The organism is Pseudomonas xantholysinigenes, from assembly GCF_014268885.2.
GTDB classification, from domain to species: Bacteria; Pseudomonadota; Gammaproteobacteria; order Pseudomonadales; family Pseudomonadaceae; genus Aquipseudomonas; species Aquipseudomonas xantholysinigenes.
Window position 1 is genome coordinate 3852105 of sequence record NZ_CP077095.1, and the last position, 56969, is coordinate 3909073.

Genomic DNA, 56969 nt, shown 5'->3' on the forward strand with positions numbered 1-56969 from the left:
AGCGATTATTTCAACCAGTACCAGGCGGCCATCGCAGGCAACGGCGGTGTGGCCAGCAACTTCTCGTCCGCCTCCGATATCCTGCGCTATCGCATTCTCCACAGTGAAGGCGGTATCTACCTGGACATGGACGATCACCTGCTGCTGGACGAGGGCCCACCACCACGCGCGCGTCTGGATGCAGTATCACTGAATGCCACGCCCGATGGGCTGCTGCTCAGGAGCCCGGTGTGCAACCAGCAGTTGGGCATGTACACCAGCTACAACACCAGCATGATCGGCAGCCACGCCGCCAACCCGGTCCTGAACGATATTTCCGACGAGATCCTTCGTCGCTATCAAGCGCCAGGGGGGCAGGAGTTCTACCAGATCAAGCCACCACCTTCGGACAAAGCGGCGTACCAAATCTATACCAAGAAGCTCAACATGATGACTGGCCCCGGTGTGCTCAACCATGTCATAGACCAACGCCTGCAGCAGTTGCGCACGTTCAGGAACATCATGGACCTGAACAACCTGCCGTTACTGCATGAGGAGGCATTGTTCGACACCGCCGCCCAGGAGCGCGCCGAAAGGCGTCTGCTGCCCCTGGAACAGGTGATCGCCGTGGGCAATGCCCAAGGTTACTGAGCAGTAACAGCCAACAAACAACCATCTCTAGGCTCCTTCGCGACCGAGGCGCATTGCCGACGCCGGTATCCAGGAGGAACGAGGTGACCACGAACGGAATCAATACCGTTGGCAGGCAGTCCGTATGCGGCCAACTGGCCAACACCCCAGGCCCGGACTGGGAGGTGGCGCAAGCCATCAAGGCTTGGTTGCTCAAGCACAATGTGCCCGTGCCTCGCCCAGATCAAGGCACAGGCACCAGCTCAGAACTACCTCCAGCCTGAACGAAGTCATTCCGCGAAATAGTCTGCGATTCTGAGAGTCGCCCTTGAGAAAGCACGGTACCGTGACCAGGCTTTCAGTCGGTTAGTAGAAGTCGGCAACGGACACTCCTGGACCCAGCCTGACAAAAGCGGGCGACGTCCATCGCCCGCTTCATCACTCGCCGCGGTGCAGCTTGCTCATCAACTGCGCCTCGGCCTGGGTCAATCCGCAGGTCTGGGTCAGTTCCTCGACGCTGGCGCCCATCACCACCAGCTTGGCAGCCTGGGTGAAGGTGACGCTGTTGGGATCGCGCTGCTCGAGTTGCTGCAGCTTCTCGGGCAACGGCGCGACCACCGCGCGCAGTTCATGGATCGCCTCGCCCATGCGCACGGTGCCGTTCTGGTAGTCGTCCAGGCGCTTGGCCAGGTCCTTGATGCGCTGGTCACGCAGCGCATCGCCCTGGGCCTGCTGGGCGGCCAGCTCGCGCTGGCGTTTGCTGTAGTTGAGGAAGAACCACAAGCTCAGCGCCCAGAGCAGCGCCAGGAAGATGACAGCAACCTCGAAGATCAACTCAGATGTTCTCCAGCTCGGACCACTCTTCCTCGGTCATCATCTTGTCCAGCTCGACCAGGATCAGCAGCTCGCCGTTCTTGTTGCACACACCCTGGATGAACTTGGCCGACTCTTCGTTGCCGACATTCGGCGCGGTCTCGATCTCCGACTGACGCAGGTACACCACCTCGGCAACGCTGTCGACGAGAATGCCGACCACCTGCTTGTCCGCCTCGATGATGACGATGCGGGTGTTGTCGGTGACTTCGCTGGACATCAAGCCAAAACGCTGGCGGGTGTCGATCACCGTCACCACGTTGCCGCGCAGGTTGATGATGCCCAGTACGTAGCTCGGCGCACCCGGTACCGGGGCGATCTCGGTGTAGCGCAACACTTCCTGCACCTGCATCACATTGATGCCGTAGGACTCGTTGTCCAGACGGAAGGTGACCCATTGCAGGATCGGATCTTCGGAACCTTGTGCAGACGACTTTTTCATTCCCCTAGCCCTCTAAATCCGCCTTTGGCGGTGTGCTCTGTGTAGCCGCGGCAGTAGCGGCGTTGATTCAGTTGTGTTTGGTGTTCATCTGCTTGACCGCGCCACTGGCGATCAGCTCGGCCAGTTCGGCCACGTCTAGCAGCGCGCACATGTGTTCGATCACCGTGCCGGCCAGCCATGGGCGCTGCCCGCGCTGGCTGCGCCACTTGATCTCGTTCGGGTCCAGGCGCAACGAGCGGCTGACCTGGTGCACGGCCAATCCCCATTCGTAGCCCTGCACCGAAATCACGTATTGCAGGCCCTGGCGGAAATCGTCGCGGTAGCGATCCGGCATCACCCAGCGCGCCGTGTCGAGCACCTTGAGATTGCCCGCCTGGCAGGTGAGGATGCCGAGGAACCAGTCCGGCTGGCCGAACAGCGGTGTCAGCTCCTGGCCGGCCAGGGTGTAGATCGACCCAAGGCAAACCAGCGGCACCGCCAGGGTCAGGCCAGCCACGTCGAACAGCAGGCATTCGAAAGGTTCTGCGGCCCAGGCCGGACGGCCGTCGACCGTTGCCGGCGGGGTCGGCGCGGCGGGCGCGACCGGGGCGCGCAGCTCGACCAACGGTGCCACTGGTTCGGCGGCCGGAGCGCTGATCTGCGGCGCAATGCTGGTTTCGGCCTCCACGCTGACGATCGGTGCCGCAACGGGAGGTGCCGGGGGCAATACCGTCGGCAGGACCTTGACCTGCGGTTCAGCGAAAGGACGCACTGGCGCAGGTAACGGGGCCTCCTCGCGCTGGGCATCGCGAGCCTGTTCCTCGCGCACGGCCGCCTCGAACTCATCGCTGGGCGCTGCCTCTACCACTGGCGGGCTGGCTACCGGCACTTGCTCCGGCAGGTCGAATGATTCTGTAGCCTCCTGCAGCAACCCATCGAGGTAGGACTGCAGGGCCAACTGTGGCTTGCTGGTAATAGGCCGGGCCTGATTCATCACGCCACCTGCAACGCGTTACGGTAGGTCAACAGGTGCTTGAGCAGCGCCCGGTAGGCCACCACGCCACGGCTCTTGCCATCGAACTGCGATGGGGTAACGCCATTGCGGCTGGCGTCGCGCAACCGAGTATCGACCGGGATATAGCCCTGCCAGACCTGCTCGCCGTAGGTGTCGCGCAGCACCTTGAGAGTGCCCAGCGAAGCCTGGGTGCGGCGGTCGAATAATGTGGGCACGATCTGGTAGGGCAGCGCCTGCTTGCGCGAGCGGTTGATCATGCCCAGGGTGCCGACCATGCGTTCCAGGCCCTTGACCGCAAGGAACTCGGTTTGCACCGGGATCACCAACTGCTGGCTGGCCGCCAGGGCGTTGACCATCAGCACGCCCAGCAAGGGCGGGCTGTCGATCAGGGCGAAGTCGAAATCCTGCCACAGCTGCGCCAGACTCTTGGCAATGACCAGGCCCAGGCCACTCTGGCCCGGCGACTGACGCTCCAGCACCGCCAGCGCGGTGCTCGACGGCAGCAACGAGATGCGCTCGTCGCTGGTCGGCAGCAACAATTGACCCGGCAGGCCCTCGGGCACCGTGCCCTTGTGCAGGAACAAGTCGTAGCAGCTGTGCTCGAGCGCGTCGGGGTTATGCCCGAAGTAGCTGGTCATCGAGCCGTGCGGATCGAGGTCGACCACGACCACGCGCTTGCCCGCCTCGGCCAGCAGGCCGGCCAGGGCAATGGTAGTGGTGGTCTTGCCGACGCCACCTTTTTGATTGGCTACTGCCCAGACTCTCATAGGACAACTCTTGACTCGTTAATGTCGCCGAACCCTGTGGAAACCGGCTCCCACAGGCACGCGGCGACAGAGAATTGACGAGTTATGGCCCCGCCACCGATGCTGGCGTGGCTGGTGCACTTTGTGTGCCAGCCCGGCGCAACGCGGCATCAGGGGTGGCATTGGCGCTGCCGCTACCGGTCAGGCTGCGACGCACCTCGAGGTTGCGTGAAATCACCAGGACCACCCGGCGGTTACGCGCACGGCCCTCGGCACTGTCGTTACTGGCCACCGGCTGGTACTCGCCATAGCCCACCGAAGCCATGCGCGCCGGGTTGACCCCTTCCATGGCCAGCAGGCGCACGATGCTCGCCGCCCGCGCCGACGACAGTTCCCAGTTGGTCGGGTACTGGGCGGTGCGGATCGGCAGGTTGTCGGTAAAGCCCTCGACATGCACCGGGTTGGCGAACGGCTTGAGGATCTTCGCCACCTTTTCGATGATCTCGAAGGCGACATCGCTGGGCATGGCATCGGCACTGGCGAACAGCAGCGAGGAATTGAGCTCGATCTCGATCCACAGCTCGTTGCCGCGCACGGTCATCTGGTTGGACTTGATCAAGTCGCCGAAGGCATCGCGGACATCGTCACTGATGGTCTGCAGCGGGTCGGCGCTGCTTTGCGCCAGGCCCGCGTCGGTCTGCTCGCTGTCCCTGATCAATGGCTCGGCCGGGCGCACCGACAGCGGCCGCTCCTCGCCGATGGGGATAGGCTTCATGGTCCGATCGGGGTCGTTGAACACCCCGATCAGCGCCTGGGAGATGACCTTGTACTTGCCCTCGTTGATCGAGGAAATCGAGTACATGACCACGAAGAAGGCGAACAGCAAGGTGATGAAGTCGGCATACGACACCAGCCAACGTTCGTGGTTTTCATGTTCCTCGGTGTGACGACGGCGGGCCATGGCTTACTCCATGAAGCCTTGCAGCTTCAGCTCGATCGAGCGCGGGTTCTCGCCTTCGGCGATCGACAGCAGGCCCTCCAGCAGCATTTCGCGGTAGCGCGACTGGCGCAGGGTGATGGCCTTGAGCTTGTTGGCGATCGGCAGCAGGATCAAGTTGGCGCTGGCCACGCCATAGATGGTGGCGACGAAGGCCACGGCAATGCCGTTGCCCAACTGCGACGGGTCGGCCAGGTTGCCCATCACATGGATCAGGCCCATGACCGCACCGATGATACCGATGGTCGGCGCGTAGCCGCCCATGCTCTCGAACACCTTGGCGGCCTGGATGTCGCGGGCTTCCTGGGTCAGGAAGTCGACTTCGAGGATGCTGCGGATGGCCTCGGGCTCGGCGCCGTCGACCAGCAGTTGCAGGCCCTTGCGCGCATACGGGTCGGGCTCGGCGTCGGCCACCCCTTCCAGACCCAGCAGGCCTTCCTTGCGCGCGGTCAGGCTCCAGTTCACCACCCGGTCGATGCCACCGACCAGGTCGACCCGTGGCGGGAAGAAGATCCAGCGCACGATCTGCAAGGCGCGCTTGAACGACGACAGCGGCGACTGCAGCAAGGCCGCCGCCAAGGTACCGCCGAGCACGATCAAGGCTGCTGGGCCGTTGAGCAGCGCGCCGACGTGGCCGCCCTCGAGGAAATTGCCGCCGACGATGGCGACAAAGGCGAGGATCAGGCCAATAAGGCTAAGCACATCCATCAGACGCACGCCTCGACCAGGTGCTTGCCGATCTCGTCCAGGCTGTACACGGCATCGGCCAGGTTGGCCTTGACGATGGCCATGGGCATGCCATAGATCACACAACTGGCCTCATCCTGCGCCCACACGGTGCTGCCGCCCTGCTTGAGCAGGCGCGCGCCTTCGCGGCCGTCGGCGCCCATGCCGGTGAGCACCACCGAGAGCACCTTGTCACCGTAGGATTTGGCGGCCGAGCCAAAGGTGATGTCGACACATGGCTTGTAGTTCAGGCGCTCGTCGCCTGGCAGGATCTTCACCGTGCCACGGCCATCGACCATCATCTGTTTGCCACCTGGGGCCAGCAGTGCCAGGCCCGGGCGCAGCACGTCACCGTCCTCGGCTTCCTTGACGCTGATCTTGCATAGTTTGTCCAGGCGCTCAGCGAAGGCCTTGGTGAAGGCCGCCGGCATGTGCTGGATCAACACGATCGGCGCCGGGAATCCGGCAGGCAGCTGGGTCAGCACCCGCTGCAGCGCCACCGGGCCACCGGTGGAAGTGCCGATGGCAACCAGCTTGTACGGTTTGCGCTTGGGCGCTGGCGAGTGCGCGGCAGCCGGTGCCGCGGCGCGGGCCGGTGCGGCTGGGCGCGCAGGCGCGGTGCTGGCGAAGCTGCTGGTCGGCGCATGGCTGCTGGCCGGGGCCGGCGCGGCGGCCGGCGCCGGGCTGGAGTACGCGCTGAAACGGCGGTTGCTGCGCGAAATGGTATGCACCTTCTCGCACAGCATCTGCTTGACCTTTTCCGGGTTGCGCGAGATGTCCTCGAAGTTCTTCGGCAGGTAGTCGACCGCACCGGCATCCAGGGCGTCGAGGGTCACCCGGGCGCCTTCGTGGGTGAGCGAGGAGAACATCAGCACCGGCGTCGGGCAGCGCTGCATGATGTGTCGCACCGCGGTGATGCCGTCCATCATGGGCATTTCGTAGTCCATGGTGATGACATCGGGCTTGAGCGCCAGCGCCTGGTCGATCGCTTCCTTGCCGTTGGTCGCGGTACCCACGACCTGGATCGTCGGGTCCGCCGAGAGAATTTCCGAGACACGGCGGCGGAAGAAACCGGAATCATCCACCACCAGGACCTTGACTGCCATAAACACTCCATTAGGCAGCGCACCCGCCAGGGCGCGCCACCGAAATCAAATACGCCGGGCGGCGTAACGCTTGAGCATGCTCGGAACGTCGAGGATCAGCGCGATCCGGCCGTCACCGGTGATGGTGGCGCCAGACATGCCCGGGGTGCCCTGCAGCATCTTGCCCAGCGGCTTGATCACCACCTCTTCCTGGCCGACCAACTGGTCGACCACGAAGCCAATGCGCTGGGTGCCGACCGAGAGGATCACCACATGGCCTTCGTGCTGTTCCTCGTGCTCGTGGTCCTGGACCAGCCAGCGCTTGAGGTAGAACAGCGGCAAGGCCTTGTCGCGAACGATCACCACTTCCTGGCCGTCGACCACGTTGGTGCGCGACAGGTCGAGATGGAAGATCTCGTTGACGTTGACCAGTGGGAAGGCGAACGCCTGGTTGGCCAGCATCACCATCAGCGTCGGCATGATCGCCAGGGTCAGCGGCACCTTGATGACGATCTTCGATCCCTGGCCCTTGGCCGAGAAGATATTGATCGAGCCGTTGAGCTGGGAAATCTTGGTCTTCACCACGTCCATGCCGACGCCACGGCCGGACACGTCGGAGATCTCGGTCTTGGTCGAGAAGCCTGGGGCGAAGATCAGGTTGTAGCAGTCCGATTCGCTCAGGCGGTCGGCCGCGTCCTTGTCCATCAGGCCCTTTTCCACAGCCTTGGCGCGCAGGATGCTCGGATCCATGCCCTTACCGTCGTCGGAGATCGACAGCAGGATGTGGTCGCCTTCCTGCTCGGCGGACAGCACCACGCGGCCAGTGCGCGCCTTGCCGGAGGCCTCGCGCTCATCGGGCATCTCGACACCATGGTCGACGGCGTTGCGCACCAAGTGCACCAGCGGGTCGGCCAGCGCCTCGACCAGGTTCTTGTCGAGGTCGGTCTCTTCGCCGACCAGCTCCAGGTTGATCTCTTTCTTCAACTGCCGAGCCAGGTCGCGGACCAGGCGCGGGAAGCGCCCGAAGACCTTCTTGATCGGCTGCATGCGGGTCTTCATGACTGCGGTCTGCAGGTCGGCGGTGACCACGTCGAGGTTGGACACGGCCTTGGACATGGCCTCGTCGCCACTGTTGAGCCCCAGGCGTACCAGGCGGTTACGCACCAGCACCAGTTCGCCGACCATGTTCATGATTTCGTCCAGGCGCGCGGTATCGACGCGCACGGTGGTTTCCGCTTCGCTGGCGCCGTGCTTGTCGGCAGCCGGCGCCGGGGCTCGGGCCGGGGCCGCAGGCTTGGCCGCAGGAGCAGGTGCCGCCGGTGCTGGCTTGGCGACAGGCTTGGCTTCGACCTTGGCCGCGGCCGGAGCGGCGGCCACAGCGGCAGCTGGCGCCTCGGCGGCGACGGCGTCGCCGGAGAACTTGCCCTTGCCGTGCAACTGGTCCAGCAGCGCCTCGAATTCGTGCTCGCTGATATTGTCGCCAGCCGCCGCGGTCGGCGCGGCACTGGCGGCAGCCGTGGCGCCCGGCAGGGCCTCGACGGTGAAGGTGCCTTTGCCGTGCAGCTGGTCAAGCAGCGATTCGAACTCGTCGTCGGTGATTTCGTCGCTGGCCGGCGCAGCGGCAACGGGCTCGCTGGCGGCGACTTCAGCCGAGAACTGGCCCTTGCCATGCAACTGGTCGAGCAGCGATTCGAACTCGGCGTCGGTGATCTCGTCACCTTCGCCACCGACCGACTCGCCCTGCAACTGCTCATGGACAGCCGCCTCGGCCTTGACCGCATCCAGCGAGTCGAGCAACTGCTCGAACTCGGTGTCGGTGATATCCGCTTCGGCAGATGGTGCCTCGACAACCGGCTCGGCCTCGACCACCGGTGCCTGGGCTTGCGCGCCACCGGGCTCGGCCAGGCGCGACAGCGCCGCCAGCAGTTCCGGAGTGGCCGGGGTCACTTCGCTGCGCTCGCGGACCTGGCCGAACATGCTGTTGACCGTATCGAGCGCCTCGAGCACAACGTCCATCAGCTCCGCGTCGACCCGGCGCTCACCTTTGCGCAGGATGTCGAACACGTTCTCGGCGATATGGCAGCACTCCACCAGCTCGTTGAGCTGGAGGAAGCCGGCGCCCCCTTTTACAGTGTGGAAACCGCGGAAAATCGCATTGAGCAGGTCCGCGTCATCGGGTCGGCTTTCCAGCTCGACCAGTTGCTCGGACAGTTGCTCGAGGATTTCGCCGGCTTCTACCAGGAAATCCTGGAGGATTTCTTCATCGGCGCCGAAGCTCATTAAACGTGCTCCTTAAAAACCCAGGCTGGACAGCAGATCATCGACATCGTCCTGACTGGACACGACGTCTTCACGCTTATCGGCATGAATCTGCGGACCTTCACCCCGAGTCGGATGTTTTTCTTGATCTTTTTCAGCACGCAGCTGCTGGTGGTCATGTTCGATGCCGGCAAAGCGGTCGACCTGACTGGCCATCAGCACGAGCTTGAGCAGATTGCTTTCTACTTCGGTAACCAGCGCGGTCACCCGCTTGATCACCTGGCCGGTCAGATCCTGATAGTCCTGAGCCAGCAGAATGTCGTTGAGGTGCCCGGACACCTTGCGGTTGCCCTCGGCGCTGTGCGTCAGGAAACTGTCGACACGCTTGACCAGCTCACGAAACTCCGGCGCCGCCACTTCGCGGCGCATGAAGCGCTGCCAATCGGCGGACAGGTCCTGGGCCTCGGTCGCCAGCGCGTTGAGCACCGGCGTGCTCTCCTCCACCAGGTCCATGGTGCGGTTGGCGGCGCCTTCGGTGAGGCGCACCACGTAAGAGAGGCGTTCGGTGGCATCGGTGATCTGCGAGACCTCTTCGGCCTGCGGCATCTCCGGGTCGATCTGGAAGCTGACGATCGCGCTGTGCAGCTCGCGGGTAAGCTTGCCCACCTCCTGGTACAGGCCGCGGTCGCGGGTCTGGTTCAGTTGGTGGATCAGCTGCACGGCCTCGCCGAACCGGCCGCGCTCAAGGCTCTCGACCAGTTCCTGGGCATGCTTCTTCAGGGTTGATTCGAACTCACCCAGCGAGTTGTTGATTGACTCCATGGCGCCCCCTGACGTGACTCAGCCGTTGACGCGCTCGAAGATCTTCTCGATCTTTTCTTTCAGCGCCAGGGCGGTGAAAGGCTTGACCACATAGCCATTGACCCCGGCCTGGGCCGCTTCGATGATCTGCTCGCGCTTGGCTTCGGCGGTGACCATCAACACCGGCAGGTGCTTGAGACGCTCATCGGCACGAACCGCGCGCAGCAGGTCGATACCGGTCATGCCCGGCATGTTCCAGTCAGTTACCAGGAAGTCAAAGTGCTCACTGGTGAGCATCGGCAGTGCCGTGTTGCCGTCATCGGCTTCCTTGACGTTGGTGAAGCCCAGATCACGCAACAGGTTCTTGATGATCCGCCGCATCGTCGAAAAGTCGTCAACGATGAGGATTTTCATGTCTTTGTTCAATTAGACCTCCAAGCAGTCTTAAACGCGCTCGGCGCCGAGCGCGCAGTCAATCAATTCGGCACCACAAAAAACGACTGCATCGAACCTTGGCTCAACGCGCCCGCCATTCACCCAGACGGCTGCGCAGACGTGCCGCGCACTGGCTGTGCAACTGGCTGACACGCGACTCGCTGACCCCCAGCACCTCGCCGATTTCCTTGAGGTTCAGCTCTTCGTCGTAGTACAGCGCCAGGACCAGGCGCTCGCGCTCCGGCAGGTTGGCAATGGCATCGGCCAGGGCGGCCTGGAAGCGCTCGTCCTCCAGATCTCGCGATGGCTCCAGCTGGCCGCTGGCTCCGTCCTCGTGCAGCCCTTCGTGTTCGCCGTCCTGCAGCAGGTCGTCGAAACTGAACAGGCGGCTGCCCAAGGTGTCGTTCAGAATCCCGTAGTAATCATCGAGACTCAATTGGAGTTCGGCAGCAACCTCGTGATCTTTAGCGTCGCGACCGGTCTTTGCTTCAACACAGCGAATCGCATCGCTGACCATGCGCGTATTGCGATGCACCGAACGCGGTGCCCAATCGCCCTTGCGCACCTCGTCGAGCATGGCGCCACGGATGCGAATCCCGGCGTATGTCTCGAAGCTGGCGCCCTTGCTGGCGTCGTATTTGTTGGCGACTTCCAGCAGACCGATCATGCCAGCCTGGATCAGGTCCTCGACCTGGACATTGGCCGGCAGCCGCGCCAGCAGGTGGTAGGCGATGCGCTTGACCAGCGGCGCGTAGCGTTCAACCAGCTCGTACTGGGCGTCCTTCGCCGCCTTGCTGTACATCTTGAAACCGCTCGCGTTCATAGCACGGGCCCTGCGCTGGTGGGTTGCACCAGGCGCTCGACGAAGAACTCCAGGTGACCGCGCGGGTTGGCAGGCAGCGGCCAGCTGTCGACCTTCTGCGCAATGGCCTTGAAGGCCAGCGCGCACTTGGACCGAGGGAAGGCCTCATAGACCGCCCGCTGCTTCTGCACGGCCTTGCGCACGCATTCGTCGTAAGGCACGGCGCCGACGTATTGTAGGGCGACGTCGAGGAAGCGATCCGTGACCTTGGTCAACTTGGCGAAAAGGTTGCGCCCTTCCTGCGGGCTCTGGGCCATGTTGGCCAGCACGCGGAAACGGTTCATGCCGTAGTCGCGGTTGAGCAGCTTGATCAGCGCGTAGGCGTCGGTGATCGAGGTGGGCTCGTCGCAGACCACCAGCAGCACTTCCTGGGCGGCGCGCACGAAACTGACCACCGACTCGCCGATCCCTGCCGCGGTGTCGATCACCAGCACATCGAGGTTGTCGCCGATCTCGCTGAAGGCCTGGATCAGGCCGGCATGCTGCGCCGGCGCCAGGTGCACCATGCTCTGCGTGCCGGAGGCCGCCGGGACGATGCGCACACCACCCGGCCCCTGCAACAGCACGTCGCGCAGCTCGCAGCGGCCCTCGATCACATCGGCGAGGGTGCGCTTGGGCGTGAGCCCCAGCAGAACGTCGACATTGGCCAGGCCCAGGTCGGCGTCCAGCAACATGACCCGGCGGCCGAGCTCGGCCAGCGCCAGGGACAGGTTCACTGAAACGTTAGTCTTGCCGACGCCACCTTTGCCACCGGTCACGGCGATCACCTGTACGGGATGCATGCTACCCATGTCTGTTCTTTACCTTGTCTCGCTTGGACCCAGGCCACATGAGGGGCTGAACATTCAAGGCCACGGTCCGGCCGGGCAACCCCATGATGTAGGTACTTTGCACAGTATTCACCCTCAACCCGCGCGCTTGCCAGGGTTGTGGTACAGATCAGCGAACATGTCGGCCATGGCCTCGTCGCTGGGCTCGTCCTGCAACTGCACGCTCACCGCGCGGCTCACCAGCTGGTGCTTGCGTGGTAACTGCAGGTCGTCGGGAATGCGCGGGCCATCGGTCAGATAGGCCACCGGCAATTCATGACGGATGGCCAGGCTCAGCACTTCGCCGAGGCAGGCCGTTTCATCCAGCTTGGTCAGGATGCAACCGGCCAGGCCACAGCGTTTGTAGCTGTGGTAGGCGGCGGTCAGCACCTGTTTCTGGCTGGTGGTTGCCAGTACCAGGTAATTCTTCGCGGCGATGCCACGCCCGGCCAGGGTTTCCAGCTGCATGCGCAAGGCCGGGTCGCTGGCCTGCAGGCCAGCGGTGTCGATCAACACCACGCGCTTGCGCAGCAGCGGCTCGAGGGCCTGGGCCAGCGACTCGCCCGGATCGACATAGGTGACCGGCACGTTGAGGATGCGCCCCAGGGTCTTGAGTTGCTCCTGGGCACCGATGCGGAAACTGTCCATGCTCACCAGCGCCAGGTTGTGCGCGCCGTACTTGAGCACGTAGCGCGCGGCCAGCTTGGCCAGGGTGGTGGTCTTGCCCATGCCGGCCGGGCCGACCATGGCGATCACGCCGCCCTCTTCGATCGGCTCGATCTCGGGCACGTCGATCATGCGTGCCAGGTGCGCCAGAACCATGCGCCAGGCGTGGCGCGGTTCTTCGATTTCCGCGGTGAGTTCGAGCAGTTCGCGGGCCAGGCCGCCGGACAGGCCCAGGCGCTGCAGGCGACGCCAGAGATTGGCCTGCTGCGGCTTGCTGCCCTGCAGTTGGCTCCAGGCCAGCGAACCGAGCTGGACCTCGAGCAGCTCGCGCAGGCCGTTGAGCTCGAAACGCATGGCATCGAACAGGCGCGGGTCGACCGCCGCCGGGGCCGAGGCTGCCACCGGGGTAGGCTCATCGACCTGCGGCTCGATCAACGGCTCGGAGGCGGTCAGCGACTGACCGGCGAACAACTGGCGGTTGCCGCCCTCGCTCGCCTCGCCACGGCCGCTCAGCTCGGCCTGGGCGGTGACGATGCGCGACTGGGTCTTGCGCAGCTCGTCCTCCAGCTCGACATTGGGCACGCGCGGGGCCAGGGCGGACAGCTTGTAGTCCAGCGCAGCCGTCAGTTCGACACCGCCAGCGATGCGCCGGTTGCCGATGATGGCGGCGTCGGAGCCGAGCTCATCACGGACCAGCTTCATGGCCTGACGCATATCGGCGGCGAAAAAACGCTTAACTTGCATAACCCACTACCTCAGCCATTGGGGCCCACGGTGGCAACGATGGTGACTTGCTTGTTGTCAGGTATTTCCTGATACGCCAAAACATGCAAATTCGGTACAGCCAGGCGACCGAAACGCGACAGCATGGCACGGATCGGGCCGGCAACCAGGAGGATGGCCGGCTGGCCCTGCACTTCCTGGCGCTGGGCGGCTTCGATCAACGAACGCTGAAGCTTTTCAGCCATGCTCGGTTCAAGAAGAACACCTTCTTCCTGACCTTGCCCGGCCCTTTGCAAACTATTGAGCAAAATCTGTTCCAACCTTGGCTCAAGGGTGATCACAGGCAGCTCCGACTCAACGCCGACAATGCTTTGCACGATGGCGCGACACAATCCGACGCGCACCACGGCCACCAGCGCGGCGGTATCTTGACTCTTGTTCGCATTGTTGGCGATGGCTTCGGCAATACTGCGGATGTCGCGCACCGGCACCTGCTCGGCAAGCAGTGCTTGCAACACCTTGAGCAGACCCGACAAGGAAATGACACCCGGCACGACCTCCTCGGCCAGTTTCGGCGAGACCTTGGCCAGCACCTGCAGCAATTGCTGCACTTCCTCATGCCCGATCAGTTCATGGCAATGCTTCTGCAAGATCTGGTTGAGGTGGGTGGCGACCACCGTGCTGGCATCGACCACGGTGTAGCCCAGCGACTGCGCCTGGGCGCGCTGGCCGACATCGATCCATACGGCCTCCAGACCGAACGCCGGGTCGTGGGCGGCGATGCCGTTGAGGGTGCCGAATACCTGGCCCGGGTTGATTGCCAACTCACGATCCGGATAGATCTCGGCCTCGGCCAGGATCACCCCCATCAGGGTCAGGCGATAGGCGCTGGGCGCCAGGTCGAGGTTGTCGCGGATATGCACCGTGGGCATGAGGAAGCCCAGGTCCTGGGAGAGCTTCTTGCGCACGCCCTTGATCCGCGCCAGCAATTGGCCGCCCTGGTTGCGGTCGACCAGGGGAATCAGGCGATAGCCGACTTCAAGGCCGATCATGTCGATCGGGGTGACGTCGTCCCAACCCAGCTCCTTGGTTTCCATCGCGCGCTGCGGCGAGGGCAGCAGGTCTTGCTGGCGCTGGGCTTCCTGCAACGCGACGGCCTTGGCTTTCTGCTGTTTCTTCCAGACCAGGTAGGCACCGCCACCGGCCAGGGCGCCCAGGCTGAGGAAGGCGACGTGGGGCATGCCTGGCACCAGGCCCATGACGATCATCAGGCCAGCGGAGACGGCCAGGGCCTTGGGTGAATCGAACATCTGCCGGTTGATCAGCTTGCCCATGTCCTCGGAGCCCGAGGCACGGGTGACCATGATTGCGGCGGCGGTGGACAGCAGCAGCGATGGCAATTGCGCCACCAAACCGTCACCGATGGTCAACAAGGCGTAGACCTTACCGGCGTCACCGAAGCTCATGCCGTGCTGCAGCATGCCGATGAGCATGCCGCCGATGAGGTTGATGAAGAGGATCAGCAGGCCGGCGATCGCGTCGCCACGGACGAACTTGCTGGCACCATCCATCGAACCGTAGAACTCTGCCTCCTGGGCGACCTCGGCGCGGCGCGCCTTGGCCTGCACTTGGTCGATCAGGCCGGCGTTGAGGTCGGCGTCGATGGCCATCTGCTTGCCGGGCATGGCGTCGAGGGTGAAGCGCGCGCTGACTTCGGAGATGCGCCCAGCGCCCTTGGTAACGACCACGAAGTTGATGATCATGAGGATGGCAAACACCACGGCACCGACGACGTAGTTGCCGCCGATCACCACTTCACCGAAGGCCTGGATCACCTTGCCCGCGGCGCCGTGGCCCTCTTGGCCGTGGAGCATGACCACGCGGGTGGAGGCGACGTTGAGCGCCAGGCGCAGCAGGGTCGCCACCAGCAAAATGGTGGGGAAGGCGGCGAAGTCCAGGGGACGCAGGGCGTAGACGCAGACCAGCAGGACCACGATCGACAGGGCGATGTTGAAGGTGAAGAACACGTCGAGCAGGAACGGCGGGATCGGCAACATCATCATTGCCAACATCACCAGCAGCAGTAACGGCACGCCCAGGTTGCCCCGGCCGAGACCGGCCAGGTTGTTGCGGGCGTTGCTGATTAACTGAGTGCGGTCCACCGAGAGTCCTCTTCAAGCAAAACTTTGACGCCTGGGTGGCGCTTGGCGCTGGCTTTGCAAGAAGCCTTCCAACTTTTGGGGATAGGGGATTTTCTTGGGCTGGTTCGGGTTCGGGTTCGGGTTCGGGTTCGGGTTCGGGTTTTATAGCGTGGGTTTTGATCTCTTTATGCGCATTCGTAGATGATGTCGACACTCAGTCACCTTTTCGCCCTTACGGCGACCTACTTTTGCACGCGGGCAAAAGTAGGCAAAAACCGCTCGCTCCATTCATCCGGCCCCTGCGCTTCGCTCCGGGGTCCCCTCGCTCCGTTCTTGCTCCCGGGAGGACCGCGCTGCAGGGCCCATCCTGGGCCCCAGCGCTTGACGGGCATCCATGCCCGTCACCTCCCTTCGCAAGAACTCCGCTCGGCCTCCTGAAGTCGCAATTGGCGGCGCCTGAACTATCGCGCGCTTAGAAGCAAGAGCAGAGCAAGAGCAGAAGTTTTAAATTTATTTCTGACAGTTATTTAAATATTGACTCTTCCGGCCCTTTCGCGGGCAAGCCCGCTCCCACAGGAGAGTGGTGGAAGTTGAAAATATATATAACCCTGTGGGAGCGGGCTTGCCCGCGAAAGGGCCCTGGAGATCACAGACATGCAACTAGCGACAGCTACGCCAGTGCAGGCGCCGCCCCTAACTTCGCGACTTCAGGAGGCCGAACGCAGGCCTTGCGGAGGGAGGTGACGGGCATGGATGCCCGTCAAGCGCTGGGGCCCAGGATGGGCCCTACAGCGCGGTCCTCCCGGGAGCAAGGCCGGAGTGAGGGAACCCGGAGCGAAGCGCAGGGCCGGATGAATGGAGCGCAGCGGCTTTGGTTACTTTGGCCGCGGACGGCGAGTTAAGACCAAAGTAACCCGCCGTAAGGGCGGAAAGGTGAATAAGCGTCGACATCGCAAATGAATGCGCATAAAAAAATCAAAACAAACAACAAACAACAAACAACAAACAACAAACAACCTCAACTATCCCGCCGCAAATCCTCAGGAATCGGCAAATCCTTGTTCAACGGATCAGGCGCCTTACCCCTACCCGCCCGATACTGCCGAATCTGGAACACATAGGCCAACACCTGCGCCACCGCCAGGTAAAGCCCCGCCGGAATCTCCTGCTCAAGCTCGGTGGAATAGTAGATCGCCCGCGCCAGGGCTGGCGACTCGAGGATCTGCACCTTGTGCTCCACCCCGATCTCACGAATTTTCAAGGCCATGAAATCGGTCCCCTTGGCCAGCAGCAACGGCGCCGAGCCGCCCTTCTCGGGGTCGTACTGCAAAGCCACCGCGTAGTGCGTCGGGTTGGTGATGATCACATCAGCCTCCGGCACCGCCGCCATCATCCGCCGCTGCGACATCTCCCGCTGCAACTGCCGGATCCGCTGCTTGACCTCAGGCTTACCCTCGCTGTCCTTGTACTCGTCCTTCACTTCCTGCTTGGTCATTTTCATTTTCTTGTTCGTCTGGAACAGCTGGTACGGCACATCGATCGCCGCGATCAGCAACAGCCCAGCCGCCATCCACAAGGCACTCCAGCCCACTACCTGAACGGCATGGATGATCGCCTGCTCCATCGGCTCATTGGCAATGGCCAGCAACGCCTGGCGGTCACTGGCCAGCACCAGCAGCGCCACCATCAGGATCATGATGAACTTGGCCACCGCCTTGAGCAGTTCGGTCAACGCGTTCATCGAGAACATGCGCTTGATCCCCGACAGCGGATTCATCCGACTGAACTTCGGCTGCAACAGGCTCCCGGAAAACAGGAAGCCGCCCAGGGCAATGGGCGCGACGAAGGAGATGACGAACAGCAGGATCAGGATCGGCTGCACCGACCAGATGGCCATCTTGCCCGAGGCCAGCAGGAACGCCCCCATGCTGCGCTCATCAACGATCACCTCGCGCGTCAGGCTGAAGTTCATGCGCATCAGCGTCATCAGCGTCTCGGCCAGATAACCGCCAAACGCCAGCAACCCACCAGCACCGGCCAAGGTCACCGCAACGGTATTGAGTTCCTTGGACCGGGCAATCTCACCTTTCTCGCGCGAGTCACGCTTGCGCTTCTCGGTGGGTTCCTCTGTCTTGTCCTGACCGCTCTCGCTCTCTGCCATGCTTAGCGCGCCCTTGCCAGTTCACGCAGCCATTGCAGCGCTTCGCTGGCCAGTGACTGGTAATGGGAAAGAATATCGGCCAGGCCAACCCAGAAGATGCCCATGCCCAGCACCAGCGTAAGCGGGAAGCCGATGGAGAAGATATTCAACTGCGGCGCGGCGCGGGTCATCACGCCGAAGGCGATGTTGACCACCAGCAGCGCGGCGATGGCCGGCAGGATCAGCAGCAGCGCCGCGCCCATCACCCAGCTCAGGCGCCCGGCCATTTCCCAGAAGTGGCCGACCACCAGGGCACTGCCCACCGGCAAGGTGGTGAAGCTTTCGGTCAACACCTCGAACACCACCAGGTGCCCGTTCATCAGCAGGAACAGCACGCTCACCAGCATGGTCATGAACTGACTGATCACCGTGACGTTGACGCCGTTCGCCGGATCGACCATGGAAGCGAAGGCCATGCCCATCTGCACGGCAACGATCTGCCCGGCGATGACGAAGGCCTGGAACAACAGCTGCAGGGAGAAACCGAACAACGCACCGACAATCACCTGTTCGGCGCACAACAACATGCCGCGCAGGCTCAACGGATCAACCTCAGGCAGCGGCGGCAGGCCCGGCACGATCACCACGGTGATCGCCACGGCGGCATACAGACGCACCCGCGCCGGCAACATCTTGGTACCGAAGATCGGCATGGTCATCAGCACCGCCATCACCCGGAACAGCGGCAGGATGAAGGTGGCGACCCAGGTGCCGATCTGCGTGTCGGTCAGCTCCAGCATGGCGGCGTCAACCGATCAGCTGCGGAATGCTGGTGTACAGGCCGATGAAGTACTCCATGAACTTCTGCACCAGCCACGGCCCGGCGACGATCAGGGTGATCAGCATCACCAGCAGGCGCGGCAGGAAACTCAGGGTCTGTTCGTTGATCTGCGTGGCGGCCTGGAACATGGCCACCACCAGGCCGACCAGCAGGCTCGGCACCACCAGCACGGCAACCATCAGCGTGGTCAGCCACAAGGCGTCGCGAAACAGGTCGACGGCGACTTCAGGCGTCATGCGAAGCTCTCCTTGACGGTATCAGACACCGCCGAAACTGCCGGCCAGGGTACCCATGATCAGCGCCCAGCCATCGACCAGGACAAACAGCATGATCTTGAACGGCAACGAGATGATCAACGGCGACAGCATCATCATACCCATGGCCATCAGCACACTGGCGACCACCATGTCGATGATCAGGAACGGGATGAAGATCATGAAGCCGATCTGGAACGCGGTCTTGAGCTCCGAGGTGACGAACGCCGGCACCAGGATGGTCAGCGGCACCTGCTCGGGCCCAGCGATGTCGGTGCGCTTGGACAGGCGCACAAACATGTCCAGGTCGCTTTGCCGGGTCTGCGTCAGCATGAACTCCTTCAGCGGCCCCTGGGCCTTGTCGATGGCCTGCTGCGCGGTCAGCTGCTCAGCCAGGTACGGCTGCAGCGCATCCTTGTTCACCCGATCGAACACCGGCGCCATGATGAACATGGTCAGAAACAGCGCCATGCCGGTGAGCACCTGGTTCGATGGCGTCTGCTGCAGGCCCAGGGCCTGGCGCAGGATGGAGAAGACGATGATGATGCGGGTGAAGCTGGTCATCAGGATGACGAACGCCGGGATGAAACTCAGCGCCGTCATGATCAGCAGGATCTGCAGGCTGACCGAATATTCCTGTTGTCCGTCCGCGCCACTGGACAGGGTGATGGCCGGGATCGACAGCGGGTCGGCGGCCAGGGCCAACGGCGCCGCCAGCAGCAGCGCCAGGGTCAACAACACGCGCAGTGCGCCGCTCATCACTTCTTGTCCTTTTGGTCCTTGCCCATCAGCTCGAGCAGCCGTTGAGCGAATTCCGGCGCGGCCTGACGGGCGCCGGCGGGCACATCGACTGGCTCGGCCAGCACATGCAAGGCCTCGATGCTGCCCGGGGTGTGGCCGATGAGGATCTGTTCCTTGCCAACCTGCACCAGCAGCAAGCGGTCACGCGGGCCGATGGCGCGGCTGCCGACGATCTCGATCACCTGGGCGCCGCGCTGCGCCGAACCTTGCATGCGCCGCAGCAACCAGGCCAGGAAGAAGATCAGCCCGACCACCAGCAGCAGGCCGAAAACCATCTGCGCCAACTGCCCACCCAACCCACCGGGCGCGGGTGCCGTGGTCGGCACGGCGGCCACTTCAGCGGCGATCACGACCTCGCTGACCAACAGCGCAACCAGGGCCGAAAAGGCCCGCACCATGCCCTTCACTCAGCGCAGCTTCTTGATACGTTCGCTGGGGCTGATCACGTCGGTCAGGCGGATGCCGAACTTCTCGTTGACCACCACCACCTCGCCGTGGGCGATCAGGGTGCCGTTGACCAGCACGTCCAGCGGCTCGCCCGCCAGGCGATCGAGCTCGATCACCGAGCCCTGGTTGAGCTGCAGCAGGTTGCGGATGCTGATTTCGGTGCTGCCCACTTCCATGGAGATGCTCACCGGGATATCCAGGATCACATCCAGGTTCGGACCTTCGAGGCTGACGTTCTCGTTGGGCTTTGGCGAGCTGGCGAACTCTTCCATCGGCAGACGTCCCGGACCCGAGGCGGCGTCGGCGGCCAACAAGGCGTCGATGTCGGACTGGCCGGCATCGCCGGTTTCTTCTAGGGCCGCGGCCCACTCATCGGCCAGGGCCTGTTCCTCGGGAGAGGTGATCTCGTTTTCGTTAGCCATGATTTCCTCGACAGGCATTCAATACGTTAGAGCGACCGGCACGCCGTCAGCGGCGCTCGATCGGGTCGATGATCTGCAGCGACAGGGTGCCTTTGTGCGAACCGAGGCGCGCCTTGAACGACGGCACGCCGTTGGCGCGCAGCACCAGGTGCTCGGGCAGCTCCACCGGGATCACATCGCCCGGCTGCATGTGCAGGATGTCGCGCAACTTGAGCTGGCGCCGGGCGACCGTGGCCGAGACCGGCACGTTGACGTCCAGCACGTCCTCGCGCAGGGCCTTGACCCAGCGCTCGTCCTGGTCGTCCAGGTCGGACTGGAAGCCGGCATCGAGCATCTCGCGCACCGGCTCGATCATCGAGTACGGCATGGTCACGTGCAGGTCGCCGCCGCCACCGTCCAGCTCGATGTGGAAGGTCGAGACCACCACCGCCTCGCTGGGGCCGACGATGTTGGCCATGGCCGGGTTGACCTCGGAGTTGATGTACTCGAAGTTGACCGGCATGATCGCCTGCCAGGCTTCTTTGAGATCGACGAAGCACTGGTCCAGGACCATGCGCACCACGCGCAGCTCGGTCGGAGTGAACTCACGCCCCTCGATCTTGGCATGGCGCCCGTCGCCGCCGAAGAAGTTGTCCACCAGCTTGAACACCAGCTTGGCGTCGAGGATGAACAGCGATGTACCGCGCAGCGGCTTGATCTTGACCAGGTTCAAGCTGGTCGGCACGTACAGCGAATGCACGTACTCGCCGAACTTCATCACCTGCACGCCGCCCACCGCCACGTCGGCGGAGCGCCGCAGCAGGTTGAACATGCTGATGCGGGTGTAACGGGCGAAGCGCTCGTTGATCATCTCCAGGGTCGGCATGCGCCCACGGACGATCCGATCCTGACTGGTCAGGTCGTAGCTCTTGATACTGCCGGGTTCGGCGGCACTTTCGGTTTGTACCAGCCCATCGTCCACCCCATGCAGCAGGGCGTCGATCTCATCCTGGGACAGCAGGTCCTGCACGGCCATCTATGTGCTCCTACTGCAATACGAAATTGGTGAACAGCAGTTGGTCGACGACCGGCCTGCCGACTTCTTTCTGCGCCACTTCCTGCACCACCGCGGTGGCTTTCTGGCGCAGCATCTCTTGGCCGACCGGGCTGCTGGCCAGGGTGTCGAAGCCCTGGCCGGAGAACATCATCACCAGGTTGTTGCGAATCACCGGCATGTGCACTTTCAGCGCGTCGAGGTCAGCCTGGCTGCGCCCCTGCATGGTGATGCTCACCTGCATGTAGCGTTGGCGGCCGTTCTGGTTGAAGTTGACCACGAAGGCCGGTGCCAGGGCCTCGTAGATCGCCGCCGGCTTGACGTTGCTCTGGGCCGCGTCGGCAGCAGGTGCAGATTCGCTCTTGTGCATGAAGAACCAAGTTGCGCCCACCGACAGGCCGACCGCCAGGAGCAGGGCCAGCACCAGCAGCAGGATCAGCTTGAGTTTGCCTTTAGTGGCGGGGTCTTTCACTGCGTCGCTCTTCGCCATGCCAATAATCCGTCGTCCATCGCGGTTTCAAAGAAGGATGACGTGGCTTGAGCAAGTGTTATGCCAGATTTGCCGGCTGGGGGACGATTGCGCTCCCCAGCCCGACGCGGTGGATGGCACTGCGCAGATGAATCAGGCGTAGTAGTCGACCGCGCTGTCACCCACCACCTGTTGCGTTACCGGGCGCGCGGCATCGGCCAGCTCGCCGCCTTCCCCGCCCGCCTCGGCACGGCGCGCAGCGACGCCCGAGAGATTGCTCGAACCGCCCTGCTGCGCCTGCTGTTGCTGCTGGCCGCGCGACTGATCGGCAACACTGACGTCCGGCTGGGCCAGGCCCTGCTGGGTGAACAGCTCACGCAGGCGGTGCACCTGGCTGTCGAGCGCATCGCGCACGCCGGCGTGGCCACTGACGAAGTGAATCTGGGTCGACTGGTCCGCCGCTACGTTGACGCGAATGTCCAGGCGCCCCAGCTCAGCGGGCTCGAGCTGGATATCCGCCGATTTGAGGTTCTGGCTGGACAGGTACATGACCCGATTGACCAGGCCTTCGGTCCAGGCGCCCTGATTCATCGCCAAGGGCTGTTGCAGCGGGCTCGGGGTGGCCGGCACGGCATTGGCCGTCTTCGCGGTCACCGCCTGGGTCAGGTTGGCCAGGCGATTGGCGAAGTCATCGACCCGCGTATCGCTGCTGGCGCCCTTGATATCCTTGAGCCCGTCGTCGAGCAGGCCGGCAAAGGCCTTGTCGCCATGCTCGGCATGCCCAGCCTGCGCCTCATCCTTGCCGGTGGCATTCGCCAAGGTATTGACGGCGACAGCTGCCGGATCGGCGGGTTGCTGACTGGCTTCGCTACGCGGGCTGGCAGCATGGGCCGAGGTCGTGCCCTTGGCCTGGGCATCCTGTTCCAACGCCAGGCGCAAGGTCGGCATGTTGGCCAGCGGGTCGGCCTCAGGGTCGAACGCGGCCTTCGCCGCCTCTTCCGTTGCACTGGCAGCCGCCGACATTGGCGCCGGCTGCGGCGCTGGCTGCAGGGGAGGCTGGACCGCCGCCTGCAGCACCGGAGCCACGGCCTCGGCCTGGGCCTGAAGCAACTGCGCCCCCGGCTGCGCATCGGTTACCTGCCCCGCCACCAAACTGGCATCGAGGGGCGCGGATACTTCACCGTCAGAGGCGTCATCGGCATCGGCGGCGGGCGAAGTCTTCGCCGCCGATGGCAAGTGCTTGCCGTCATCGGCAACCGTCGGCGCACCGCTGCCGCTCGGTTTGCCGCCTGCAGCAGCGTCAGTCGTGTCGCGCTTCTTGCCTGGCGCGGCCTTGTCGTCTCGGGCCGGAACACTGTCACGCCCCTGATTAGCCATGACCTTGTCGAAGCCCGGGGCCTGGTCGGACGCGGCCTGCTGCGGCTTGTCCGACGCGCCGACAGCGGGGCGCGGGGCCTTGTTCAGCAGACCGGCTTGCAACAATGGATTGGGTGCGACAGGCATTGAAAGGTCTCCGCGCCAGAAGCTGAAAATCATGTCTGGAGCAGGAAAAGCAAGACTCGCGCCAAGTGCGTGCTACTGGGTAGAAATTCGTTGCCGCTCACCCCGGTAGAACCGCTGCACTTCGAGGTACTCCTGATCGATGCGGTTGATCAGGTCCTCGATGCCATACAGTGGCTGCTGCCGCACACGGTCTTCAAGCTGCTGGCACAGAGCAGCCAATCCCGTGGCCCCCATGTTGCTGCTGCTCCCTTTGAAGCTATGCGCCGCCATCCCGAGCTCATCCGCATCCTTGGCCTCATGCAACTGGCTCAGACGCCGCTCGGAATCCTCCAGAAAGGTTTCCAGCAACTGCAGGTAGCCATCTTCCATGACCTCCTGGAGGTCACTCAGCACTTTGTGATCGATATGCATGTCCACTTGCTCACTCCCTGATCAAGCCTGATTACACCAGAGCCCGCGACAGCACCAACACCGACTCACCACTCAAAATCCACCTGCGCCACGCAGCCGCCCTCCAGCCAACGCGCACGGCGACCCAGGCGCTGCACCAGGTTCACTCCGCGCCCACTGAAACCATGCGCGACAGGCCTGCCGGCCAACACCTGCGCCACATCGAACCCCGCGCCACTGTCGCGCACTTCGACCAACAGACGCCCTCCAGCGCCCTGCGGCTCCACCCGCAGGTCGATGATGACAAAGCCCTCGACCTGCCCGGCAAGGCGCTCGGCACGTTGCCGATAGTACTCCGCGAACCCTTGGGCGTCTCGCTTGAGCCGTGAATTCAGCCCAAGCACACCGTGCTCCAGGGCATTGGAGTACAACTCGCTGAGCACACTGTGCAACCGACCACTGATGGGCCGCAGCCCATGGATCTCCTGCAGCAACTGCACCAGGTAAGGCACCGGGTTGAAACGTCGCAGGCTCTCCCCGCGCAGCTCGAAACGCATCGACCAGTCCAATGGACTGGAGCGCCCGCTGTCGGAGTAGATCACCGCCGGCACGACCACCTGGTCGGGCGCGAGCATACGGATATCGCACAGACTGATGTCGTCCCGGGGCCGCCCGCCGAAATGCTCCAGCGCCTGCATGACCTCGTCGAACAGACGGTCCGGCTGGCGATTGCCGGCCAGCACCTGACGCAAGCGCTGGACGCCGAACAGGCAGTCCTGCGCATCGCCGGTATCGACCACGCCGTCGGACAACAGGAACAAACGCTCGCCTGCCGCCAGCGGCAGGACCTCGGTAGCGTCGTCGAACTGCTCTGCGGCGAGGATGCCCAGCGGCAAATGCCGCGACGGCAGCACCGCCAATACCTCACCCTCAGCGGACAGGCGGTAGCCATCAGGCATGCCGCCATTCCACACCTCGACCGTGCCACGCTGGAAGCTCAGGTTGAGCAACAGCGCGCAACAGAACATATCCACCGGCAGGATGCGCTTGAGCTTGGCGTTCATCTCGCGCAAGGTCTCGACCAGGCCATAGCCCTTGGCGGTCATGCCATAGAACACCTCGGCCAGCGGCATGGCGCCCACCGCCGCAGGCAGGCCGTGGCCGGTGAAATCGCCCAGCAGCACATGCATGTCACCGGATGGCGTGAACGCCGCCAACAGCAGGTCGCCATTGAACAGCGCATAGGGTGATTGCAGGTAGCGGATATTAGAGGCTTTCAGGCAACCGGCATGCGCCACCTTGTCGAACACTGCCTTGGCCACCCGCTGCTCGTTGAGCAGGTGGTGGTGATGCTGGGTTATCTGGTCGCGCTGCTCGAGCACCGTGGCCTGCAGCCGGCGCAAACGGTCCATGGCGCGAATCTTGGCAGCAAGAATCACCGCGCTGTAGGGCTTGGCCATGAAGTCATCGCCGCCGGCCTCGAGACAGCGCACCAACGCTTCCTCCTCGTTGAGCGAGGTAAGAAAGATGATCGGCACCAGCGCCTCGCCGGCCAGCGCCTTGATCCGTCGCGCCGCCTCGAAACCATCCATCACCGGCATCAGGGCGTCCAGCAACACCAGTTGCGGACGCCGCTCGGCAAACAAAGCAACTGCCTGCTCGCCGTTTTCCGCGGTAAGCACCTCATGGCCCTGGCGCCTAACGATCTGCGCCAACAACAGGCGATCGGCGGCGCCGTCCTCGGCTACCAGCACGGTCAAGGCCTGCTCGACGGGCATGACGACACTCAACTGATGTCGAACAGCTTTTCAAAGTTGGAAATAGCCAGGATCTTGCGCACATCCGGGCTGGCGTGGACCACGCGGATATCCGACTCTTCACCGCCGACATGGTCACGCAGCAGCAGCAACATCCCCAGCGCCGAGCTGTCGAGGTAGGTCGCTTCCTTGAGGTCGACCACCACCGCGTCCGGCTTTGGGCGCTGGCGTTCGTAAGCGTCCCGGAATTCCTGGTGCTTGCCGAAATCGAAACGACCCTTGACCTTAATCGTCAGCTTTTTCCCGTCCTGTGAGAAATCAGTTTCGACTGCCATACGAGCGATTCCTTCGATAATGGCGAATGCGACTCCTGAAGGTTTAGCAGCCAGCCAGACACCCCGCAAGCTGTAGGAGCCAGCCTTGCTGGCGAACCAGGCAACGCGGCGCCTGGCACCGGCTGCGCCGGTGTTCGCGGCTGAAGCCGCTCCCACAGGGACCGCGCTGACCTCAGGGTATGCACTGCACCTGTGGGAGCGGGCTCGCGCCAGATCGAGAAGTTTCAGCAAGACAGTTGCGCCCACCAAGGGCGCCGCTAGAGATGCCCTTGGCGCGGCAAGCGCTGGGACAGCTCGTCGAGCAGCTTCTGCTCGCGCTTGTCCTCGGCCCGGCGCGCCTCGTCCAGGTAGCGCTGCACCAGCTTGCGCAACCCCTCGACCCGGGCATAGGCCTGCTGCCAGGTGTTGCGCGCATTGTTCAGGTTGTTCTGGTGCCAGGCCATGCTCTGGCGCTGCTGGGCCATCGCCGTTTCCAGCTGCCCGAGGAAGCGCTGGTAATTGACCAACCAGTTACCGTCGACCCCTTGCGAGCCACGGTTGATCCACTGCTGCTGGTACGCTTCGCGAAAACTCTCGAGCTCGGCCAGTTTGGCCTGGGCGTCGCTGAGCAGCTTCTGGAAATGCCCCAGGCGCTGCGCCGCCTTGCGCTCGGCCTCCTCGGCCATCTCCACCACGGGCACCAGGCGCGCGGCACGGCTGGGTTGGGCCATGGCCTATCAGCCCGCCGGCGGCGCGAACACCGCGGCCAGTTCTTCACGGCTCTGCGCCATGCCGACGTTTTCATCCAGGCGCTGGCGCAGGAAGTCCACCAGCTTGGGCTGCAGGGCAATGGCCAGGTCGGTCTCCGGATCACCGCCAGCCACATAGGCACCGACGCTGATCAGGTCGCGACTCTGCGACAGTCGCGACCACAGCTGCTTGAACTTCTGCGCCTGGCGCAGATGATCCGGGTCGACCACCTGAGGCATGACCCGGCTGATCGAAGCCTCGATATCGATGGCCGGGTAATGCCCTTCCTCGGCCAGGCGCCGGGACAGCACGAAGTGCCCGTCGAGCACACCCCGCGCCGAGTCGGCGATCGGGTCCTGCTGGTCGTCACCTTCAGACAGCACCGTGTAGAACGCAGTGATCGAGCCGCCACCCGGCTCGCCGTTGCCGGCCCGCTCAACCAGCTTGGGCAACTTGGCGAACACCGAAGGCGGATAACCGCGGGTAGCCGGCGGCTCGCCGATGGCCAGGGCGATTTCACGCTGGGCCTGGGCGAAACGGGTCAGTGAATCCATCAGCAGCAGGACGTTCTTGCCCTTGTCGCGAAAATACTCGGCGATTCGCGTGCAATACATGGCCGCGCGCAGCCGCATCAACGGCGCGTCGTCGGCGGGCGAAGCCACCACCACCGAACGCTTGAGCCCCTCCTCACCGAGGATGTGCTCGATGAATTCCTTCACCTCGCGACCACGCTCGCCGATCAGCCCAACCACGATGATCTCGGCCTCGGTAAAACGGGTCATCATGCCCAACAGCACCGACTTGCCGACACCGGTACCGGCGAACAAGCCCAGGCGCTGGCCACGACCGACAGTGAGCAGGCCGTTGATGCTGCGAATTCCCACATCCAGCGGCTGGCTGATGGGGTCGCGGTTGAGCGGGTTGATGATCGGGCCGTCCATCGGCACCCAGTCCTCGGCCTTCATGCCGCCCTTGCCGTCCAGCGCGCGTCCGGCGCCATCGAGCACCCGGCCAAGCATGCTCATGCCCATGGGCAGGCGACCGCTGTCATCCAGCGGCACCACCCGGGCGCCGGGCGCCAAGCCAACGATACTGCCGACCGGCATGAGGAACACCTTGCTGCCGGCAAAGCCCATGACCTCGGCCTCGACCTGCACCGGGTGGTAGCTGTCATCGTTGATCACCAGGCAGCGACTGCCCACCGCCGCGCGCAGGCCCTCGGCCTCGAGCGTGAGGCCGACCATGCGCAGCAGGCGGCCTTCGACGATCGGCTGCTCGGGCAGTTTCACCGCGTCGGCGTAGCCTTCAAGGCGCTTGCCGAAACTGGTGCGATCAAGGCGCATCGGTTTCACCCTGGGCAGCGTCCAGCTCCAGCGAAATATCCGCCGCCGCCGGGTGCAGGGCCTGGTCGTGGGATTGGTCGAACAACTGCGCGATGGCCTTGTCGATCCGCGTTTCCATGGTCGCGTCTATGCGACTGTGGGCAGTTTCGATACGACAGCCCCCCGGCAACAACGCCTCGTCCTCGAGCAACTTCCAGTTTTCCTCGTGGCGCTCGCGCAGGGCCTTGGCCAGCTCGAAGTCCTGGGGATTGAGGTGGATGCGGATATTGTCGGCGCCCATTGGCAGCAATTTCAGCGCTTCGCGCAGGACATGGGTGATCTGGCTGGAGTCGCCGCGCAACTCGCGGCCGATGACCTGGCGGGTCATGCTCGCGACCAGTTGCACCAGGGCTTTCTCGATCTGGGTGTCCTGCTCGGCAATCGGCTCCAGCAGGTGGCCCATCACCTGCTCGAGGCTCGCCAGTTTGGCCGCCAGGGCCACCTCGGCCTCCTGGCGCACTTTCAACTGCGTGCTGTGGAAACCTTCGCGCTCGCCGGTGGCGAAGCCTTCGTTATAGGCCTCCTGGCGGATGGCTTCGAGCTCTTCGAGGGTCAGTGGCTGGACTTCCTCCAGCGGGACCTCTTCGACTTCTTCCTCGATGGCTTCCGGCTCAGGTTCTGGCTCAGGTTCGGGTTCCGGGTCGAAGCTGGGCAGCGCCCACACATCGACGCCCTCGAGGTCGCGGGCGCGGATCAGGTCGCTGGGGTGTTCGGTGGTGGACATGCTCAAAAACCTCTTTAGCGGCAAGTATCAAGCTTCAAGCTGCAAGAAAAGGCGGCCCTCGCTCGGCCCGCTATTTCTTGTCGCTTGCCGCTTGAAACTTGCCGCTTAAATCATTTCCTCGGCGCCCTTGCCGCCCAGCACGATCTCGCCGGCCTCGGCCATGCGGCGGGCGATGGTGAGGATTTCCTTCTGCGCCGTTTCCACATCGCTGACCCGTACCGGCCCCTTGGCCTCCAGGTCGTCGCGCAGCAGCTCGGACGCACGCTTGGACATGTTCTTGAAGATCTTGTCCTTGACCCGCTCGTCGGCGCCCTTGAGCGACACCACCAGCACGTCGGAGGACACTTCGCGCAGCAGCGCCTGGATACCGCGGTCGTCGACATCGGCCAGATTGTTGAAAACGAACATCAGGTCTTCGATCTGCTCCGACAGGTCGCTGTCGATCTCGCGGATCGCGTCCATCAGCGCGCCTTCCACCGAACTGTCGAGGAAGTTCATGATATCGGCGGCGCGCTTGATGCCGCCCAGGGTGGTGCGCGCGGCGTTGGAGTTGCCCGAGAACTGCTTCTCGAGGATCTGGTTCAGCTCCTTGAGCGCCGCCGGTTGCACGGTGTTGAGCGACGACACGCGCAGGACGATGTCCAGACGCACCTTGTGGTCGAAGTTGCTCAGCACCTCGCCGGCCTGGTCGGGGTCGAGGTAGGCGACCACGATGGCCTGGATCTGTGGGTGCTCGTAACGGATGACGTCGGCCACCGCGCGCGGCTCCATCCACTTGAGGCTGTCCAGGCCGCTGGTGTTGCCACCGAGCAGGATGCGGTCGATCAGGCCGTTGGCCTTGTCCTCGCCGAGGGCCTGGTTGAGCATCTTGCGAATGTAGCCGTCGGAGCCGACGCCCAGGCTGGTCTGGTCGCCGACGATCTCGACGAACTCGCTCATCACCTGCTCGACCTGCTCGCGATGGACGTTGCCCATCTGCGCCATGGCCACACCGACCCGCTGCACTTCCTTGGGCCCCATGTGGCGCAGTACCTGCGCGGCATCGGTCTCGCCGAGCGAGAGCAGGAGGATGGCCGCCTTGTCGACGCGGCTCAGCTTGGCGGTAATGGCTCGATTGTCACTCATCGGCGTTGATCCACTCTTTCACGACCTGGGCCACGCGGCCCGGGTCTTCGGCCACCAGGCCCTTGATTGCGTTGAGCTGTGCCTCGTAACCCTCGCTGGGGCTTGGCAACAGAATGCTTGTCGGGCCACCCAGGCTGACGCGGTCGTTGGCCAGTTCGCCATCCAGACCGATCATGCCGCCCAGCTCCATGTCGCTGTCCGTGGCCGCCTGCTTGCCGCCACCTGTGATGTTGTTGAGCACCGGACGCAGCACGCCGAACACCAGTACCAGGATGAACAGCACGCCCAGCACCTGCTTGACGATGTCCCAGAACCACGGCTGCGAGTAGAACGGAATGTCGCCCAGCTCATCGCCACGGTCGGCGGCGAACGGCACGTTGATCACGGTGACGCTGTCGCCACGGCTGGCATCGAAGCCCACCGCGTCCTGCACCAGGCGAGTGAAGCGCGCCAGGTCCTCGGCGCCCCACGGGGTGCGGGTGGCCTCGCCGCTGGTGGCGTCCAGCTTGACCTGGTCGTCCACCACCACGGCCACCGACAGGCGGGTCAGGCGACCCTGCTGCTGACGGGTGTGGCTGATGGAGCGGTCCAGCTCGAAGTTCTTGGTGCTCTGCTGGCGCTTGTCGCTCGGGTATGGCGCGAGCATCGGCTGGCCGGTAGCCGGATCCATGATCTGCTGGCCGTTGGCGTCCACCAGCGGTTGGCCAGGCTGGATGGCGCCGGCCGGCGTGGCGGCGGTCTTGGCATTTTCAGGCGCGGAGGCACCGGCCGGCGGCTGGTTGCTCAAGGCGCCCGGCACGCCCTGCGGGCCCTGGCTGCTGGCACGCTGCTCGTTGACCGACTGCTCGCTGCGCAGCGCCGGCTGGTCTGGGTTGAATTGCTCGGAGGTGGACTCGACGGCGCTGAAGTCGACGTCGGCCGACACTTCCGCCTTGTAGCGATCATTGCCCAGCACCGGCTGCAGGATGTTGTGCACGCGCTGGGTGAGCATGCCTTCCATGCGGCGGCTGTAGTCGAACTGCTTGCCGGCCATGGTCAGGGCGGTGTCCTGCAACTGGTCGGACAGCAGGTTGCCTTTCTGGTCGACCACGGTCACCTGGGACTTGTCCAGCTCCGGGACGCTGGTGGCCACCAGGTTGACGATCGCCATCACCTGGCCGGCCTCAAGGGCACGACCCGGGTACAGCTCTACCAGTACCGAGGCGCTGGGCTTGCGCTCGTCGCGCACGAACACCGAGCTTTTCGGGATCGCCAGGTGCACGCGAGCGGCCTTGACGTTGTTCAGGCTCGACACGGTACGCGCCAGCTCGCCTTCCAGGCCGCGGCGGTAGCGGGTGGCTTCCATGAACTGGCTGGTGCCCAACCCTTGGTCTTTATCGAGCAGCTCGAAACCGACGTTGCCGTCACTGGGTGCCACGCCGGCGGCCGCAAGTTTAAGGCGCGCACGGGAGAGGTCGTCGGCCTTGACCAGCAGCGCGCCGGAATTGGGTTCGACGCGGTAGGGAATGTCGGCCGAAGCCAGGGTATCGACCACCTGCTTGGTGTCCATGCCCGCCAGGCTGCCGTACAGCGGCCGGTAGTCCGGCTGCTGCGACCAGAGCACCACGGCAAAGCCGATGGCCACGCTCGCGGCCAGGCCGACCAACAGGCCAACCTGACGCAGCACGGGCATCTGCGAGATGTTTTCCAGGAACGCCATGCCGAACAGCGGCGGCTTGGCGGCTGGCGGGCCACTCTTGGCGGGGGCGTTATCGACGACTGCTTCGGCCATGACTCACTCTCGCCCTTATACCGGCATCTGCATGATGTCCTGGTACGCCTGTACCAGCTTGTTGCGCACCTGGGTCAAGGCCTGGAACGACACGGAGGCTTTCTGCGAGGCGATCATCACGTCGGTCAGGTCGACGCCGCTCTTGCCGATTTCGAAGGCGTTGGCCAGCTGGGTGGACGCCTGCTGCGTCTCATGCACCTTGCCTATGGCCTGGCCGAGCATGTCGGCGAAGCTGCTCTGCCCCGGCGCCAGCTCAGGCGCGGCAGCCACCTTGGGCAGGGACATGGCATCGGCCTGCATGGCGCGCATGTCCAACATCAGACGATTGAATTCAACACCTTGGGTCATGGACTTCTCTCTCCGGCGGCCGCATTTTTTTGACACTCATGCAGCGAATAGGCTGGAACTAGCAAGAGGAGTGCCAGCCAGCCTGTGGATCATTCAAAACGGTGCATCAGCCGAACAGGCTGGCCTCGACATCGAAACCGGCGTCACGCATCTGCGCCAGCTTGTAGCGCAGCGTGCGCGGGCTGATGCCCAAGCGTTCGGCGGCCTCCTTGCGACGCCCGCGCTCGACACGCAGGGTGTCGATGATCGTCTGGAATTCATGGCGACGCATGTCATCCTCCAAGCCCCCTGTCTCTGCGCCCTGATCGACGCATAATGGCGAAATAGTGGCCACTTTCGACGACGACAATGGAATGACGCCCGCCAGACAGAAATCCGCCGCTTCGATGACACCACCTTGCTGCAGAATCAGCGCGCGCTGCAGGGCGTTGTCCAGTTCACGCACGTTCCCCGGCCAGGCGTAGGCCTGCAGGCAGGCACGGGCATCGGCGGACAAGCTGACCTGGGCGTGCCGCATCTTCGCTACATGCCGGGCCAGCAGGCGCTCGGCCAGCGGCAGGATGTCACCGGGACGCTCGCGCAACGCCTGCCAGGCCATGGGGAACACCGACAGTCGGTAGAACAGGTCTTCGCGGAAGCGCCCAGCCGCCACCTCGGCAGCCAGGTCGCGGTTGGTGGTTGCCAGCACGCGGATATCCAGGGCGATAGGCTTGCGCCCACCGACCCGCTCCACCTCGCGCTCCTGCAACACGCGCAGCAGCTTGGCCTGCAGGCCCAGCGGCATTTCGGAAATCTCGTCGAGCAACAAGGTGCCGCCATCGGCCTGCTCGAACTTGCCGGCCTGGGCCGCAATAGCGCCGGTGAAGGCACCTTTTTCATGGCCAAACAGCGTGGCCTCGAGCATGTTGTCGGGGATCGCGGCGCAGTTGATCGCCACGAAAGCCTGGCCGGCCCGCGGCGACTGCTGGTGAATGTAACGGGCGAGCACTTCCTTGCCGGTGCCCGACTCACCGGAAATCAATACCGTGGAATCGCTGCGCGCGACCCGCACCGCCAACTCCAACAGCTGCCGGCTGGCCGGCTCGCAAGCCACCGGCCCTTCATCCTCGGCAGCGCCCACGGCATGACGCGCCACCAGGCTGAGCAGGGCCTTGGGTTCGAACGGCTTGACCAGGTAATCGGCGGCGCCCTGGCGCATGGCGTCGACCGCCCGCTCCACCGCGGCATGGGCAGTCATCAGCAACACCGGCAACTGCGGGTGCTGGCGGCGCAACTGCGCCAGCAGTTGATGGCCGTCCATGCCCGGCATGTTCACATCGCTGACCACCAGGCCGAAGGCCTCCTCCCCCACCACCTGCAACGCCTCCTCGGCACTGCCGACGGCGCGATGAGCGAACCCGCCGATTTCCAGGGTGTCAGCCAGGGCCTGACGCAATACCCGGTCATCCTCGACCAGCAGCACCTTGATACTCATTACCCCTCCTCCCGCGCGTCGATCAACGGCAGGATCACGGTCACGCACGTGCCGCGCCCCACCCTGGAACGCAGGCGCAATTCACCACGATGGGCACGCACCACTGCCTGCACCACCGCCAACCCCAGGCCGGTACCGGTGGCCTTGGTGGTCAGGAACGGCTCGCCCAGGCGTGCCAGCAACTGCTCGTCGATACCGCTGCCGGCATCGCTGACGCACAGGTGCACGGCCGATCCACGACGCATCAGGTGCACCTTCAAGCGGGCCGGTTCGGCACTGGCCTGCAGGGCATTCTCGATGAGGTTGAGCAAGGCACCGACCAGGGTGTCGCGGTTACACAGCAACTCGCCCAAGTGGCTGTCGCACTGCCAGCGCACCGCATGCCCCTGCACATGGAGCTGGGCCGCCTGCTGCAAGGCCTGGAACAGCGCCTTGGGGCTAACCCGGTCATTGAGCGGCAGCTCGCCCCGGGCGAACACCAGCATGTCCCGCACCTGGTGCTCGAGTTCATGCAGGCGCTCCTTGAGGCTGCCCGCGAAACGCTGGCGGGTTTCGGTCGGCAGCGCCTGATCCGGGTCGGCCAGGTGACTGGCATAGAGCATTGCGGCCGACAACGGCGTGCGGATCTGGTGAGCCAGCGACGCCACCATGCGCCCCAGCGACGACAGGCGCTGGTGACGCGCCAACTGGTCCTGCAGGCGACGGGTTTCAGTCAGGTCGTTGAGCAACACCAACTGCCCGGGCTCGGCGTCCAGCGAGCGGGTGGCAATCGACAGGCGACGGCCATCGCGCAGGGACACCTCATGGCCATCGTCCTCGCGCGGCGCGAAGCTGCGTGCAATCACCTGCCGCCAGAGCAGCCCGATCAGCGGTTCGCCGAGCAACTCGCAGGCCGCCGGATTGGCCTCGCGCACATAGCCGTCGGCGTCGATCACGATCACCCCGCCCGGTAGCAGGTCGAGCAGGTTCTGCAAGCGATTGGCCAGGCGTTCCTTCTCATCCAGCTCGGCCATGCGCTGGCCACTGACCACCGCCAGCTCACCCTTGAGTTCACTGACCCGGGCCTCGAGCAGGTTATAAGACTGGCTCAACTGGCTGGATACCTGGTCGAACAGGGCGAACGCCTGCTCAAGCCCCTGCCGGCTTTCCTGCTCGAGCGGGGTGTGCCCGCGCGAATCGGGGGCTGGGGAACGGTGGGCGGCCTGGGGCATCGTGCTCTCTCGCATGGCTGACCGTCATAAAAACGGTATGTTGCCTGCGGTGTAGCAATAGCCGTGCCGAAGATGGGGATTAAAGGAAGCCGACTGCCATGGCGACCGCGCCGGGCTCAAGCCATGCGCTGCGCCTGTGGGAGCGCGGCAAATTGCAGTATCCGGGCAAACAGGCGATGGGCCGCACAGCGGCCCCTGATGGGCGACACTAGCCACCCAGCGCGACGACCTCAGTCGTCGGCCTGGTCCTCGCCGCCCTGGCGACTCATGCCGTACTTGCGCATCTTTTCCACCAAGGTGGTGCGACGGATGCGCAGGCGCTCGGCGGCGCGGGCAACGATACCGTTGGCATCGTCCAGCGCCTGCTGGATCAGCCCCTGCTCCAGGCTGCCGAGGTAGTCCTTCAGGTCCAGCCCCTCAGGCGGCAGCATGGCGTGACTGGCGAAGTTCGGCGTATGCCCGTTGATCGCCACGCGCTCCTCGAGATCGGAACGCAGGCTGTCAACCAACTGCTCGTCCTCATCGTCGACATAGCGGAACTTCTTCGGCAACTCCGCCACCCCGATCACCCCATACGGATGCATGATCGCCATGCGCTCCACCAGGTTGGCCAGTTCACGGACGTTGCCTGGCCAGCCGTGGCGGCACAGCGACATGATCGAAGCGGAATTGAAGCGGATCGAGCCGCGCTTCTCGTGCTCCATGCGCGAGATCAGCTCGTTCATCAGCAGCGGGATGTCTTCCACCCGCTCACGCAATGGCGCCATCTCGATGGGGAACACGTTCAGCCGGTAATACAGGTCTTCGCGGAAGGTGCCGTCCTCGATCATGGTCTCGAGGTTCTTGTGCGTGGCGGCGATGATGCGCACATCGATGCTCTGGGTCTTGTTGCTACCCACGCGCTCGAAAGTACGCTCCTGCAACACCCGCAGCAGCTTGACCTGCATCGGCAACGGCATGTCGCCGATCTCGTCGAGGAACAGGGTACCGCCGTTGGCCAGCTCGAAGCGCCCGGCACGGCTGGTGATCGCACCGGTGAAGGCGCCCTTCTCGTGGCCGAACAGTTCGCTCTCGAGCAACTCCGCCGGGATCGCCCCGCAGTTGACCGGCACGAACGGCGCTTCGCGACGTTTGGAATGGTAGTGCAGGTTACGCGCCACCACTTCCTTGCCAGTGCCGGACTCGCCGAGGATCAACACGCTGGCGTCGGTGTCGGCCACCTGCTGCATCATCTGCCGCACGTGCTGGATGGCACGGCTGGTACCGACCAGGCTGCGGAACAGGTTGGGCTCGCGCTGGCGACCGCGCTCGCGGGCCTGGTCATACATCTCGCGATAGACCTGGGCACGGTGCAGCGAATCGAGCAGCTGGCTGTAGCTTGGCGGCATCTCCAGGTTGGAGAGCACACGACGACGCAGGTCCTCAGGGAACTCCGCGGAAGAAATTTCACCCAAAAGCAGCACCGGCAGGAACTCATCCCACCCAGCCACTGTCTTAAGGAGCCCCAGCACGCTGGCTGGTGCATTTACGGTCCCGATCAGGACGCACAGCACTTCACGGCTGGAAGACAAACCTTCGACCACCTGCTGCCAGTCCTGGCTGGAGCAAGAAAGGTTTTCTTCGCCGAGAAAATTCAGGACCACCGCCAGATCGCGGCGGCGTTCGCTGTCGTCATCGATCAGGAGAATCTTGGTTTCACGCCACATGCAATAGCAACTTCCCTAGTCATATCGGCGCCCGAAGGCGTGCACGACATCATTCCGACTGAATGGTCAGTGTTCGGACGTCTGAATTTCGAAAACAGCCACTAGTAAAGTCAAAAAGACCGTAACAGTCAAATTTATGGCGCCTCTTACTCAGTTCGGTGCATCTTAACTGAATAAATGGTAAACCTTCGACGCATTCTTTGCTTGCTTGATCTGGGTCATCTCATCGGCGATTGCCTGGCGCTCGCCAATGGTGGCGTCGAGCAGGTCGCGGTACACCTCCAGCAAGCCTTCCAGCCGCTCCTTGACCAGCGCCTCGTCCAGGCTCGGCGCATTGAGCATATCGTCGATGCAGGTCCGGCAGTTCTCGTCGAGCGCGCGAATGGCTTCCCAGTCGCGCGCGGCCAGCGCATCGCGCAAGGCGTCCTGAGTTTCTTCGAAACGTTGCAGCGCGCTGCTCATCCCTGCCTCCTCAGCCGTTTGGCTGTGCATCGGCAATCGCATCCCAGCCGCTTTTCACGGTGATCAGCAATTGCGCGACCTCGTCGATGATCGCCGGGTCGTTGTCGATATTGGCCTGCATCAGGCGATTGGTCATGTAGGCGTACAGGCTCGACAGCTGCTCGATGTAGGCCGGATCCTGGCTCTTCTGCGCATCGAGGCCATCGTTCAGGCCGATGATGATATCGATCGCCTTGCCCAGCATCAGGCCTTTCTCGGCGATGTCGCCACGGGCCAGCGCACCTTTGGCCTGGGCCATGCGATCGAGCCCACCCTCCATCAGCATCTGCACCAAGCGATGGGGCGTTGCTTCGGAAATCTGGGCATGGGAATTGACCTTCTGGTACTGACGAAGGGCTCTCATGGGGTTCATCTTGCGACCTCGTAACGGGCAAAAACGGTAGGTTCGATAGTCCCTGTATCGGGCCGGCGGCAAAAAACTTTACCGGCCGATGACATGAAGCCGGGCATCATGCCCGGACTTCATGCAACCTTCACGGATTATTTGTCGCTCTTGGCGTTGTTCAGCGCGTTGAGCGTGCCCAGCACGTTGTTCTGCTGCTGACGCAGCTGGGTGACCAGGGTATCCATGTTGTTGTACTTGTCCTGCAGGCTGATGCGCAGGGCTTCCATGCGGGCATCCAGGGTATCCTGCTCGGTCTTTAGCTTGGTCAGGCTCTCGGACAGCGTCTTGGAGCGCTCGGCGAGGGTGCCGGTGCTGGCCTTGGCGTAGGGCTCGGTGACCTTCTGCAGACGCGCGAGCATGCCGTCCTTGCCATTGAAGATGCTGGTCAGGTCAGCGGCATTGGTGGCCGCGGCCTTGTCCCACTTCTTGTCGTCCAGGCTCAGCAGGCCACCGTCCTGGGACGAGGTGACGCCGAACGCGGCCAGCGACTTCATGGTGCCATTGCCGGACAGCGCGTTCATTTCTTCGCGGATCGAGGACATCAAGGCGCGCATCGAGGCATCACCGGTCAGCGCTGCCGGCGTCATGGTGCCATCGGCGTTCTTGGTCACGCGGGTTTCCGCATTGATGACCTTCATCAAGGCGTTATAGCTGTCGATGAACCCCTTCAGGCCCGACTTCAGCGCGGTGGCGCTGGTGGTCAGCGACAGCGTGGTCTTGACGAGATCGGTGCCGTCCTTTTCCTTGGCTGAGACCCCGACCAGCTTGATGTTCAAGCCACTGACCGCATCACTGATGTCGTTGCTCTTGGACTCCATGGCAATGCCATCGAGCTTGTACTTGGCATTCTTGGGCTCATCGACAACGGTGTAGCCCGTATCAATGCCGGAGTTACCCGACAAGGTGATATCGGACCCTACACCCATCTTGTTGGATGTGATCACCAGACGCGAACCCGAGGCATCGGTCAGAACGTTGGCGCTCAACCCCGCAGTCCCGAACTGGCTGTTGATGGCCTCACGCACTTGCTGCAACGTGGCCCCCGGTGGAATGCTCACGTCATGGGCCTTGCCATTCTGGGTGATGGTCAACGTGGTCGCGGAAGTACCAGCATTGACCACGCTATTCGCCCCACCAGCGTATACCTTGGTGGAGACCTTGGAGGCAGAGGCCAGTTGCTCCACCTGCAGGTTGAACGAGCCGTTGGCTGCCCCCGCCCCTGCGGTAATGGTCGCGACCTTCTCGTCCGAGGACTTCAGTGCCAGACCACCGAAGCTATTGTCGTTGGTCATGCTGGTCAAGGCGCCACGGAAGGCGTCCAGCGCCGCCTGGATCTTGCCGATAGAGGACAACGTGGTGGTTGCCTTCAGTGTCTGGGTATTGATCTGTGCCTGCTTCGGCGCCTTCTGCGCGTCCACCAGGGACTTCACAATCGCCTGGGTATCGATGCCCGATCCGATACCGCTGACTGTTGTACCTGCCATCATTGCTCTCCTTGTTCAGTGGCTGCCGGATCCTTGGCGGAAAAATCCCTCAAAGGTTCGACAGCAACAAAAATCATGCCAGCCTATGCCTTGCCGTCGAACAGCAGGCTGCCGGCTTCGCTGAGGCTTTGTGCCAGCTTCAGCGCGGTTTCCGACGGGAGTTGGCGAATCACGTCACCCGATTCGGTGGCGATCACCTTGACCACGACCCGGCCGGTGGAATCATCAATGGAAAAATCCAGCTTGCGCTGGCTCGACTGGACGAAATCACGGATTTCGCCAACCGCCTTTTCCAGGTCTTCGCGGGTATGCGGCTTGTCATCCGCAGCCGCTGCCTCCTGCACCTTGGCAGGCGCCAGTGGCTCCTTCACAACAGCTACCGCCTGGGGCGGCACCGCAGGATACACCTGGTTCAGCTTGACACTCATGTCCATGCTTCGAACTCCTCATGTCAAAAAGGCGAAAGGGCACGTAAACGCGCCCTTCCACCTCTTACTCAGGCGCCTGAATTACTGAAGCAGTTTCAGGACCGAGGAAGGCAGCTGGTTAGCCTGCGACAGGATCGCGGTCGAAGCCTGCTGCAGGGTCTGCTGCTTGGTCAGCTCAGCAGTTTCCGAAGCGAAGTCCACGTCCTGCACGGTGGAACGGGCAGCGGTGGAGTTCTTCTGGATGTTCTGCAGGTTGTCGACGGTGGTGGTCAGACGGTTCTGGGTAGCACCCAGGCCAGAACGGACGCTGTCGATCGAACCAATGGCCTTGTCGATGACGGCCAGGGCGTTTTGGGCCTTGGTAGCGTCGGTGACGTCGGTGTTGGAGATGGTGGTTTTGGTCGAAGTGGCTGCGGTGGTACCAGCAGCAGCGAACAGACTATCAACACCAGCACCGTTCAGAGCGTAGCCCTTGGCGGAGTCCAGGGACACAGCGCCAGTGGCGATGATGTCTTTGGTATCATCCAGAGCGGTGCCAGCGGCAGCGTAGTTACCAGCGCCGTCACGGGTGTTAACCTTGATGCCATCTTTAGCACCGGCATCGCTGCTTTTGAACGTGATGTTCTCACCAGTATCGGATTTGATCGACAGCGCACCGTTCGACTCGTCATAGTTGACGCTGATGCCCAGCTTGGCAGCGTTGGACTTGAGCTGGTCAGCCAGACCTGCAGTATCGGTAGCACCAACGATCTTGACCGACTGGCCACCAACATCCAGAGTGAAGTTAGCCGACTTGGTAGTGGAAGCAGCGATAGCGGCTTTATCCACTTCCAGCTTGACTTCGGTGCTGGCGGTAGCGGTCAGGCCACCGATGGCGCCGTTCATGTTGGCAGCGATCTTCTTGGCCGAATCACCAGCAGCGACGGTTACGTCTTTGGTCTGGCCGTTACCGGTAACGGTGATGGTACCAGCCTTGACGCCAGTGTCGTTAGGGGTGATGGCGACGCTCTTGATCTGCTGGGAACCGATGTTGCTGGCAGCAACGTTTTCCAGAGTCAGGTTGATGGTTTCGTTGGCGTTGGCGCCGACCTGGATGGCCTTGGTGCCGTACGAACCGTCCAGCAGCTTCTGGCCACCGAAGGTGGTGGTAGCGGAAATACGGTTCAGCTCGGCGGTCAGAGCCTGGTATTCGTCGTTGTTCGACTTACGGTCGTCGGCGCTCAGGGAGCCAGTGGCCGAGGACAGGGCCAGGGTACGCATTTTCTGCAGGATGTCGGTCGAAGCCTGCATGGCGCCTTCGGCGGTCTGGGCGATCGAGATACCGTCGTTGGCGTTCTTGACTGCCTGGCCCAGGCCGTTGATCTGGCTGGTCAGACGGTTGGCGATCTGCAGGCCGGCAGCGTCGTCTTTGGCGCTGTTGATGCGCAGGCCGGAAGACAGGCGCTGCATCGAAGTGGTCTGGGCAGTGCTGGCCTTGTTCAGGTTAACCTGAGTAGTAACCGAAGCAATGTTGGTGTTTACAGTTAAAGCCATGACGAAATCCTCGTTGGATGGGTACTGCGGCTTCCGGCCCTGGCATCCGCCGGGTATGGCCTAGAGAACCTTCGTAATGGTTATCGTCGTTTGCGGGGGTTGCTTGAGGGCATTTTCAAAAAAAAAATGCCATCACCCCGCCACCCCTACAAAATCAGGGGGTTAATGCATAAAAAAACGCCTGGCGGGGTACGCCAGGCGTTTTTTTGAACAGGATGCAGGTCAAGCCCGATACAGGATCGCCGAGCCCCACGACAAGCCGACACCAAATCCACTGATGGCCACGCGCTTCCAGCTGCTGTCGAGCATGTGCTTCTGCAACAGCAACGGCACGCTGGACGACACGGTATTGCCAGTCTCGAGCATGTCCTTGACGAATTTCTCCGGGTGCTGCTCCTCAAAGCGGCGCGCCACGGCATCGACAATGGCGGCACTGCCCTGGTGGATGCAGAACGCGTCGATGTCCGCCGACTGCAAGCCACTGGCCTCGAGCAGCTCGTGCAGGTGCGCCGGCACCTTGACCAGGGCGAAGTTGAACACCTGGCGACCGTTCATGAAGAAGGTGCCATCGCTGACCTTCAGGTGCTCGGCACCGGAACCGTCGGTGCCGAAGCGCGCCTCGCCCAGCTGCCAGACGGCGTTCTCGCCCATCCAGGTAGCGGTGGCGGCATCGCCGAACAGCATGGTGGTGTTGCGGTCTTCCGGATCGACGATCTTCGAATACGGGTCGGCGGTGATCAGCAGGCCGTTCTTCAGCCCGGCCGCCTGCATGAAGCCTTTGATCGCATACAGGCCGTAGACATAGCCGGAGCAGCCCAGCGACACATCGAAGGCCGCCACGCGGGTGGACAGGCCCAGCTTGTCCTGGACGATTGCCGCCGTGTGCGGCAGCCCTTCTTCGTCACCGTTCTGGGTGACCACGATCAGCACGTCGATCGACTGCGGGTCAAGCTCGGGGTTGTTGGCGAACAGGGCCCGGGCGGCCTCGACGCACAGGTCGGAGGTTTCCTGCTCTTCGGCCTTGCGCGGCAGGAACGAGGCGCCGATCTTGCCGAACATGAACGCTTCGTCCTTGCCGAACTTCGCACCCTGGACGTAGTTGTCCAGGCCAGCGGTGGGCACATAACTCGCAATGCTTTTGATGCCAATCATTCTGGCTTCCCAATGAAAACAGCCAAAGACCACCACTCGATGAATTGAGGGCGCCAATACCGGGTCGAAGCCACCGCGGCCGAGACAGGCCGACACCAGGCTGTCGCTCGCACACCGGTAACAAAATGCTGCAGCAGCTGCCGCATAGAATACAGGGAAGATGCACGATTTGACCCATTGGTCACACTCATTTATCGCGAAAACCACTGCGGCGCCGCGCAACAGACACAAAAAAGCCCCGGCAGCACACTGCTGACCGGGGCTTTTTGACGCAAACGCGATCAGAGCTTGTTGAACAGGCTCAGTTGGGAAATCCGCGAGAACGCCAGCTGCGACGCCTCCAGCATGGCCTGCTGCAGGGTCAACATGATCGAGGCATCGGCCATGTCAGTATTGCCGATGGCGTCCTGGGTGACCTTGTTGGCCGTGGTCAGGCTGGTGTTCTCCTGGCGCTGGATGTCGAGCGAGTTACCCCGCGCGCCGATCGAACCACGGGTGATATCGACCTGCTCGCGGGCACTGGCCAGATTGGCCACAGCCGAGGCGACGGCGTTCTTGATCGCGACGTTGTCACCAGCGGTGCCGGGCGGCGCATCCAGCGCCGAACGCAGCTGGCTGAGGGTTTCCAGCACACTCTGGTTCTGGTGATTGTTGGCGTTGACCGCGAACTGATCGCCAGCCTGCGGCGCACCCGACACCTGGTAGGTCACCCCGGCCACGGTCAACGACGGCGCGGTGAAGGTCCCGCTGGCCACCGGCTTGCTGTCGGCGGTCAAGGGCTGGGCATAGAACTCGTAGGTGTTGGCACCGGTGAACTTGATCACCGCGCCGTTGCTCGGGAAGGTGCTGCGATAGGCGGCCTGATCGGTCACGGCACTGCTGGTGACCTGGGCACTGGACGAGTTGCCGGCACCACGCACGGCGGTCAGCGAATCAGGGCGCGCCTGCACGCTGAACTCGCGGCCAGCCAAGACGGCATCGGCGTCGTCGCCTTCCTTCAGCGCAACCGTGACTTCGAACTCGACACCGCGCAGGGCGATGCGGTTGCCGCCTTCGGTCTTGCTGTCGAAGGTACCGTTGGTTGGCGTCTCGGCGGTGATGTCGTTGCCCAGGGCATCGGTCACCTTGTACTGGGTGGCGCTGGTGAAGGTGATCTTGTACGGCTGGCCTGCGGTGAAGCTGCTGTTGAAGCTGTTGTTCGAAGTCAGCAGGCCGGGCGACAGCGCGACCTTGCCATCATCGACCGGCGGCGCTACCAGGGTGGACTCGGTGCGACTCTTGTTCTTGGCCGAATCGAAGATGCTGAAGCCGGTGTCGTTGGTGGCCAGGCTCAGGGTGTCGGACACTTGCAGGCTCAGCTGGGTCTGGTCGCCCTGGTAGCTGTAGGTGCCGTCGGCATTGCGCACGTAGGGCGGCGACGAGGTCTTGGTGCCGCCGAACATGTAGTCGCCGTTGGCATCACGCGAATTGAGCAGGCCGAAGATGTTGGCCTCGATCTCTTTCAGCTCGCCGCTGATGGATACGCGGTCGGCATCGGTCACGCCAGCGCCACCGGCACGCAGGGCCAGCTCGCTGGCACGCTGCATGGCGTCGTTGATGGTGGCCAGCACGCTCTCTTCCTGCAGCAGCGAGTTGTTCACCGTGGTCATGTTGCCGTCGTATTGCTTGAGCAGGGCCTGCTGCTGCTGCAGCAGCAACAGGCGCGCGGCACCGACCGGATCATCGGCGGCGGTCTGGATACGCACGCCGCTGTCGATCTGGGTCTTGCTCTTCATCAGGTCGGCGAAGTTCTTGGTGTAGCTGCTGGCGCTCGACTCATAGAACTGAGCGGTGGAAATACGCACGATGGCTACTCCTTACAAAGCGTTGATCAGGATGCTGAAGGTTTCTTGCGCCGCTTTGATGATCTGCGACGACGCGGTGTAGTAGTGCTGGAACTTGATGAGGTTGGCCGCCTCGTCATCCAGGTTGACACCGGAAACCCCGTTGCGGCTCTCCTTGGCCGAATCGAGCACGGCCTTGGTCGCAACGGTATCGATTTTGGCCTGGTTGGCCTTGGCACCGACCCGCTCGACCAGCGAGGCATAGGCCGATGTGAAACTGGAGCCGCCGCCGGAATTCACCCCGACCGTGGACTTGGTCTGCAGGCCGAGCAGCGCCTGGGCGTTGCGGTTGTCGGACTTGCCATCGGCATTGAAGCCGAAGGAGAAGCTGTCATCGGTGGCCGGGCTGCCACCGACAGTGGTTTCAACGGCGAAGGTACGCGGATTGCCGCTGCCATCGAGGATCGGCGCGCCGCTGGCGTCGCGCATCGGCACATTGATGGTCAGCTTGTTGTCCTGGCCAGGCACGATGGTGCCGGTGCCAATGGGACTGCCTTTGGCATCGAACAGGGTATAGCCCTGGGTACCGCCGCTGGCGGCCCCGAACACCATGCGCACTGGCATCGAATGCTTGATCGAATCCTGGATCAACGCGGTGTCGGCACCGCCGTAGATATCCAGTTTTGCCCCCAGGTTAGGCTGGGTAATGGTCCCGGTACCGGTGTTGCCACCACCGACGATGCCATTGATCGGACCGGCGAACGACAGTTTGTTGGCATCGGTGAGCACGGTATTGATCGAGCCCGCCGCAGTGCGGGTCGGGCTGATCTTGAAGCTGTCGCCAGCGGCCAGGCCGCCACCGTTGAGATTGAGGGTGAAACCATCAATGACCGGCGGTGGCGTGGTGGTCAGGTCGAAGTTGCCCATGTCGGTGCCATCGGAACGACGCACGCTGTACTGGTTGGGGCCAGTGAACTTGACTTCGTAATCGTAGGTGGTGAGCGCACCGCTGTTGGCGATGGTCACATCCAGGTTGCCGGAGCCCGCGCTGTTGTTCGCCGAAGCCAGGCTGCGCTGGCTGAGCGCGGCAGCGCTGTTGATGCTGGAGAACAGCGCGCTGCCGAACTGGCCATTGGCGTCCAGACCCTGCCCCAGCTGGCTGTTGATGCTGTCGGCCACCACCAGGGCGACACGCCCCAGCTCGTTCATCGACGGATTGAGCACATCGTCACGGTAGCGCAGCAGGCCGCCGAGCTGGCCACCACTGACCACCGAAGTGACGTCCGAGGAGAACGATGGGTAGTTGATCTGCAGGCTGTACTGGCCCTGATCGCTGGTGCTCGGCACGGCGGTCAGGGTATTGGCGCGGTTACCGGTAACCAGCGACTGGCCGTTACCCATGTAGACGTCGTAGTTGCCGTCACGCTCCTGCACGGTGACGCCGACCAGCTCATTGAGCTGGCGCACCGCTTCGCTGCGCGCATCCAGCAGGTTGTTCGGCGAAGCGCCGGAAGCCGATAGCTGGGTGATCTGCTTGTTGAGGTCGGCGATGCTCGAGGTCAGCTTGTTGACCTGGCCCGACAGCGTTTCGAGCTGGCTGTTGATGCTGTCGTTCTGCTTGCTCATCTGGCTGGAGATGGCATTGAAGCGGTTGCTCAAGGTCTGCGCCTGGGTCAGCAACAACTGGCGCGAAGCCATGTCGCTGGGCTTGGCCGAGGCGGTCTGCAACGCCGAGAAGAAGGCGGTCAGCACCGAGCTGATACCGGTGTCGCTTTCGGCCAGCAGTTTGTCGATACCCGTGATCTGATCCTGGAACGCGGCCGCATCGGTATTCAGCGAAGTCGCGGTCTGCAGCTGGTTGTCCAGGTAGGCGTTGTAGATGCGACGCACATCCGACAACGTGGTGCCCGTGCCGACGAAACCCGTGCCGATGTTGTGCGACGGGCCAGTGGTCTGGATGGTTTGCTGCCGCGAATAGCCGGAAACCGCCGCGTTGGCGATGTTGTTACCGGTGATGGCCAACGCGGTCTGGCTGGCATTCAGGCCGGACAGCCCGATCGAGATCAGGTTAGACATGGTTCAATCCTTATAGATTCGTGGTAGTGCCAGCCATGGCGTATTCCTGGGTCGGCTGCAGTTGCCGGGCGATGCTGATGATCTTGCGGGCATAGTCCGGATCGGTGGCGTAGCCAGCCTTCTGCAGCTCTCTTGCAAACTGTTCCGGTTTATCGGCCGAGCCGACGGCATCTTTATAGCGGCTGTTGTTCTGCAACAGGCTGACCAGGTCGTGGAAGCTGTCCTGGTACGAGTCGTAGGAACGGAACGCCGCCGTCTCCTTGACGAACTGACCGCCACGGAACTCGCTGGTGATCGCCCTCGCCTCGCCGCCCTGCCAGTTGCCGGTGGCCTTGATGCCGAACAGGTTGTGGCTGCTGCTGCCATCGGGGTTGCGCATGACCGACTTGCCCCAACCGGTTTCCAGCGCCGCCTGGGCTACCAGGTAGCGTGGGTCGATGCCGATGCGCTTGGCCGCCTGCTCGGCCATCGGCAGCATGGTGGCAACGAACGCGTCGCTGTCACTGAACGCCTTGTTCGGCGCCAGCGGCGGCTGGGCCACGGCCCGGCCGAGAATACGCATGCCTTCGCGCGCCTGTGGCGCGGCGTAGGTCTGCGCGGGCTGCCAGTCGCCCCGGGCGACACCGGCCAGCGACGGCCCGCTGCGCTGGGGCAAGGCGGCATCGCCATTGGCGCCCGCCGCCGACGGCACGATACCGGCCAGCAGGCGATCGGTGAGCTTGCCCGGCAAGGCCAGGCGCCGCGAGTTGAGCGCCGCCACATCGTTGCGCCCGGCCGCGGCCTGCTCGCCGCGCACCGGCTGGGCCACGCGACCACCACCCCATAGTGCCGGCGCCGGGCCGTCGATACGCGGGAACGGGCTGTTGTTGACGCCGCCACCCTTGCTCTTGCTCAGCTGACGCACCAGCACGTCCTGCAGACCGATACCGCCGCCCTCGCGGGACATGCTCACCGCCAGCTGCTGGTCGTACATGTCGCGGTACTGCTTGGTGGTGTCGCTGTTCATCGGGTTTTCTTCGTCGGCCAGCACGTCACTGGCCTTGCGCGAGGCCTTGAGCATCTCGCTGACGAACAACGATTCGAATTCCTGGGCCACCTTGCGAATGTTGCCCTCGCCGTCACGATCACCATGCTTGAGCGAGCTCAAGCGATTGAGATCGGTGAAGGCGCCACTGTCGGCGGGGCTGGAAATCAGGCTCTTCGGATTCATCCCAGGCGGCCTCAGATCACGATCAGGTCGGCTTGCAACGCGCCGGCCTGCTTCAGGGCTTCGAGGATCGCCATCAGGTCGCTGGGCGCCGCGCCGACCTGGTTCACCGCGCGGACGATCTCATCCAGCGTGGTGCCCGGGCCGAACTTGAACATCGGCTTGGCTTCCTGCTCGGCATTGACCCGCGAACGCGGCACCACCGCGGTCTGGCCATTGGAGAACGGCCCCGGCTGGCTGACGATCGGGTCTTCGGTGATGGTCACGGTCAGGCTGCCGTGGGTCACTGCCGCCGGCGACACCTTGACGTTCTGGCCGATGACGATGGTACCGGTGCGCGAGTTGATGATGACCTTGGCCACCGCCTGGCCCGGATCGATCTCGAGGTTCTCCAGGATCGACAGGTAGTCGACGCGCTGGCTTGGGTCCATCGGCGCCGTTACCCGCACCGAGCCGCCATCGACCGCCTGGGCGACACCTGGGCCAAGCAGTTCGTTGACCTTGTCGACGATGCGCTTGGCGGTGGTGAAGTCCGGGCGATTGAGGTTCAGGGTCAGGCTGTTGCCCTGATTGAAGCCGCTCGGCACCGCGCGCTCGACAGAGGCGCCACCGGGAATGCGACCGGCCGACGGAACGTTGACGGTGATCTTCGAGCCATCGCGACCTTCGGCATCGAAGCCCCCCACCACCAGGTTGCCCTGGGCAATGGCGTAGACGTTGCCGTCGATGCCCTTGAGCGGCGTCATCAGCAAGCTGCCGCCGCGCAGGCTCTTGGAGTTGCCGATGGACGACACGGTGATATCGACCACCTGGCCAGGCTTGGCGAAAGGCGGCAGGTCGGCGTGCACCGACACCGCGGCGACGTTCTTCAACTGCACGTTGCCCGAGCCTGCCGGCACCTTGATACCAAACTGCGAGAGCATGTTGTTGAAGGTCTGCAGGGTGAACGGCGTCTGGGTAGTCTGGTCACCCGTGCCATTGAGGCCCACGACCAGGCCGTAGCCGATCAGCTGGTTGGCGCGCACGCCGGAAATGCTGGCGATATCCTTCAGGCGCTCGGCATGGGCACCGAACGCGCAGGACAGGAGCAGGGTCGCGGCAATCAACCGCCTAGCGTTGAACATGGTCATCCGTACTCAGAAAGGCCAGAGCGGGCTGATGAAGAAACGGTCCAGCCAACCAGGCTGGCTGGCATCGGCGAACGAGCCGGTGCCCGAATAGGTGATGCGCGCATCGGCCACGCGGGTGGACGGCACGGTGTTGTCGGTGGCGATGTCGTCGGCGCGTACCAGGCCGGCGATGCGCACCAGCTCTTCACCGGTGTTCAGGGTCATCCACTTCTCGCCGCGCACGGCGATGATGCCGTTGGGCAGCACCTCGGCGACGGTGACGGTGATCGAGCCAGTCAGGGTGTTGCCCTGGGTGGCCTTGCTGTCGCCCTTGGTGGTGCGATCACCGCTGTAGCCGGCGTCCAGGGTCAGGTCGCCACTGCCCAACGGATTGTTGGTGTTGGGCACGGTACCGAACAGCGAAGTCAGACCAAGGTTGGCCTTGCTGTTCTTCTGGATCTGCGAGCCGGCGTTCTTGCTTGCCGAGGTGCGCTCGTTGAGGGTGATGGTGATGATGTCGCCGACGCGGAACGCCTTGCGGTCGGTGTACAGGCTCTGCTCGAAGCCGGCCTGGTAAATCGAGCCGTTGTTGGCCGCCGCCGGCAGCGGGGTGCGCGGCAGCACCGGCGCATAGTACGGGTCGTTGGGCTTGGGCGTCGGCGCGACGCAACCGGCCAACAACACCACCCCCCCCAGGGCGAATACGGACAACGAACGCATCATGACACTTACCTCACGGTGAAACAGGCGCTGCAACAACGAGCGCATGGTCAGCGGCCCGCGCCAGGCGAGCCGCCAGGGCTTACAGCTGCTGGGTGACGAACGACAGCATCTTGTCGGCGGTGGAGATGACCTTGGAGTTCATCTCGTAGGCGCGTTGGGTGGTGATCATGTTCACCAGCTCCTCGACGGTGCTGACATTGGAGGCTTCCAGGGTCTGCTGCTCGGTGGTGCCAAAGCCGTTCAGGCCCGGGGTGCCGACCTGCGGCGCACCGCTGGCCGCGGTTTCCAGGAACAGGTTGCCACCGATGGCCTGCAAGCCGGCCGGGTTGATGAAGTCGGCGGTCTGGATGTTGCCGATAATCTGCGCCGCCGGGTTACCCACGGTGGTGATCGACACGGTGCCGTCCTTGCCGACGGTGAAGGTCTGCGCATCTGGCGGCACGACGATGGCCGGTTCCAGGGCGAAGCCGTTGGCGGTGACGATCTGGCCGTCGGAGTTCAGGTGGAAGGTACCGTCACGGGTGTAGCTCACGGTGCCGTCCGGCTGCAGGATCTGGAAGAAACCGCGACCGTTGACGGCCATGTCCAGCGGGTTCTCGGTGGTCTGCAGGCTGCCGGCGACGAAGCTTTTCTGGGTGCCGACGATACGCACACCGGTACCGACCTGCAGGCCCGAAGGCAGTTCGCTGTCCTGGGTCGACTGGGCGCCAGGCTGGCGCTTGATCTGGTACAGCAGGTCCTGGAACTCGGCGCGATCCCGCTTGAAGCCGGTGGTCGAGACGTTCGCCAGGTTGTTGGAGATGACGGCCAGGTTGGTGTCCTGGGCGGACAGGCCGGTTTTCGCGACCCAAAGAGCTGGAAGCATTTAGTGTTCTCCTCGTGCGCCTGTTTTTCGGCACCCGTTCAAATGTGATTAGCCGATTTGCAAGACACGGGCCATGGCTTCATCGCCTTCCTTGGCCGCGTTCATCATCTTGACGTGCAGTTCGAACTGACGGGACAACGCCAGCACCGAGGTCATTTCCTCGACGGCATTGACGTTGCTCGACTCAAGGAAGCCCGAGACCACGCGGACATTGACGTCGGCATCGGCCGGCTGGCCATTGCTGGTGTGGATCATGCCGTCCGGCCCCTTGGTCAGGCCCTTGATGTCGGGGTTGACCAGCTTGATGCGGTCGACCTCGGCCATCACTCGCGGGTCCTCGCCCATGGCGCGAATGCTGATGGTGCCGTCGTCGCCCACCTCGACCTGCTGCTCCGGCGGAATGGCGATCGGCCCGCCATTGCCGATCACCGGCATGCCGTTGCCGGCGCGCAGCACGCCCAGGGCATCGATATTCAGGCTGCCGGTGCGCACGTAGGCTTCACTGCCATCGGGGGCCTGCACGGCGATGAAGCCCTTGCCGGACACCGCCACGTCCAGCGGACGACCGGTCTCGACCAGTGCACCCTCGCTGAAATCGGTGGCCGGGCGCTCGGTCATGGCAAAGGCACGCGCCGGAAAGCTGTCGCCGAACACCGGCATCGAACGCGCCTGTTCCAGGTCGCGCTGGAACCCATTGGTGGAAACGTTCGCCAGGTTGTTGGCATGGGCCTTCTGCGCCAGCGCGTTCTGGCTGGCGCCGGTCATGGCCACATAAAGCATCTTGTCCACAGCATCTCCTCTACGCGAACCTTGCCGCGCTGTCGTTGGCAAGGATGAAGCAATTATCGAACCAAACTGACAAAGCCCTTTAACACGGGGCTTTCAGGCACGATGACGGGCACGAGCGTCAGTTTGTCGGCGAATCCTTGCCGCCAGCGGCAACCGCGGCGTCAGTCAGCGCGGCAGGCGCCATTGTTGTAGGGCCCGGAATGGCGCTTCCACCCCTCACCCGGATCGGTGGCCGAGCACATGTAGCGCCCGGTCGCCAGGCTCTGCCATTGGTACCAGGGCGCTGGCGCGGCCTGCAGCGACAGGGCGATCAACAACGCGCCCGCCACCACGAACATCGACTTGTTCACGGCATCAACCTCCTCTGCCAGACGTGAAAAAGCCCCTGCAGGCAGGGGCTCGATCACGCCACGCTCATCAGGTCATCTGGATGATGGTCTGCATGATGGTGCTTTCGGTGGAAATGGTCTTGGCGTTGGCTTGGTAGTTGCTCTGCGCCTTGATCAGGTTGACCAGCTCGCCGGTCAGGTCGACGTTGGAGTCTTCCAGGGAGCTGCCGGCGATACGACCCAGGGTGCCGGTGTCCGGCTCGCCGATGATCGGTACGCCCGAAGCGTAGGACTCTTTCCAGGCAGTGCCGCCGACTGGCGTCAAGCCTTGCAAGTTGGCGAAGTTGGCAATCGCCACCTGGCCGATGACCTTGTTCTGACCGTTGGTGAAGTTGGCGAACATGTTGCCGCTCTGATCGACGGTCAGGCCGGCCAGCTCACCAGTGGCATAGCCGTCCTGATCCTTGGCGGTAGTGGCCGAGGCCGCGTTGTATTGCGTGGTGGCCAGCATGTCCAGGGCCACGCCACCTGGGCGCATCACCGCGCCGTTGCTTACCCAGTTGCCTGCGGCATTCTTCTCGGCTGGAATCCAGGCGTCGAGCGTGAAGGTCTTGTCGGGAGCAATGGTCAGGCCACCCGTGACCGTACCGGAGGTCATGGCCGCGGTGTTCAGTTTGCCCGCAGTGGTGAATGGCAGGGTGTTCTTCAGCGGCGTGGCCAGGGTCGGATCGGCCGGGTTACGACCATCGATGGTGGTGTACATGCTCCAGGTATTGGTGCCAGCTTCCTTGACGAAGTACTGGTTCATCTGGTGCTCGTTGCCCTGGCTGTCGTACACCGGGGTGTTGAACTTGTAGTTGTAGCTACCGACGGTGGCCGGGTCGAACGGCGAAACCGATGGCGCATTGTCGCTGGAGTTCAGGTTGACGGTCTCATTGATCCGACCGGTCGGCTTCGGCGCCAGGTTCGAGGTGTCGATCTTCAGGTCGGTCAGCGCGCCCGGAATGACCTTGCCGTTGTCATCCACCGGATAGCCCTGCAGGTTGGCGCCACTGGCGTTGACCACGTAGCCTTCCTTGTCGCTGTAGAAGGCGCCGGCACGGGTGTAGATGCGCGAGCCGTTGTCGTTCAGGGCGAAGAAACCGTTGCCGTCGATGGCCATGTCCAGCGCCTGGCCGGTACCGTTGATGTTGCCCGGGTTGAACATCTGCGAGACCGCCATGGTCTTCACACCGCTGCCAACCTGGGTCTTGCCGCCGGCAGTGCCGCGGATGGACTGCGAGTACTGGTCGCCGAATTCGGCACGGGACGATTTGAAACCGGTGGTGGCGACGTTGGCAATGTTGTTGCCGGTAACGTTCAGAGCCTTGTTCGCCGCATAGAGACCGCTAAGGCCGATATTGAAAGACATTTACTCGCTCCTTGTGCCGTTTCTGCGGCGTTAAATTCCGATGGTGGTGACTTTGGAGATGCCGACTTTGCCGATACCGGCCAGGTCGAGCATCATCTCGCTGCCGTTCTGGAAGCTGACGCTGTTGACCTTGGCCGGCAGCAGCGTGGCCAGCGTCTTGGCCTTGCCATCGACCTTGGTCTCGGCACTGAAGGTGTAGGTACCCGGGTCGACCGCCTCACCCTTCTCGTTCTTGCCGTCCCAGATGAAGTCGGCGGTACCGGCCTTCTGCGCACCCAGGCCAATGGTCTTGACCACGTTGCCGTCCTTGTCCTTGATGGTGACCTTGCCCTCGGTGATGTTCGAGGGCACCACGACCTGGCCATTGAAGCTCTTGGTGGTATCGACCACCGCTTTGTCGCTTGCCACGATCACCGAGCGACCGACCAGCGAGGTGGCCTGCAGCGCCTGGGACGAGCCGATGCCGGTGAGGATGCCGTCGACCGACTCCTTCAGCGACTGGATGCCCTCGAGGCTGCTGAACTGGGCCAGCTGCGCGACGAACTCGCCGTTGTCCTGGGGATCGAGCGGGTTCTGGTTCTTCATCTGCGTCACCAGCAACTGCAGGAACGCATCCTTGCCCAGCGCGCTGCCGGCCTGGCCGGTGCTGCCGTTGTTCTTGCTGGCAGGTTTTTGCAGCGACTCCAGGTAGCCGCTGCCGACCTGGTTATCGGTATTGGTGGTAGTCATTTCGGCTCCCTGCTTACTGACCCAGGGTCAGCACTTTCTGCATCATGTTCTTGGCGGTGTTCATCAGCTCGGCGTTGGTCTGGAACGCGCGGCTGGCGGAGATCATGTCGGCCATCTCCTCGACCACGTTGACGTTCGGGTAGTAGACGTAGCCGTCCTTGTTCGCCGCCGGGTGGTTCGGCTCGTAGCGCGCCTCGAGGTTGCTCTGGTCCTCGATGATGCCCTTGACCTGCACCCCCTGCCCCGCCTCGCCCTGATCCTCGAACAGCGACTGGCCGGCGCCGGCCTGGGCCTGCTGGAAGGTGGTGGCGAACACCGGGTGGCGGGCGCGGTAGGTCTGGTCGATGCTCGACGAGACGGTCTCGGCGTTGGCGATGTTCGAGGCGACGGTGTTCAGGCGCGTGTTCTGCGCGCTCATGCCGCTACCGGCGATATTGAAGACACTGGCAAGGGACATGGTCACTCTCCGCGCAGGGCCGATACCAGCCCTTTGAATTTACTGTTGAGCAAGGTGAAGCTGGCCTGGAAGCCAACGGCGTTTTCCGTGTAGTTCGATTGCTCGATCTGCGCGTCCACGGTGTTCTGGTCGATCGACGGCTGCATCGGCGTGCGGTACTTCAACGTGTCGTCCATCATTGCCAGGCCTTCTGCCTCGATGTGACGGCTGTTGGTGCGATCCAGGGCGATACGCCCGCTCTGCTGCTTGTCGGACTCGGCGGCGAGCACTGACGAGAAGTCCATGTCGCGCGCCTTGTAGTTCGGCGTGTCGGCGTTGGCGATGTTGTTGGCCAGCACCTCGGCGCGCTGGGCGCGGAAGCCCAATGCCTTTTCGTGGATGCCAAGGGCCTTGTCGAAGCTGATGCTCATGTCGGGGAACCTTCGAAGGTTGACCAGCGTTGCGTTGTCTGAGCTATAGCAAGGGCTGTGCCAACCCGATCAAAGCCTTTGAACTCGGGGTTTGCATCAGCAACGATGAGCCACCGCTGCCAGAAAAGCGGCAAAGTGCTTCCGCTTTGCAGCCGCCAGGCGGCAATCGAACGGATGCCAGGGCGGCAAAACAAAATATTGACGGCGGATGTTTGAACCCGCAGCGCGCAGGCATGAAAAAGGCCGGCATCTCGCGATGCCGGCCTTTCGTTGCCGCCTGCCACCCGCCTCACTTGGCCTGGTAGATGATCCCTGGGCTGCACTGCACCATCTGGTAGTGGTCCGGCAGGCCATTGAGCGCCTCGGAGGCGCCCAGGAACAGATAGCCACCGGGCTTGAGCGTGCCATGGATACGCATGAGGATGTCCTTCTTGACCTGGGCCGAGAAGTAGATCAGCACGTTGCGGCAGAACACGATGTCGAACTTGCCCAGCGGCGCGTAGCTGTCGAGCAGGTTGTAGGAGCGAAACTCGACACGGCTGCGAATCGGCGGCTTGATCGCCCAGCGCCCCGGCCCCTTGGTATCGAAGTAGCGCTGCAGACGCTCCTGGGACAGCCCGCGGGCAATGGCCAGGCTGTCGTACTCGCCGGTCTTGCAGTTGTTGAGCATGGCACCGGACAGGTCGGTGGCGACGATCTGCGCGCCCATCTTCAACTGGCCCAGGTTGGTGCGTTCGAACTCGTCGATGGCCATGGAGATGGAGTACGGCTCCTGCCCGGACGAACAGGCCGCCGACCAGATGCGCAGGCGCTGGCCGGGATTGTTCTTGATGAACTCCGGGATCACCTTGTTCTTGAGCACCTCGAACGGGTAGGTGTCGCGAAACCACAGCGTCTCGTTGGTGGTCATGGCATCGACCACCTGCTCGCGCAAGCCACCGCGTGGCTGGGTCTGGATGCGCTGCACCAGCTCGCCCAGCGACTTGATGCCCTGCTGCTCCATCAGCTTGTTGAGACGGCTGGAGACCAGGTACTGCTTATTCTCGCCCAGCAGGATGCCACAGGCTTTCTCCAGGAAGACCCGGAACTGTTCGAAATCCAAATTACCCGTAGACAATGCTGCCGCCTCTTTCTTATAAACCGCGTGCGCCGGGGCGAACCCCGGCCGTTTCAATGACTCGCCTTGATCCGATCGACCACGCGCTGGGCGAGATCGTCCGGCTTGAACTTGGCCAGGAAGTCGTCGGCGCCGACCTTCTTGACCATCGCCTGGTTGAATACCCCAGACAACGAAGTATGCAGGCAGATGTGCAGCTTTTGCATGCGTGGATCGCTGCGGATCTCCGCCGTGAGGGTATAGCCGTCCATTTCCGGCATTTCAATATCCGAGATCATCATGAGGAATTCCTCCTCCGGACGCTTGCCCTCGTCCACCAGCTTGCGCAGGTAGTCCAAGGCCTGGCGACCGTCATTGAGCGCCACCACCTCGACGCCGACGGTCTGCAGGCACCGGCTCACCTGCTTGCGCGCCACCGATGAATCATCGACCGTCAGCACCCGCAGCATCACCGCCTTGTCCTGCACCTCGGCATCGATCACACCCTCGGACACCGACTCGGACGACGGCGCCACCTCGGCCAGCACCTTCTCCACATCGATGATCTCGACCATGCGGTTGTCGACCCGGGTGACCGCGGTCAGGTAGTGATCGCGCCCGGTACCCTTGGGTGGCGGATGGATCTCTTCCCAGTTCATGTTGACGATGCGCTCGACCGAGTGCACCAGGAAGCCCTGGGTCTTGGTGTTGTACTCGGTGATGATCACGAAGCTGTTGCGCGTTTCTTCCTTCAGCTGCGGAAGGCCGGTGGCCATCGACAGGTCGAGGATAGGAATGGTCGCCCCGCGAATGTTGGCCACCCCGCGCACCACCGGATGGGACTTGGGCAGCAAGGTCAGTTCCGGGCACTGCAGCACCTCCCGGACCTTGAACACATTGATGCCGTAGAGCTGGTCGCCATTGAGGCGAAACAACAGTAGCTCCAGGCGATTCTGCCCCACCAGCTGCGTGCGCTGGTTGACCGAATCCATCACTCCAGCCATGCCGGACTCCTTCAACGATTGCCTGCGTACCAAGTCGGCACGGGCTTTGCTTTTTTGAGCGCCATGTACACGAAAACGACATTTTTCCGACGACTGACGCGCCTGCTGACCGGCTCCCTGGCCGCGTTGTGCCTGATGGTACCCGGCATCAAGACGCTGGCGGACACTTTTACCTTGCCTGAACAGCTTATCGGTGTCACTCAAGGGTTTCTTGAATTCACCGTGGAGGATTATCTGGCGACCACCCAGACCCAGGGCCGCTACGAGATCGAAGTGAACAAGCTCGACCCGCGCCTGCGCATGCCACTGTGCAGCCAGCCGCTGGACGCCTCGCTGGAAAGCCCTACCCCTCTGGGACGAGTTACGGTGCGGGTGCGCTGCGACAGCACGGCGCCGTGGACGGTGTTCGTCCCCGCCCAGGTGCGCCTGCTGCGCGACGTGGTGGTCATGACCCGTCCGCTCAAACGTGACAGCGTGGTCAGCGAGGGCGACGTGGCCCTGCGCCAGCGCGATGTCGGCACCCTCGGCCAGAGCTACCTGACCCAGCTGGACCAGGCCGTGGGCCTCAAGCTGCTGCGCCCGACGGTACTCGACCAGGTTCTCACCCAGCAGCACCTGGAGCAGGCCGAAGTGGTGCGCAAGGGCGACCATGTGGTGATCATCGCCCGCAGCGGCAGCCTGAGCGTGCGCATGCCGGGAGAGGCGCTGGACAAGGGCGGCCTGCAAACACAGATCCGCGTGCGCAACCTCAATTCCAAGCGCGTGGTCAAGGCCAGGGTGACCGGGCCCGGCCAGGTCGAGGTGGCCATGTAGCCCAGGTGACGAAACGACGACGGAAAGCTGGCGGTGCGCAAGCGGGCGCCCTAAACTGTGTCGGGAATCGGGTGACGCAGGCTGGCTTTGAGGCAGTGTCGCTTTCCTGCCTAAAGTTTCTTTCGGGTTGGCCGAAAACCAGGCATGCGTCCTAATACCCAGGGGTTCTGATCATGGTCATCGACTTCAGTCGTTTGAATAATTCTCCGTCCATCACGGGCGGCGTTCGCGGCAATGCCGCGCCAGGCACCACCGAGAAGACCGGTGAAGCCAGCGAGGCGCCAAAACACGCCAGCGCCAGCGGAGAAGCGGTACATCTGAGCCCAGAGGCCCAGCAATTGCAGAAGATCAGCGACAAGCTGCGCGACCAGCCGACCGTCAACAGCGCCCGCGTGGCCGAGTTGAAGCAGGCCATCGCCGACGGCAGCTACAAGGTCGATGCCGACCGGGTCGCCAGCAAACTGCTTGATTTCGAAGCCCAGCGCTGACCTTCAGGCGCGCTGACTTCCAGGACGCAACACGCCAAGAGTTAGCCATGCACGACATCACTCTGCTGCAACTGATCGAAAACGACATCGCGCCCACGCAGGAACT

General features: G+C 63.3%; 59 protein-coding genes (2 of these 59 cut by a window edge). 4 read left to right on the forward strand and 55 right to left on the reverse strand.

The features are described 5' to 3' along the window. A protein-coding gene (locus tag HU772_RS17055) for a dermonecrotic toxin domain-containing protein (protein WP_186660811.1) crosses the window boundary here: on the forward strand, positions 1-630 show its end. It extends 2256 nt beyond the left edge of the window; only the last 630 of its 2886 coding nucleotides appear in the window; the start codon falls outside the window, past its left edge; it ends in the stop codon at positions 628-630. Positions 631-1047: 417 nt separating this feature from the next. Here HU772_RS17055 and HU772_RS17060 read toward each other — a convergent pair whose 3' ends face one another. The 55 genes from HU772_RS17060 to HU772_RS17330 form a co-directional block, all read right to left on the reverse strand. Continuing rightward, entirely contained in the window at positions 1048-1443 is a 396-nt protein-coding gene (locus tag HU772_RS17060) for a DUF2802 domain-containing protein (RefSeq protein ID WP_186660813.1), read from the reverse strand. Position 1444: 1 nt separating this feature from the next. After that, positions 1445-1924: a chemotaxis protein CheW gene (locus HU772_RS17065; protein WP_023630607.1), complete on the reverse strand. Its 480-nt coding sequence runs from the start codon at positions 1922-1924 to the stop codon at positions 1445-1447. 67 nt (positions 1925-1991) lie between these two features. Continuing rightward, positions 1992-2897 (reverse strand): CheW domain-containing protein, encoded by a 906-nt coding sequence (locus HU772_RS17070; protein ID WP_186660815.1) that lies wholly within the window; start codon positions 2895-2897, stop codon positions 1992-1994. Further along, positions 2897-3685, reverse strand: coding sequence for a ParA family protein (locus tag HU772_RS17075; protein WP_186660817.1), 789 nt, complete (start codon positions 3683-3685; stop codon positions 2897-2899). The genes HU772_RS17070 and HU772_RS17075 overlap by 1 nt, the downstream gene beginning before the upstream one ends. An 82-nt stretch (positions 3686-3767) precedes the next feature. Beyond that, positions 3768-4625 (reverse strand): flagellar motor protein MotD, encoded by an 858-nt coding sequence (motD, locus tag HU772_RS17080; RefSeq protein WP_186660819.1) that lies wholly within the window; start codon positions 4623-4625, stop codon positions 3768-3770. 3 nt (positions 4626-4628) lie between these two features. Further along, complete coding sequence (locus tag HU772_RS17085) at positions 4629-5369, reverse strand: flagellar motor protein (RefSeq protein WP_134693815.1); 741 nt, start codon at positions 5367-5369, stop codon at positions 4629-4631. Continuing rightward, positions 5369-6493, reverse strand: a complete 1125-nt coding sequence (locus tag HU772_RS17090; protein ID WP_186660821.1) for a protein-glutamate methylesterase/protein-glutamine glutaminase — start codon at positions 6491-6493, stop codon at positions 5369-5371. Before HU772_RS17090 ends, HU772_RS17085 begins: the two co-directional genes overlap by 1 nt. 45 nt (positions 6494-6538) lie before the next feature. Next, positions 6539-8752: a chemotaxis protein CheA gene (locus HU772_RS17095; RefSeq protein WP_186660823.1), complete on the reverse strand. Its 2214-nt coding sequence runs from the start codon at positions 8750-8752 to the stop codon at positions 6539-6541. Between the two features lie 12 nt (positions 8753-8764). Further along, the gene (locus HU772_RS17100; RefSeq protein WP_186660825.1) at positions 8765-9553 is read right to left on the reverse strand and encodes a protein phosphatase CheZ; all 789 of its coding nucleotides are present in this window, start codon (positions 9551-9553) and stop codon (positions 8765-8767) included. An 18-nt stretch (positions 9554-9571) separates the two neighbouring features. Further along, complete coding sequence (locus HU772_RS17105; protein WP_023630863.1) at positions 9572-9946, reverse strand: chemotaxis response regulator CheY; 375 nt, start codon at positions 9944-9946, stop codon at positions 9572-9574. Positions 9947-10049: 103 nt separating this feature from the next. After that, positions 10050-10790: an RNA polymerase sigma factor FliA gene (fliA, locus tag HU772_RS17110; protein WP_134693810.1), complete on the reverse strand. Its 741-nt coding sequence runs from the start codon at positions 10788-10790 to the stop codon at positions 10050-10052. After that, positions 10787-11620 (reverse strand): flagellar synthesis regulator FleN, encoded by an 834-nt coding sequence (fleN, locus tag HU772_RS17115; RefSeq protein WP_008093270.1) that lies wholly within the window; start codon positions 11618-11620, stop codon positions 10787-10789. The genes fliA and fleN overlap by 4 nt, the downstream gene beginning before the upstream one ends. 114 nt (positions 11621-11734) lie before the next feature. After that, entirely contained in the window at positions 11735-13048 is a 1314-nt protein-coding gene (gene flhF, locus HU772_RS17120; RefSeq protein ID WP_186660827.1) for a flagellar biosynthesis GTPase FlhF, read from the reverse strand. 11 nt (positions 13049-13059) lie between these two features. Next, positions 13060-15189 (reverse strand): flagellar biosynthesis protein FlhA, encoded by a 2130-nt coding sequence (gene flhA, locus HU772_RS17125; RefSeq protein ID WP_186660829.1) that lies wholly within the window; start codon positions 15187-15189, stop codon positions 13060-13062. A gap of 997 nt (positions 15190-16186) precedes the next feature. After that, the gene (flhB, locus tag HU772_RS17130; RefSeq protein ID WP_186660830.1) at positions 16187-17329 is read right to left on the reverse strand and encodes a flagellar biosynthesis protein FlhB; all 1143 of its coding nucleotides are present in this window, start codon (positions 17327-17329) and stop codon (positions 16187-16189) included. A gap of 2 nt (positions 17330-17331) precedes the next feature. Continuing rightward, positions 17332-18108, reverse strand: coding sequence for a flagellar biosynthetic protein FliR (fliR, locus tag HU772_RS17135; RefSeq protein WP_186660832.1), 777 nt, complete (start codon positions 18106-18108; stop codon positions 17332-17334). 7 nt (positions 18109-18115) lie between these two features. Further along, positions 18116-18385 (reverse strand): flagellar biosynthesis protein FliQ, encoded by a 270-nt coding sequence (gene fliQ / locus HU772_RS17140; protein WP_186660834.1) that lies wholly within the window; start codon positions 18383-18385, stop codon positions 18116-18118. A gap of 21 nt (positions 18386-18406) precedes the next feature. Continuing rightward, complete coding sequence (gene fliP / locus HU772_RS17145; protein WP_186660835.1) at positions 18407-19162, reverse strand: flagellar type III secretion system pore protein FliP; 756 nt, start codon at positions 19160-19162, stop codon at positions 18407-18409. Further along, positions 19162-19599 carry a flagellar biosynthetic protein FliO gene (fliO, locus tag HU772_RS17150; protein WP_225923164.1) on the reverse strand — a complete coding sequence of 146 codons (438 nt, stop codon included), beginning with the start codon at positions 19597-19599 and terminating at the stop codon, positions 19162-19164. The genes fliP and fliO overlap by 1 nt, the downstream gene beginning before the upstream one ends. Positions 19600-19611: 12 nt before the next feature. Next, the gene (fliN, locus tag HU772_RS17155; RefSeq protein ID WP_186660838.1) at positions 19612-20073 is read right to left on the reverse strand and encodes a flagellar motor switch protein FliN; all 462 of its coding nucleotides are present in this window, start codon (positions 20071-20073) and stop codon (positions 19612-19614) included. 46 nt (positions 20074-20119) lie between these two features. Next, on the reverse strand, positions 20120-21088 hold the full coding sequence (gene fliM / locus HU772_RS17160) for a flagellar motor switch protein FliM (protein WP_134690822.1): 969 nt from the start codon (positions 21086-21088) through the stop codon (positions 20120-20122). A gap of 10 nt (positions 21089-21098) precedes the next feature. After that, the gene (gene fliL, locus HU772_RS17165; protein WP_186660841.1) at positions 21099-21596 is read right to left on the reverse strand and encodes a flagellar basal body-associated protein FliL; all 498 of its coding nucleotides are present in this window, start codon (positions 21594-21596) and stop codon (positions 21099-21101) included. Between the two features lie 132 nt (positions 21597-21728). Then, on the reverse strand, positions 21729-23078 hold the full coding sequence (locus HU772_RS17170) for a flagellar hook-length control protein FliK (protein ID WP_186660843.1): 1350 nt from the start codon (positions 23076-23078) through the stop codon (positions 21729-21731). A gap of 72 nt (positions 23079-23150) precedes the next feature. Continuing rightward, a complete protein-coding gene (locus HU772_RS17175) occupies positions 23151-23489 on the reverse strand; it encodes an Hpt domain-containing protein (protein WP_186660916.1) in 339 nt (112 codons plus the stop codon). Between the two features lie 65 nt (positions 23490-23554). Next, on the reverse strand, positions 23555-25246 hold the full coding sequence (locus HU772_RS17180; protein WP_186660845.1) for a SpoIIE family protein phosphatase: 1692 nt from the start codon (positions 25244-25246) through the stop codon (positions 23555-23557). 8 nt (positions 25247-25254) lie between these two features. Further along, the gene (locus tag HU772_RS17185) at positions 25255-25560 is read right to left on the reverse strand and encodes an STAS domain-containing protein (protein ID WP_186660846.1); all 306 of its coding nucleotides are present in this window, start codon (positions 25558-25560) and stop codon (positions 25255-25257) included. Between the two features lie 257 nt (positions 25561-25817). Next, positions 25818-26270 carry a flagellar export protein FliJ gene (gene fliJ / locus HU772_RS17190; protein ID WP_186660848.1) on the reverse strand — a complete coding sequence of 151 codons (453 nt, stop codon included), beginning with the start codon at positions 26268-26270 and terminating at the stop codon, positions 25818-25820. A gap of 6 nt (positions 26271-26276) precedes the next feature. Then, positions 26277-27632, reverse strand: coding sequence for a flagellar protein export ATPase FliI (gene fliI, locus HU772_RS17195; protein WP_104445086.1), 1356 nt, complete (start codon positions 27630-27632; stop codon positions 26277-26279). Next, complete coding sequence (gene fliH / locus HU772_RS17200) at positions 27622-28395, reverse strand: flagellar assembly protein FliH (RefSeq protein ID WP_186660850.1); 774 nt, start codon at positions 28393-28395, stop codon at positions 27622-27624. Before fliH ends, fliI begins: the two co-directional genes overlap by 11 nt. Before the next feature lie 105 nt (positions 28396-28500). Next, on the reverse strand, positions 28501-29520 hold the full coding sequence (fliG, locus tag HU772_RS17205) for a flagellar motor switch protein FliG (RefSeq protein WP_028692791.1): 1020 nt from the start codon (positions 29518-29520) through the stop codon (positions 28501-28503). After that, positions 29513-31291, reverse strand: coding sequence for a flagellar basal-body MS-ring/collar protein FliF (fliF, locus tag HU772_RS17210; protein ID WP_186660851.1), 1779 nt, complete (start codon positions 31289-31291; stop codon positions 29513-29515). Before fliF ends, fliG begins: the two co-directional genes overlap by 8 nt. Before the next feature lie 15 nt (positions 31292-31306). Beyond that, entirely contained in the window at positions 31307-31639 is a 333-nt protein-coding gene (fliE, locus tag HU772_RS17215) for a flagellar hook-basal body complex protein FliE (RefSeq protein ID WP_104445083.1), read from the reverse strand. Between the two features lie 106 nt (positions 31640-31745). After that, the gene (locus HU772_RS17220) at positions 31746-33113 is read right to left on the reverse strand and encodes a sigma-54-dependent transcriptional regulator (protein ID WP_186660853.1); all 1368 of its coding nucleotides are present in this window, start codon (positions 33111-33113) and stop codon (positions 31746-31748) included. After that, positions 33113-34324, reverse strand: a complete 1212-nt coding sequence (locus tag HU772_RS17225; protein ID WP_186660855.1) for a sensor histidine kinase — start codon at positions 34322-34324, stop codon at positions 33113-33115. Before HU772_RS17225 ends, HU772_RS17220 begins: the two co-directional genes overlap by 1 nt. Before the next feature lie 230 nt (positions 34325-34554). Continuing rightward, positions 34555-36030: a transcriptional regulator FleQ gene (gene fleQ, locus HU772_RS17230; protein ID WP_186660857.1), complete on the reverse strand. Its 1476-nt coding sequence runs from the start codon at positions 36028-36030 to the stop codon at positions 34555-34557. A gap of 165 nt (positions 36031-36195) precedes the next feature. Continuing rightward, positions 36196-36492 (reverse strand): flagellar protein FliT, encoded by a 297-nt coding sequence (gene fliT, locus HU772_RS17235; RefSeq protein ID WP_186660858.1) that lies wholly within the window; start codon positions 36490-36492, stop codon positions 36196-36198. Between the two features lie 10 nt (positions 36493-36502). Then, complete coding sequence (gene fliS / locus HU772_RS17240; RefSeq protein ID WP_186660860.1) at positions 36503-36904, reverse strand: flagellar export chaperone FliS; 402 nt, start codon at positions 36902-36904, stop codon at positions 36503-36505. A 128-nt stretch (positions 36905-37032) separates the two neighbouring features. Next, complete coding sequence (gene fliD / locus HU772_RS17245; RefSeq protein ID WP_186660862.1) at positions 37033-38421, reverse strand: flagellar filament capping protein FliD; 1389 nt, start codon at positions 38419-38421, stop codon at positions 37033-37035. Between the two features lie 83 nt (positions 38422-38504). Further along, complete coding sequence (locus HU772_RS17250) at positions 38505-38855, reverse strand: flagellar protein FlaG (protein WP_186660864.1); 351 nt, start codon at positions 38853-38855, stop codon at positions 38505-38507. Between the two features lie 75 nt (positions 38856-38930). Continuing rightward, entirely contained in the window at positions 38931-40382 is a 1452-nt protein-coding gene (locus HU772_RS17255) for a flagellin N-terminal helical domain-containing protein (protein WP_186660866.1), read from the reverse strand. Between the two features lie 222 nt (positions 40383-40604). Continuing rightward, a complete protein-coding gene (locus HU772_RS17260; protein ID WP_186660868.1) occupies positions 40605-41534 on the reverse strand; it encodes a ketoacyl-ACP synthase III in 930 nt (309 codons plus the stop codon). 281 nt (positions 41535-41815) lie between these two features. Further along, positions 41816-43378 (reverse strand): flagellar hook-associated protein 3, encoded by a 1563-nt coding sequence (locus HU772_RS17265; protein ID WP_186660870.1) that lies wholly within the window; start codon positions 43376-43378, stop codon positions 41816-41818. Between the two features lie 12 nt (positions 43379-43390). Next, positions 43391-45433: a flagellar hook-associated protein FlgK gene (gene flgK / locus HU772_RS17270; protein WP_186660872.1), complete on the reverse strand. Its 2043-nt coding sequence runs from the start codon at positions 45431-45433 to the stop codon at positions 43391-43393. 10 nt (positions 45434-45443) lie between these two features. Then, positions 45444-46643: a flagellar assembly peptidoglycan hydrolase FlgJ gene (gene flgJ / locus HU772_RS17275; RefSeq protein ID WP_186660874.1), complete on the reverse strand. Its 1200-nt coding sequence runs from the start codon at positions 46641-46643 to the stop codon at positions 45444-45446. Between the two features lie 11 nt (positions 46644-46654). Beyond that, positions 46655-47764 carry a flagellar basal body P-ring protein FlgI gene (locus HU772_RS17280; protein WP_437182445.1) on the reverse strand — a complete coding sequence of 370 codons (1110 nt, stop codon included), beginning with the start codon at positions 47762-47764 and terminating at the stop codon, positions 46655-46657. Positions 47765-47776: 12 nt separating this feature from the next. Further along, the gene (gene flgH, locus HU772_RS17285) at positions 47777-48472 is read right to left on the reverse strand and encodes a flagellar basal body L-ring protein FlgH (protein WP_186660878.1); all 696 of its coding nucleotides are present in this window, start codon (positions 48470-48472) and stop codon (positions 47777-47779) included. A 79-nt stretch (positions 48473-48551) separates the two neighbouring features. Further along, positions 48552-49337 (reverse strand): flagellar basal-body rod protein FlgG, encoded by a 786-nt coding sequence (flgG, locus tag HU772_RS17290; protein WP_186660880.1) that lies wholly within the window; start codon positions 49335-49337, stop codon positions 48552-48554. Positions 49338-49385: 48 nt separating this feature from the next. After that, positions 49386-50126: a flagellar basal-body rod protein FlgF gene (flgF, locus tag HU772_RS17295; protein ID WP_186660882.1), complete on the reverse strand. Its 741-nt coding sequence runs from the start codon at positions 50124-50126 to the stop codon at positions 49386-49388. Positions 50127-50287: 161 nt separating this feature from the next. Continuing rightward, entirely contained in the window at positions 50288-50476 is a 189-nt protein-coding gene (locus HU772_RS17300) for a hypothetical protein (protein ID WP_186660918.1), read from the reverse strand. Positions 50477-50543: 67 nt separating this feature from the next. After that, on the reverse strand, positions 50544-51866 hold the full coding sequence (gene flgE, locus HU772_RS17305) for a flagellar hook protein FlgE (protein ID WP_186660883.1): 1323 nt from the start codon (positions 51864-51866) through the stop codon (positions 50544-50546). A 30-nt stretch (positions 51867-51896) separates the two neighbouring features. Beyond that, a complete protein-coding gene (gene flgD / locus HU772_RS17310; RefSeq protein WP_186660885.1) occupies positions 51897-52595 on the reverse strand; it encodes a flagellar hook assembly protein FlgD in 699 nt (232 codons plus the stop codon). 13 nt (positions 52596-52608) lie between these two features. Beyond that, a complete protein-coding gene (gene flgC, locus HU772_RS17315) occupies positions 52609-53052 on the reverse strand; it encodes a flagellar basal body rod protein FlgC (RefSeq protein ID WP_104445064.1) in 444 nt (147 codons plus the stop codon). Positions 53053-53054: 2 nt separating this feature from the next. Continuing rightward, positions 53055-53462, reverse strand: a complete 408-nt coding sequence (flgB, locus tag HU772_RS17320; protein ID WP_186660886.1) for a flagellar basal body rod protein FlgB — start codon at positions 53460-53462, stop codon at positions 53055-53057. A gap of 289 nt (positions 53463-53751) precedes the next feature. Next, a complete protein-coding gene (gene cheR / locus HU772_RS17325) occupies positions 53752-54579 on the reverse strand; it encodes a protein-glutamate O-methyltransferase CheR (protein ID WP_110605516.1) in 828 nt (275 codons plus the stop codon). Between the two features lie 53 nt (positions 54580-54632). Beyond that, entirely contained in the window at positions 54633-55562 is a 930-nt protein-coding gene (locus HU772_RS17330; protein WP_186660887.1) for a chemotaxis protein CheV, read from the reverse strand. Positions 55563-55625: 63 nt separating this feature from the next. Between HU772_RS17330 and flgA the strand changes: the two genes are divergently transcribed. From flgA to HU772_RS17345, 3 genes are all read left to right on the forward strand, one after another. After that, positions 55626-56375, forward strand: coding sequence for a flagellar basal body P-ring formation chaperone FlgA (flgA, locus tag HU772_RS17335; RefSeq protein ID WP_186660889.1), 750 nt, complete (start codon positions 55626-55628; stop codon positions 56373-56375). Between the two features lie 173 nt (positions 56376-56548). After that, positions 56549-56863: a flagellar biosynthesis anti-sigma factor FlgM gene (gene flgM / locus HU772_RS17340; RefSeq protein WP_186660891.1), complete on the forward strand. Its 315-nt coding sequence runs from the start codon at positions 56549-56551 to the stop codon at positions 56861-56863. A 47-nt stretch (positions 56864-56910) separates the two neighbouring features. After that, positions 56911-56969, forward strand: partial view of a flagella synthesis protein FlgN gene (locus HU772_RS17345; RefSeq protein ID WP_186660892.1) — the 5' end (the start) only. It continues 409 nt past the right edge of the window; 59 of the gene's 468 nt are visible here — the first part of the coding sequence; it begins with the start codon at positions 56911-56913; the stop codon falls past the right edge of the window.

Coding starts and splice junctions, on each gene's coding strand:
- flgG (WP_186660880.1), bottom strand. CDS start 49,337: ATGCTTCCAGCTCTTTGGGTCGCGAAAACCGGCCTGTCCGCCCAGGAC.
- HU772_RS17280 (WP_437182445.1), bottom strand. CDS start 47,764: ATGTTCAACGCTAGGCGGTTGATTGCCGCGACCCTGCTCCTGTCCTGC.
- HU772_RS17225 (WP_186660855.1), bottom strand. CDS start 34,324: ATGCCCCAGGCCGCCCACCGTTCCCCAGCCCCCGATTCGCGCGGGCAC.
- fliM (WP_134690822.1), bottom strand. CDS start 21,088: ATGGCCGTGCAGGACCTGCTGTCCCAGGATGAGATCGACGCCCTGCTG.
- flgB (WP_186660886.1), bottom strand. CDS start 53,462: ATGAGCATCAGCTTCGACAAGGCCCTTGGCATCCACGAAAAGGCATTG.
- flgK (WP_186660872.1), bottom strand. CDS start 45,433: ATGTCTAACCTGATCTCGATCGGGCTGTCCGGCCTGAATGCCAGCCAG.
- flgD (WP_186660885.1), bottom strand. CDS start 52,595: ATGACTACCACCAATACCGATAACCAGGTCGGCAGCGGCTACCTGGAG.
- HU772_RS17075 (WP_186660817.1), bottom strand. CDS start 3,685: ATGAGAGTCTGGGCAGTAGCCAATCAAAAAGGTGGCGTCGGCAAGACC.
- HU772_RS17180 (WP_186660845.1), bottom strand. CDS start 25,246: ATGCCCGTCGAGCAGGCCTTGACCGTGCTGGTAGCCGAGGACGGCGCC.
- flgA (WP_186660889.1), top strand. CDS start 55,626: ATGTACACGAAAACGACATTTTTCCGACGACTGACGCGCCTGCTGACC.
- HU772_RS17170 (WP_186660843.1), bottom strand. CDS start 23,078: ATGCCTGTCGCACCCAATCCATTGTTGCAAGCCGGTCTGCTGAACAAG.
- fleN (WP_008093270.1), bottom strand. CDS start 11,620: ATGGGTAGCATGCATCCCGTACAGGTGATCGCCGTGACCGGTGGCAAA.
- flgH (WP_186660878.1), bottom strand. CDS start 48,472: ATGATGCGTTCGTTGTCCGTATTCGCCCTGGGGGGGGTGGTGTTGTTG.
- fliR (WP_186660832.1), bottom strand. CDS start 18,108: ATGCTGGAGCTGACCGACACGCAGATCGGCACCTGGGTCGCCACCTTC.
- fliI (WP_104445086.1), bottom strand. CDS start 27,632: ATGCGCCTTGATCGCACCAGTTTCGGCAAGCGCCTTGAAGGCTACGCC.
- fliH (WP_186660850.1), bottom strand. CDS start 28,395: ATGTCCACCACCGAACACCCCAGCGACCTGATCCGCGCCCGCGACCTC.
- HU772_RS17175 (WP_186660916.1), bottom strand. CDS start 23,489: ATGCATATCGATCACAAAGTGCTGAGTGACCTCCAGGAGGTCATGGAA.
- fliN (WP_186660838.1), bottom strand. CDS start 20,073: ATGGCTAACGAAAACGAGATCACCTCTCCCGAGGAACAGGCCCTGGCC.
- fliD (WP_186660862.1), bottom strand. CDS start 38,421: ATGGCAGGTACAACAGTCAGCGGTATCGGATCGGGCATCGATACCCAG.
- HU772_RS17105 (WP_023630863.1), bottom strand. CDS start 9,946: ATGAAAATCCTCATCGTTGACGACTTTTCGACGATGCGGCGGATCATC.
- HU772_RS17220 (WP_186660853.1), bottom strand. CDS start 33,113: ATGAGTATCAAGGTGCTGCTGGTCGAGGATGACCGGGTATTGCGTCAG.
- flgJ (WP_186660874.1), bottom strand. CDS start 46,643: ATGAATCCGAAGAGCCTGATTTCCAGCCCCGCCGACAGTGGCGCCTTC.
- fliF (WP_186660851.1), bottom strand. CDS start 31,291: ATGGCCGAAGCAGTCGTCGATAACGCCCCCGCCAAGAGTGGCCCGCCA.
- HU772_RS17090 (WP_186660821.1), bottom strand. CDS start 6,493: ATGGCAGTCAAGGTCCTGGTGGTGGATGATTCCGGTTTCTTCCGCCGC.
- HU772_RS17100 (WP_186660825.1), bottom strand. CDS start 9,553: ATGGAGTCAATCAACAACTCGCTGGGTGAGTTCGAATCAACCCTGAAG.
- HU772_RS17255 (WP_186660866.1), bottom strand. CDS start 40,382: ATGGCTTTAACTGTAAACACCAACATTGCTTCGGTTACTACTCAGGTT.
- HU772_RS17185 (WP_186660846.1), bottom strand. CDS start 25,560: ATGGCAGTCGAAACTGATTTCTCACAGGACGGGAAAAAGCTGACGATT.
- flgM (WP_186660891.1), top strand. CDS start 56,549: ATGGTCATCGACTTCAGTCGTTTGAATAATTCTCCGTCCATCACGGGC.
- HU772_RS17330 (WP_186660887.1), bottom strand. CDS start 55,562: ATGGCTGGAGTGATGGATTCGGTCAACCAGCGCACGCAGCTGGTGGGG.
- flhF (WP_186660827.1), bottom strand. CDS start 13,048: ATGCAAGTTAAGCGTTTTTTCGCCGCCGATATGCGTCAGGCCATGAAG.
- HU772_RS17070 (WP_186660815.1), bottom strand. CDS start 2,897: ATGAATCAGGCCCGGCCTATTACCAGCAAGCCACAGTTGGCCCTGCAG.
- fliG (WP_028692791.1), bottom strand. CDS start 29,520: ATGAGTGACAATCGAGCCATTACCGCCAAGCTGAGCCGCGTCGACAAG.
- fliE (WP_104445083.1), bottom strand. CDS start 31,639: ATGACCCAAGGTGTTGAATTCAATCGTCTGATGTTGGACATGCGCGCC.
- HU772_RS17085 (WP_134693815.1), bottom strand. CDS start 5,369: ATGGATGTGCTTAGCCTTATTGGCCTGATCCTCGCCTTTGTCGCCATC.
- flhB (WP_186660830.1), bottom strand. CDS start 17,329: ATGGCAGAGAGCGAGAGCGGTCAGGACAAGACAGAGGAACCCACCGAG.
- fliT (WP_186660858.1), bottom strand. CDS start 36,492: ATGAGCAGCGCGCTGCAACGTTTCGAAGAAACTCAGGACGCCTTGCGC.
- HU772_RS17065 (WP_023630607.1), bottom strand. CDS start 1,924: ATGAAAAAGTCGTCTGCACAAGGTTCCGAAGATCCGATCCTGCAATGG.
- fliL (WP_186660841.1), bottom strand. CDS start 21,596: ATGGCGAAGAGCGACGCAGTGAAAGACCCCGCCACTAAAGGCAAACTC.
- fliJ (WP_186660848.1), bottom strand. CDS start 26,270: ATGGCCCAACCCAGCCGTGCCGCGCGCCTGGTGCCCGTGGTGGAGATG.
- flgE (WP_186660883.1), bottom strand. CDS start 51,866: ATGTCTTTCAATATCGGCCTTAGCGGTCTCTATGCGGCGAACAAGGCT.
- HU772_RS17095 (WP_186660823.1), bottom strand. CDS start 8,752: ATGAGCTTCGGCGCCGATGAAGAAATCCTCCAGGATTTCCTGGTAGAA.
- HU772_RS17250 (WP_186660864.1), bottom strand. CDS start 38,855: ATGGACATGAGTGTCAAGCTGAACCAGGTGTATCCTGCGGTGCCGCCC.
- fliP (WP_186660835.1), bottom strand. CDS start 19,162: ATGAGCGGCGCACTGCGCGTGTTGTTGACCCTGGCGCTGCTGCTGGCG.
- fliA (WP_134693810.1), bottom strand. CDS start 10,790: ATGAACGCGAGCGGTTTCAAGATGTACAGCAAGGCGGCGAAGGACGCC.
- HU772_RS17260 (WP_186660868.1), bottom strand. CDS start 41,534: ATGATTGGCATCAAAAGCATTGCGAGTTATGTGCCCACCGCTGGCCTG.
- fliS (WP_186660860.1), bottom strand. CDS start 36,904: ATGAACCCCATGAGAGCCCTTCGTCAGTACCAGAAGGTCAATTCCCAT.
- flgC (WP_104445064.1), bottom strand. CDS start 53,052: ATGTCCCTTGCCAGTGTCTTCAATATCGCCGGTAGCGGCATGAGCGCG.
- motD (WP_186660819.1), bottom strand. CDS start 4,625: ATGGCCCGCCGTCGTCACACCGAGGAACATGAAAACCACGAACGTTGG.
- fleQ (WP_186660857.1), bottom strand. CDS start 36,030: ATGTGGCGTGAAACCAAGATTCTCCTGATCGATGACGACAGCGAACGC.
- fliQ (WP_186660834.1), bottom strand. CDS start 18,385: ATGACGCCTGAAGTCGCCGTCGACCTGTTTCGCGACGCCTTGTGGCTG.